The 56,564-nt window shown below is 66.5% G+C and carries 50 protein-coding genes and 1 tRNA gene (1 of these 51 only partly in view); 30 read left to right on the top strand and 21 right to left on the bottom strand.

From position 1 onward, the window contains the following. From FDY95_RS16105 to FDY95_RS16090, 4 genes are all read left to right on the top strand, one after another. Positions 1-126, top strand: partial view of a transketolase gene (locus FDY95_RS16105; protein ID WP_138079300.1) — the final stretch only. The gene continues 762 nt to the left of window position 1, outside the view; 126 of the gene's 888 nt are visible here — the last part of the coding sequence; its start codon lies off the left edge, out of view; it ends in the stop codon at positions 124-126. 217 nt (positions 127-343) lie between these two features. Next, entirely contained in the window at positions 344-1,750 is a 1,407-nt protein-coding gene (locus FDY95_RS16100) for a vWA domain-containing protein (protein WP_138079298.1), read from the top strand. Beyond that, positions 1,747-2,475, top strand: a complete 729-nt coding sequence (locus tag FDY95_RS16095) for a phytanoyl-CoA dioxygenase family protein (RefSeq protein ID WP_138079296.1) — start codon at positions 1,747-1,749, stop codon at positions 2,473-2,475. Before FDY95_RS16100 ends, FDY95_RS16095 begins: the two co-directional genes overlap by 4 nt. Positions 2,476-2,509: 34 nt before the next feature. After that, complete coding sequence (locus FDY95_RS16090; protein ID WP_138079294.1) at positions 2,510-3,466, top strand: transketolase family protein; 957 nt, start codon at positions 2,510-2,512, stop codon at positions 3,464-3,466. A gap of 144 nt (positions 3,467-3,610) precedes the next feature. Here the strand turns inward: FDY95_RS16090 and FDY95_RS16085 are convergent, their stop codons facing one another. Together FDY95_RS16085 and FDY95_RS16080 are read right to left on the bottom strand one after the other, a co-directional pair. Further along, positions 3,611-4,051: a carboxymuconolactone decarboxylase family protein gene (locus FDY95_RS16085; protein ID WP_138079292.1), complete on the bottom strand. Its 441-nt coding sequence runs from the start codon at positions 4,049-4,051 to the stop codon at positions 3,611-3,613. A 79-nt stretch (positions 4,052-4,130) separates the two neighbouring features. After that, positions 4,131-4,706, bottom strand: a complete 576-nt coding sequence (locus tag FDY95_RS16080; protein WP_138079290.1) for a Crp/Fnr family transcriptional regulator — start codon at positions 4,704-4,706, stop codon at positions 4,131-4,133. Between the two features lie 196 nt (positions 4,707-4,902). On the opposite strand from FDY95_RS16080, the gene FDY95_RS16075 reads away from it, so the two are divergent. Next, positions 4,903-5,640, top strand: a complete 738-nt coding sequence (locus tag FDY95_RS16075) for a DUF481 domain-containing protein (protein ID WP_138079288.1) — start codon at positions 4,903-4,905, stop codon at positions 5,638-5,640. Between the two features lie 36 nt (positions 5,641-5,676). On the opposite strand, the gene FDY95_RS16070 is transcribed toward FDY95_RS16075, so the two are convergent. The 6 genes from FDY95_RS16070 to FDY95_RS16045 all read right to left on the bottom strand — a co-directional run bounded on the left by FDY95_RS16070 (position 5,677) and on the right by FDY95_RS16045 (position 9,490). Then, positions 5,677-6,345 carry a hypothetical protein gene (locus FDY95_RS16070; RefSeq protein WP_138079286.1) on the bottom strand — a complete coding sequence of 223 codons (669 nt, stop codon included), beginning with the start codon at positions 6,343-6,345 and terminating at the stop codon, positions 5,677-5,679. Positions 6,346-6,350: 5 nt separating this feature from the next. Further along, positions 6,351-6,860 (bottom strand): RNA polymerase sigma factor, encoded by a 510-nt coding sequence (locus tag FDY95_RS16065; protein WP_138079284.1) that lies wholly within the window; start codon positions 6,858-6,860, stop codon positions 6,351-6,353. Between the two features lie 300 nt (positions 6,861-7,160). Beyond that, a complete protein-coding gene (locus FDY95_RS16060; RefSeq protein WP_138079282.1) occupies positions 7,161-7,817 on the bottom strand; it encodes a zinc ribbon domain-containing protein in 657 nt (218 codons plus the stop codon). Between the two features lie 161 nt (positions 7,818-7,978). Beyond that, the gene (locus tag FDY95_RS16055; protein WP_138079280.1) at positions 7,979-8,605 is read right to left on the bottom strand and encodes a hypothetical protein; all 627 of its coding nucleotides are present in this window, start codon (positions 8,603-8,605) and stop codon (positions 7,979-7,981) included. Positions 8,606-8,711: 106 nt separating this feature from the next. Continuing rightward, positions 8,712-9,017: a hypothetical protein gene (locus tag FDY95_RS16050; RefSeq protein ID WP_138079278.1), complete on the bottom strand. Its 306-nt coding sequence runs from the start codon at positions 9,015-9,017 to the stop codon at positions 8,712-8,714. Beyond that, positions 8,957-9,490, bottom strand: coding sequence for a hypothetical protein (locus FDY95_RS16045; protein WP_138079276.1), 534 nt, complete (start codon positions 9,488-9,490; stop codon positions 8,957-8,959). Before FDY95_RS16045 ends, FDY95_RS16050 begins: the two co-directional genes overlap by 61 nt. A 141-nt stretch (positions 9,491-9,631) precedes the next feature. On the opposite strand from FDY95_RS16045, the gene FDY95_RS16040 reads away from it, so the two are divergent. The 6 genes from FDY95_RS16040 to FDY95_RS16015 all read left to right on the top strand — a co-directional run bounded on the left by FDY95_RS16040 (position 9,632) and on the right by FDY95_RS16015 (position 15,627). Continuing rightward, a complete protein-coding gene (locus tag FDY95_RS16040; protein WP_138079274.1) occupies positions 9,632-10,177 on the top strand; it encodes an RNA polymerase sigma factor in 546 nt (181 codons plus the stop codon). Between the two features lie 30 nt (positions 10,178-10,207). Continuing rightward, a complete protein-coding gene (locus tag FDY95_RS16035) occupies positions 10,208-10,687 on the top strand; it encodes a hypothetical protein (protein WP_138079272.1) in 480 nt (159 codons plus the stop codon). Positions 10,688-10,721: 34 nt separating this feature from the next. Next, entirely contained in the window at positions 10,722-11,204 is a 483-nt protein-coding gene (locus FDY95_RS16030; RefSeq protein WP_171025713.1) for a periplasmic heavy metal sensor, read from the top strand. Positions 11,205-11,493: 289 nt separating this feature from the next. After that, complete coding sequence (locus tag FDY95_RS16025) at positions 11,494-12,699, top strand: aspartate aminotransferase family protein (protein ID WP_138079268.1); 1,206 nt, start codon at positions 11,494-11,496, stop codon at positions 12,697-12,699. Positions 12,700-12,837: 138 nt separating this feature from the next. Beyond that, positions 12,838-14,832, top strand: a complete 1,995-nt coding sequence (locus FDY95_RS16020) for a tetratricopeptide repeat-containing sensor histidine kinase (RefSeq protein WP_138079266.1) — start codon at positions 12,838-12,840, stop codon at positions 14,830-14,832. A 171-nt stretch (positions 14,833-15,003) separates the two neighbouring features. Further along, the gene (locus FDY95_RS16015) at positions 15,004-15,627 is read left to right on the top strand and encodes a response regulator (RefSeq protein ID WP_138079264.1); all 624 of its coding nucleotides are present in this window, start codon (positions 15,004-15,006) and stop codon (positions 15,625-15,627) included. Positions 15,628-15,745: 118 nt separating this feature from the next. Here FDY95_RS16015 and FDY95_RS16010 read toward each other — a convergent pair whose 3' ends face one another. Continuing rightward, positions 15,746-16,210, bottom strand: coding sequence for a tellurite resistance TerB family protein (locus FDY95_RS16010; RefSeq protein WP_138079262.1), 465 nt, complete (start codon positions 16,208-16,210; stop codon positions 15,746-15,748). A gap of 281 nt (positions 16,211-16,491) precedes the next feature. Here FDY95_RS16010 and pfkA point away from each other — a divergent pair, with 281 nt between their 5' ends. Then, on the top strand, positions 16,492-17,463 hold the full coding sequence (gene pfkA / locus FDY95_RS16005; protein WP_138079260.1) for a 6-phosphofructokinase: 972 nt from the start codon (positions 16,492-16,494) through the stop codon (positions 17,461-17,463). Positions 17,464-17,517: 54 nt separating this feature from the next. Here the strand turns inward: pfkA and miaA are convergent, their stop codons facing one another. Together miaA and FDY95_RS15995 are read right to left on the bottom strand one after the other, a co-directional pair. After that, positions 17,518-18,423, bottom strand: a complete 906-nt coding sequence (gene miaA, locus FDY95_RS16000; protein WP_138079258.1) for a tRNA (adenosine(37)-N6)-dimethylallyltransferase MiaA — start codon at positions 18,421-18,423, stop codon at positions 17,518-17,520. Next, positions 18,420-19,541 carry a glycosyltransferase gene (locus FDY95_RS15995; RefSeq protein WP_171025712.1) on the bottom strand — a complete coding sequence of 374 codons (1,122 nt, stop codon included), beginning with the start codon at positions 19,539-19,541 and terminating at the stop codon, positions 18,420-18,422. The genes miaA and FDY95_RS15995 overlap by 4 nt, the downstream gene beginning before the upstream one ends. A gap of 142 nt (positions 19,542-19,683) precedes the next feature. On the opposite strand from FDY95_RS15995, the gene FDY95_RS15990 reads away from it, so the two are divergent. The 9 genes from FDY95_RS15990 to FDY95_RS15950 all read left to right on the top strand — a co-directional run bounded on the left by FDY95_RS15990 (position 19,684) and on the right by FDY95_RS15950 (position 30,172). Further along, positions 19,684-23,796, top strand: coding sequence for a PAS domain S-box protein (locus FDY95_RS15990; RefSeq protein ID WP_138079254.1), 4,113 nt, complete (start codon positions 19,684-19,686; stop codon positions 23,794-23,796). Positions 23,797-23,855: 59 nt separating this feature from the next. After that, positions 23,856-24,233 carry a response regulator gene (locus FDY95_RS15985; protein ID WP_111477267.1) on the top strand — a complete coding sequence of 126 codons (378 nt, stop codon included), beginning with the start codon at positions 23,856-23,858 and terminating at the stop codon, positions 24,231-24,233. Between the two features lie 96 nt (positions 24,234-24,329). After that, positions 24,330-25,097 (top strand): MBL fold metallo-hydrolase, encoded by a 768-nt coding sequence (locus FDY95_RS15980; protein ID WP_138079252.1) that lies wholly within the window; start codon positions 24,330-24,332, stop codon positions 25,095-25,097. Further along, positions 25,094-25,435 carry a hypothetical protein gene (locus tag FDY95_RS15975; RefSeq protein ID WP_138079250.1) on the top strand — a complete coding sequence of 114 codons (342 nt, stop codon included), beginning with the start codon at positions 25,094-25,096 and terminating at the stop codon, positions 25,433-25,435. Before FDY95_RS15980 ends, FDY95_RS15975 begins: the two co-directional genes overlap by 4 nt. A gap of 44 nt (positions 25,436-25,479) precedes the next feature. Next, positions 25,480-26,532: an alpha/beta hydrolase gene (locus FDY95_RS15970; protein WP_138079248.1), complete on the top strand. Its 1,053-nt coding sequence runs from the start codon at positions 25,480-25,482 to the stop codon at positions 26,530-26,532. A gap of 17 nt (positions 26,533-26,549) precedes the next feature. Further along, positions 26,550-26,996 (top strand): carboxypeptidase-like regulatory domain-containing protein, encoded by a 447-nt coding sequence (locus FDY95_RS15965; protein ID WP_138079246.1) that lies wholly within the window; start codon positions 26,550-26,552, stop codon positions 26,994-26,996. 17 nt (positions 26,997-27,013) lie between these two features. After that, complete coding sequence (locus FDY95_RS15960) at positions 27,014-27,406, top strand: VOC family protein (RefSeq protein WP_138079244.1); 393 nt, start codon at positions 27,014-27,016, stop codon at positions 27,404-27,406. A 149-nt stretch (positions 27,407-27,555) separates the two neighbouring features. After that, positions 27,556-29,130, top strand: coding sequence for an NFACT RNA binding domain-containing protein (locus tag FDY95_RS15955; protein ID WP_138079242.1), 1,575 nt, complete (start codon positions 27,556-27,558; stop codon positions 29,128-29,130). A 244-nt stretch (positions 29,131-29,374) separates the two neighbouring features. After that, positions 29,375-30,172 (top strand): hypothetical protein, encoded by a 798-nt coding sequence (locus FDY95_RS15950; protein WP_138079240.1) that lies wholly within the window; start codon positions 29,375-29,377, stop codon positions 30,170-30,172. 88 nt (positions 30,173-30,260) lie between these two features. Here FDY95_RS15950 and FDY95_RS15945 read toward each other — a convergent pair. Continuing rightward, positions 30,261-30,342 (bottom strand) — tRNA-Leu (locus tag FDY95_RS15945). 237 nt (positions 30,343-30,579) lie between these two features. On the opposite strand from FDY95_RS15945, the gene FDY95_RS15940 reads away from it, so the two are divergent. Then, positions 30,580-31,062, top strand: a complete 483-nt coding sequence (locus tag FDY95_RS15940; RefSeq protein ID WP_138079238.1) for a low affinity iron permease family protein — start codon at positions 30,580-30,582, stop codon at positions 31,060-31,062. Between the two features lie 94 nt (positions 31,063-31,156). On the opposite strand, the gene FDY95_RS15935 is transcribed toward FDY95_RS15940, so the two are convergent. Beyond that, a complete protein-coding gene (locus FDY95_RS15935) occupies positions 31,157-31,891 on the bottom strand; it encodes a Dps family protein (RefSeq protein WP_212744911.1) in 735 nt (244 codons plus the stop codon). A 174-nt stretch (positions 31,892-32,065) separates the two neighbouring features. Here FDY95_RS15935 and FDY95_RS15930 point away from each other — a divergent pair, with 174 nt between their 5' ends. Beyond that, a complete protein-coding gene (locus FDY95_RS15930; protein ID WP_138079236.1) occupies positions 32,066-32,773 on the top strand; it encodes a VIT1/CCC1 transporter family protein in 708 nt (235 codons plus the stop codon). Between the two features lie 166 nt (positions 32,774-32,939). Then, entirely contained in the window at positions 32,940-33,473 is a 534-nt protein-coding gene (locus FDY95_RS15925) for an MOSC domain-containing protein (protein ID WP_138079234.1), read from the top strand. Positions 33,474-33,569: 96 nt separating this feature from the next. Here FDY95_RS15925 and FDY95_RS15920 read toward each other — a convergent pair whose 3' ends face one another. The 3 genes from FDY95_RS15920 to FDY95_RS15910 all read right to left on the bottom strand — a co-directional run bounded on the left by FDY95_RS15920 (position 33,570) and on the right by FDY95_RS15910 (position 37,020). Beyond that, positions 33,570-35,228 (bottom strand): T9SS type A sorting domain-containing protein, encoded by a 1,659-nt coding sequence (locus tag FDY95_RS15920; RefSeq protein ID WP_138079232.1) that lies wholly within the window; start codon positions 35,226-35,228, stop codon positions 33,570-33,572. Between the two features lie 130 nt (positions 35,229-35,358). After that, on the bottom strand, positions 35,359-36,159 hold the full coding sequence (locus FDY95_RS15915; protein ID WP_138079230.1) for a DUF2490 domain-containing protein: 801 nt from the start codon (positions 36,157-36,159) through the stop codon (positions 35,359-35,361). A gap of 60 nt (positions 36,160-36,219) precedes the next feature. Then, entirely contained in the window at positions 36,220-37,020 is an 801-nt protein-coding gene (locus FDY95_RS15910; RefSeq protein ID WP_138079229.1) for a hypothetical protein, read from the bottom strand. Between the two features lie 353 nt (positions 37,021-37,373). On the opposite strand from FDY95_RS15910, the gene FDY95_RS15905 reads away from it, so the two are divergent. Genes FDY95_RS15905 through FDY95_RS15895 form a run of 3 tightly spaced genes read left to right on the top strand, consistent with a single transcriptional unit; the run spans position 37,374 to position 44,237 of the window. After that, a complete protein-coding gene (locus FDY95_RS15905; protein WP_138079227.1) occupies positions 37,374-40,862 on the top strand; it encodes a class I SAM-dependent DNA methyltransferase in 3,489 nt (1,162 codons plus the stop codon). Positions 40,863-40,887: 25 nt separating this feature from the next. Beyond that, a complete protein-coding gene (locus FDY95_RS15900) occupies positions 40,888-42,558 on the top strand; it encodes a T9SS type A sorting domain-containing protein (protein WP_138079225.1) in 1,671 nt (556 codons plus the stop codon). Between the two features lie 35 nt (positions 42,559-42,593). Beyond that, positions 42,594-44,237, top strand: a complete 1,644-nt coding sequence (locus FDY95_RS15895; RefSeq protein ID WP_138079223.1) for an SBBP repeat-containing protein — start codon at positions 42,594-42,596, stop codon at positions 44,235-44,237. A gap of 184 nt (positions 44,238-44,421) precedes the next feature. Here FDY95_RS15895 and FDY95_RS15890 read toward each other — a convergent pair whose 3' ends face one another. Then, positions 44,422-44,991, bottom strand: a complete 570-nt coding sequence (locus FDY95_RS15890) for a hypothetical protein (protein WP_138079221.1) — start codon at positions 44,989-44,991, stop codon at positions 44,422-44,424. Between the two features lie 423 nt (positions 44,992-45,414). On the opposite strand from FDY95_RS15890, the gene FDY95_RS15885 reads away from it, so the two are divergent. Both FDY95_RS15885 and FDY95_RS15880 read left to right on the top strand, forming a co-directional pair. Then, positions 45,415-49,839, top strand: a complete 4,425-nt coding sequence (locus FDY95_RS15885) for a DUF4394 domain-containing protein (RefSeq protein WP_138079219.1) — start codon at positions 45,415-45,417, stop codon at positions 49,837-49,839. Positions 49,840-49,918: 79 nt separating this feature from the next. Continuing rightward, positions 49,919-50,134: a PID-CTERM protein-sorting domain-containing protein gene (locus tag FDY95_RS15880; protein ID WP_138079217.1), complete on the top strand. Its 216-nt coding sequence runs from the start codon at positions 49,919-49,921 to the stop codon at positions 50,132-50,134. Positions 50,135-50,205: 71 nt separating this feature from the next. Here the strand turns inward: FDY95_RS15880 and FDY95_RS15875 are convergent, their stop codons facing one another. Together FDY95_RS15875 and FDY95_RS15870 are read right to left on the bottom strand one after the other, a co-directional pair. Then, complete coding sequence (locus FDY95_RS15875; protein ID WP_171025711.1) at positions 50,206-52,125, bottom strand: CocE/NonD family hydrolase; 1,920 nt, start codon at positions 52,123-52,125, stop codon at positions 50,206-50,208. Positions 52,126-52,217: 92 nt separating this feature from the next. Continuing rightward, positions 52,218-52,784 (bottom strand): hypothetical protein, encoded by a 567-nt coding sequence (locus FDY95_RS15870; protein WP_138079215.1) that lies wholly within the window; start codon positions 52,782-52,784, stop codon positions 52,218-52,220. 96 nt (positions 52,785-52,880) lie between these two features. On the opposite strand from FDY95_RS15870, the gene FDY95_RS15865 reads away from it, so the two are divergent. Further along, complete coding sequence (locus tag FDY95_RS15865; protein ID WP_138079213.1) at positions 52,881-53,753, top strand: hypothetical protein; 873 nt, start codon at positions 52,881-52,883, stop codon at positions 53,751-53,753. A gap of 28 nt (positions 53,754-53,781) precedes the next feature. Here FDY95_RS15865 and FDY95_RS15860 read toward each other — a convergent pair whose 3' ends face one another. Beyond that, the gene (locus tag FDY95_RS15860) at positions 53,782-54,333 is read right to left on the bottom strand and encodes a 2OG-Fe(II) oxygenase (protein ID WP_138079211.1); all 552 of its coding nucleotides are present in this window, start codon (positions 54,331-54,333) and stop codon (positions 53,782-53,784) included. A 304-nt stretch (positions 54,334-54,637) separates the two neighbouring features. Further along, positions 54,638-56,041, bottom strand: coding sequence for an RtcB family protein (locus FDY95_RS15855; RefSeq protein ID WP_138079209.1), 1,404 nt, complete (start codon positions 56,039-56,041; stop codon positions 54,638-54,640). Positions 56,042-56,564 lie beyond the last annotated feature (523 nt).

The raw sequence follows: 56,564 nt of genomic DNA, 5'->3' as shown, positions 1-56,564 counted from the left end.
ACCCAGATGGGCTACGGCGTGGACTTCATGATGGGCAGCCACAAGTGGCACGGCGTGGCTCCGAACGATGAGCAGCTGGAAAAAGCCCTGCAGCAGCTCAGCGTGGAAAAGGCGTCGGACTACTAACCCGGAATTAGAACGTCATTCAGAGCGCAGCGAAGAATCTTGCGTGCTGACGGCGGCTAGTATGCTTCTCGTTGAGCGAGGATGCTACTAGCCAACATCAGCACGCGAGATGCCTCGACTTCGCTCGACATGACGACCAATCAAGCACATTGACTCCTGGCCTGCTGACGTCAGGCTCCCCTCTCCTTTTCGGAGAGGGGTCGGGGGTGAGGCGCCTATGGCACGACTCGCACGCACGTTCTGGCTGTTGCTGCTGACCAGCTTGGTGGTCAGCCAGCCGCTGCGTGCCCAGCAGGGGGCCCCGTCAAGCCAACCCAAGACCACGCGCATCCTCTTCGTGCTCGACGCTTCGGGCTCGATGAACGCGCCCTGGGAAGGACAGCCGCGCTGGAACGTGGCCAAGGCGCTGCTGGCCAAGATGGCCGACTCGCTCAACGCCTACCCCAACCTGGAGCTGGCTTTGCGCGCCTACGGCCATCAGCACCCCAATACCGAGAACAACTGCGAGGACTCGCGCCTGGAAGTGCCCTTTGCCCGCAAAAACGCCGCCGCCATCAAGCAGAAGCTGCAGGATTTGCGGCCCCAGGGCAACACCCCGATTACCTACTCGCTCGGGCAGTCGGCCAACGACTTCCCGGCCGACCGCAACGCGCGCAACGTGCTCATCCTGATAACGGACGGGCTGGAATCGTGCAAGGGCGACCCCTGCGCTACGGCCCTGGCTCTGCAGCGCAAGCGGGTGTTTCTGAAGCCCTTCGTCATCGGTATCGGGGCGGAGCGGGAGTTTGGCGAGCAGCTCAAGTGCCTGGGTCAGTACTACAACGCGGCCGACGTGAAGACCTTCCGCACCATTCTCAACGACGTCATTGCCCAGACCCTGGCCAAGACCACGGTGGCGGTGAACCTGACCGACGAGGCGGGCCGGCCGGTGGAGTCGAACGTGAATATGACCTTCATCAACAACGTGACCGAGCAGCCGGAGTACAACTACGTGCACTGGCGCGACGCCAAGGGCCAGGCCGACGTGCTCGACATCGACGCGCTGCAGAGCTACGATTTGGTCATCAACACGGTGCCGCCGGTGCGCCAGGCCAACCTGGTGATAAAGCCCGGCAAGGCCAACGTGCTGACGTACAAAACCCCGCAGGGCACGCTTAGTCTGCTGAATCCGCCCATCACCACCAACCCCTACGGCACGGTGCAGGCGGTGGTGCGGGCCCAGGCCTCGCCGGCTACGGTGCTGGCCCGGGCCTTCGGCTCGAAGCAAAAGCTGCTGGCCGGCAACTACGAGGTGGAAATCCTCACGCTGCCGCGCCTCGTCCGGCGCGTTACGGTGAAGCAGGGCCAGGAAACCACCGTGACCTACGAGGCGCCCGGCACCCTGAACATCGTGTCGGACCTGAAGGGCTACGGCAGCATCTACCGCCTCAACCAGGACGACTCGCAGACCTGGGTGTACGATTTGCCGCCCGGCGGCTCCTCGAAAATCAACCTGCCCATGCAGCCGGGCGCCTACCGCCTGGTGTACCGCACGGCCACGGCCACCGGCAGCCGGTTCACCGACGTGCGCTCCTTCACCATCCGCAGCGGGCAAACCTCTTCGGTCAGCATCTTCGGCAAATGATTCAGACCGCGCAAAACACCTTACTGGAGTACCAGCGCGACGGGTTTGCCGTGGTGGAGCAGGTGTACGCCCCGGCCGAAATCCGGGCTATGCTGGCCATTATCGAGCAAGCCGGCGCGGCGGGCGGCAACTTCCGCCGCACCGCTGACCTGTTTGCCATCCGCAGCCTGCTCACGGAGCTGCCCGCGCTACGCCCGCTGATCTGGAACGAGCGGTTTACGCGGCTGCTGAACCAGCTGCTGCCGGCGCCGCCGCACCTGGTCAAAGCCATTTACTTCGACAAGCCCGCGGGCTCGAACTGGGTAGTGGCCTGGCACCAGGATTTGATGGTGGCCGTGGACCGGCGTGCCGAGCTGCCCGGCTTTGGCCCCTGGAACGTACGGCCCGAAGGCGTAAACGTGCAGCCGCCGCGCCAGTACCTCGAAGGCATCTGCACCCTGCGCATTCACCTCGACGCCTGCGACGCCCAGAACGGCGCCCTGCGCGTAGTGCCCGGCTCGCACCGGCACGGCCCCATTCACGCCGCGGCCATTGCCGATTTCACGCCGCACGCGCAGGTCTGCCCAGTGCCGGCCGGCGGGGTGATGCTGATGAAGCCACTAACCCTGCACGCTTCCCACCGCAGCCTCGACGAGCGGCCGCGGCGCGTGATTCACCTCGAATTTTCTTCTCAACCGTTGCCCGCCGGCCTGCACTGGCGCGAAGACGCCGCTTCGGCGTCGTAGCGGCATTTCCACTCTGAAACTTCTCCCTTTTCCTATGAAAGACTTCCCCTACACCGAGAAAAAAGACACCCGCAGCGGCTTCGGCGCCGGTTTGCACGAGCTGGGCCAGACCAACCCCAACGTGGTGGCCCTCTGCGCCGACCTCATCGGCTCCCTGAAGATGGACGCCTTCGTGAAGGACTTCCCGGAGCGCTTCTTCCAGGTGGGCATTGCCGAAGCCAACATGATGGGCCTGGCCGCCGGCCTGACCATCGGCGGTAAAATTCCCTTCACCGGTACCTTCGCCAACTTCTCGACCGGCCGCGTCTACGACCAGATCCGTCAGAGCATTGCCTACTCGGGCAAGAACGTGAAGATCTGCGCCTCGCACGCCGGCGTGACCCTGGGCGAAGACGGCGCCACCCACCAGATTCTGGAGGACATCGGCCTGATGAAGATGCTGCCGCATATGACGGTCATCAACCCCTGCGACTACAACCAGACCAAGGCCGCCACCATTGCCATTGCCGATTACGAGGGCCCGGTGTACCTGCGCTTCGGCCGCCCGGTGGTGCCCGTTTTCACCCCCGCCGACCAGAAGTTTGAAATCGGCAAGGCCGTGATGCTGAACGAGGGCACCGACGTGAGCATCTTCGCCACCGGCCACCTGGTGTGGAAGGCCATCCTGGCCGGCAAGCTGCTGGCTGAGAAGGGCATCAACGCCGAAATCATCAACATCCACACCATCAAGCCCCTGGACGCGGAAGCCGTGCTGACCTCGGCCCGCAAGACGCGCTGCGTGGTGACGGCCGAAGAGCACCAGATGAACGGCGGCCTGGGTGACAGCATTGCCCAGCTGCTGGCCCGCGAGGAGCCGCTGCCCCTGGAAATGGTAGCCGTCAACGACTCCTTCGGCGAGTCGGGCACGCCCGAGCAGCTGATGGAGAAGTACGGCCTCAACGAGCAGGCCATCGTGGCCGCCGTGGAGAAAGTAATGGCCCGCCGGAAGTAACTTCAGGCTGCGCTTACGTGCAACACCGCCCCGGTAGCCAGCTGGCTGCCGGGGCGGTGTTGCGTTTGGGCCCTGACTATTTTCAAGCGTGCTGCTGCGCTTGTCGAAGCAGCCCGGTCAACGGCTAGGTAGTTTCCTCTGGCGCTAGTGCGCCACGGGCAGCTGGGTGCTGACGGCAATGCGGTTCCAGGTGTTAATCAGCACAGCCGCTACGATGATCTGAGCCACGACTTCGGGGCCGAACAGCTGCGCCGCTTGCTGGTACGTGGCATCCGAAACGCCGTGCTGGTGAATCAGCGTCACTTCCTCGGCCACGGCCAGGATGGCTTTTTCCTCGGCCGTAAACAGATCAGTTTCCCGCCAAGCATTCAGCAGCAGGAGCCGCTGCGGCGTTTCCCCGATTCTCAGGGCCTCTTTGCTGTGCATATCGAGGCAGAAGGCACAACCGTTGATCTGCGACACCCGAACTTTAATTAATTCCTGCTGTACGGGCGTCAGGCTGGTCTTGGCCATGCTGACGGACAGGTTGTACATGGCTTTCCAGACGGTGGGCAGGGCGGCCTCGATGTTCACGCGCTTTTCCATAAGAATCAGTGCTTTGTGCTGAAATGAGTTGATGCTCACAAAGCTCGGGCACCACCGCGGCCAGAATCCTTAAACTGGTTTAAGAATGCCGCCGCCCCCGGATTTCGCTCAGGTATTCGGGCGTGATACCCAGGTACGAAGCCAGCAGGTACTGCGGCACCCGCTGCACAAACGCGGGTTGGCGCTGATGAAACTGCCAGTACCGCTCCTCCCCCGACAAGGAGTACAACCCCTTGATCCGGAACTGGGACGCGGCGTGGGCCCGCTGGTGAATCAGCCGGAAGTAGCGTTCCAGGCGCGGAAACTCATGCAGCAGCTGTTCCTGCCCGGCAAAGGAAATGGCCAGTACCGTCGATTTCTCCACGGCCTGAATGCCGAAGGTGGCGGGCGCGGAGGTGCCGAAGGCGGCGTAGTCGGTCAGCCACCAGCCTTCCAGAGCAAACTGCGTGGTTTGCTCGGTGCCTTTATCGTTCACAAAATACAGCCGCAGGCAGCCTTGGGCCACGAAGTAGTGCGCTTGGCACAGCTCGCCCTGCACCAACAGGTTGGCTTTCTTGCCTACATCCAACAGCTCGAAAAAGCCTTGAATGCTCTCCCAGTCTGCCTCGGGCAGCTCGATAAACCGGGCCAGGTGCGCCCGCAGCAGTTCCATCATAGCCTGGGCTCCGGCCGATAGGCGGCCGAGCGGCCAGCCGCCGGGGCCGGGCCGAACCTAGGAAATTGCAGCGGTCGGACCAAGAGCTGTCGGGCCCTGCTAGCCGCCTACAGCACCGCCCAAAGCCTCAGTTTTGGCATTTTGGTACCTTTGTGCGGCTGCCGCGCCGGCTTCTGTGCCCTCCTTACTGCCCTTGATGCTGAAGATTTGCCACCGCTTTTTCCTGTTTAGCCTCCTGCTGCTCGCCGCCCACGCCGCCCGCGCCCAGCGCCCCGACACCACCATTATCCACTACACCAGCACGCTCACCGGCGCCCTGTCGGCCGGCGGGGTGTACCGCACGCTGCTGACCACCACGCACTCGGTGAGCTTCAACCGCGGCCTGCACTTCGGCCTGCCGGTGACGGGCACCTTCACCTACGGCAAGCAGGACCGGCAGCTCAAGGAGCGGGAAATCCTGGCCAACACCACGCCCTACTACTGGAAGGGCCACTTCCGCGCCTACGGCCTCGGCGGCTACGAGCGCAGCAACCTGCGCGGCATTGCGGACCGCTGGCAGGTGGGCACGGGCCCCGGCTGGTCGTTCTACCGCGACTCGCTGGGCACCCGCGAGGTGGCACTGAGTAACCTCCTCATCCGCGAAGCCACCTATTACGTCGACGGCAGTGAGCGGGTGGTGACGCGCAACTCGCTGCGCCTGAAACTGCTCTACACGCTCCGGCAATTCACCGTCAGCACCTTCACCTTCTACCAGCCTTCCATCCCAACGGTATCAGATTTCCGGGTAAGCCAGCTGGCCACGGTGACATTCAAAGTGACCAAGCGGCTGGCCGTCAACGCTACCAGCAACTACACCCACGAAAGCCGGGTGCTGGCCGGCAAAAACCCCGACAACTACAACCTGACGGTGGGCTTCAGCTACGCCACGCCGTAGGGCTACGGCCACGCCCGTCTTGGAGCCGGCGGCTGGCTAGGGGCGTTGCGGCTGAGCCGGCGGCTCCGGCCGGTAATCCTCCTCCAGCTGTTCCAGCAGCTGCATGGCCTGCATCAGCGGCGCCCACTCCGAGCCCCCAAACAGCGCCCGGAACCAGCGCCGGTGGCGGTTTGAGTAGCGGATATTGACGAACAGCCAGCCGGCCAGCAGCGCCAGCAGCAGGGCGGGCCCCAGCAGCGCCAGCCGCTGCAGCTGCGACGATTCGCGGAACAGCCGCTCACTCCAGAAAAAGGTGGCCCAGAGCGGCAGCTGCAGAAAACCGATGCGCAGCACCCACAGGGAAGTCAGCCGCACCCGGGCCAGCCGCCGCTGCACCGCCACGATGGACTGCCCCACGTCGACGCGCCGCACCAGGGCCAGCTGGTACAGGTAGATACCGATCATCAGCTTGCTGATCAGCACCTGCCCGCCGATTGACACCAGGAAAAACGGGGTGGCAATGGGCCAGCAGTAGTACAGCAGCAGATCCACCAGCCCGACCCACACCAGGCCTATACCTACTCCTATCCATTTGGTCCGCTTCAGGGGGCGCAGGATGCGGCTCAGCGAAGGGGCGCTGCTCGGGCCGAGGGGCGGCAGCGCGGGTGTGGGCCCGGCCTCGGGCTGGGCCTGGCGCCAGAGGTTTTGAAATTCGTCTTGCTCCATGATAGTCAGGCGGTTTGGCGCGCAAAGCGTTGGCGCAGCTGCTCTTTGATTCGACTTACTTTGGTGGCCACGTTGCTCACCGAAATGCCCAGGATGTCGGCAATGTCGGCGTGGCTCTTGTTTTCCAGGTACAGCAGCATCAGGGCCTTGTCCAGCTCGCGCAGCTCGTCGATGAACTGCTCCAGCTGCCGCAGCTGCTGCTCCCGCTCCAGCGCCTCGGCGTCGGGGGGCTGGGGCAGCTCGGGCGGCAGGGGCACGCGGGCGGCCCGGCGGCCGACGTGCCGGCGGTGGAAGGAAATAGCCGTGTTCAGCGCCACCCGGTACACCCAGGTCGAGGCGGCGGCCCGGGCCGGGTCGTAGCGCGGCAGGGCCTGCCAGAGCTGCACCAGCATTTCCTGCAGCAGATCCTGCCGGTCGTCCTCGTCGCGGCAGTACGTGCGGGCGACGTTGAACAAAATGCCGCGGTGCTGCTCCAGCCAACGCTGAAACTGCTGCTCAGTAGGAAGCGGGGCCATGAGCTACGGACGGGTAAGCCGAACCGGCTGGAAGGACATAAATGCGGGCCGGGCGGCCGGGCCCGGGCCCCGAAAAAGCCGGCGGGCAATGACCGGGCGGCCGGGCGGCAAAGGCGGGCGAAATCATAGGTGTAGGCTGGTTGGTGCGTTCTGCCCCATTATTCGCCGGCACCGCTTCAACATCACACGCACTGACCGAAATAAGTTGACCAAGGGCCGGAGCGGACCAAAACGAGCGTCCCCGCCCGGACTGGCCGGAGCCAGATGCGGGCGGGGACGCTTGCCGGGCGAACCGGCGCCTTACTGCTTGCTACCGCACTCGGCGCAGAACTTCTGCTCGGGCTTCATGCCGGCGCCGCAGTTTCCGCAGAATTTGTCCTTGGCCTGGGCCTGCACGGCCGGGTTGGGGGTGCCGCAGCTGGGGCAGAACTTCTGGCCCGGGGCCAGCTTGGTCTGGCAGCTGGCGCACTGCTGCACGCTGGCCGTGCCGAGGAAATCCAGGCCCTGGGTGTAGTCCTGCTCGCGGGTTTTGGTGTAGATCTGGTCGCGGGCGGCCTGGCGCTGCTGGGCGGCCAGCTCCTCCTGCTCGTCGGGGGCGCAGTCTTCGCAGAGGCCGGCTTGGTGGTTCCAGCACACGTCGGGGCACACCCAGTGGCCGCAACGGGTACACTGCTTGAAGTAGGCTTTGCCCTCCTGCACGGCTTTTTCCAGGGCGTCGTCGTGGGCCTTGCCGCCCACGGCGCGCTGCACGTGGTAGGCGGCGCTGCCGGCGTCGGAGAAATAACCGCCGAACAAACTGCCGGCGGCGCGCATCAGCTCCCCGGCAATGCCCACGGCGTTGGGCTGGAAGCGCGACATGTGACCGTTGCGGCACTTGTCGCAGTGAAACTTGAACTGGAAGCCTTTATCGGTGCTCAGGTCGTCGTAGTTGGCGACGAATTGGATCAGGGTGCTCACGGTGTTCTGGCGGATGGTTGGGGTTCGGCGGTAAAAATACGGTTCTGCCCGACCCGGGCGCCACTACCAGGCGGCAGCGTTGCCTTTTCCCAAGCCGCTGGGGCTGCCAGGCGGTATTTTTCCGAAGGCAATAGCATGTATATGTGAGGCTTCAAAGCCCCTTACTCGGCCGCAGCGGTCATGACCAGCTGCAGCAGCCCGTGGCGCACGGCGCTGAGCAGGGCTTGCTGGTAGAGCTCGTCCAGTACATTGTGGCGGGCATCCAGGCTGCGGCGGGTTAGCCGCTGCTGGCCGGTGGCGGCCATGAGCAGGTCTCCCTGGGCGTCGAGCAGCTCCAGTGTCACCCGCGCGCCCGCCGCCACGTTTTCGTCTTCGGTCGTGGCGAAAAACGTCTGGTAGGCATCATCGAGCTGGCAGCGCAGCGTCACGGCGGGCTTGGTAGAGTCGGCCGAAAACGGCGCCTGCACCACCCGCTGAATGCCGGCGCGCTGCTCGGGCGTGAGTACCGGCCACACCTTGTCCATTTGCCCGGGCCGCGAAAACGCCGGCAGCTTGATAGCCCGGCTCGACGTCAGCGGCCGGGCGTCGTCGATGGTTATGGCCGTGAGGCGGTACTGCGCGGCCGCGGGCAGGCTGGTCAGCTTGGGCGACGGCGCGCCCGGGGTCGGCGCGGGCGCCGGGGCCACCGGCACGCTGTTCAGCTCGAATTGCTGCGCGGCGGCGGGCCGGGCCAGCAGCACCATGCCCGGCACGGCCAGCCACCAAAAGCAGAAGAAAGTAGTAGCCATAAGCGGAAGAGCGGCGCAGCCACGGCCGGGGAGTGAGCCGGAGGCCCGGCCGGGAGCCCGGAAAAAGGTTATAAAGAAACGCAGAAGCGGCGCCAATGCGCGGCTCTTACTTCCACCACGCCGCTCGTTCCCGCCGCTGCGCGGCCAGGTCCTGTCCGGTCCAGGCCTGCCGGTACTGCTGCCAGCCGTAGGGCAGGTACTTGTCGGTCGGGCTGAACTCGCCCGCGCCCTGGTCCAGGTCGCCGCTGTTCGGAATGCGGTGGCGGCCCCAGTTGCAGCGCTTCACCTGCTTGCTGCGGTAGGAGGTCCAGGTGCCCACGCCCTGGTTGTTAGCGTAGCTGTCGGCGAAGCTCAGCAGGTCGTCGTAGTACAGCCGGCCCCGGGCGTCCTCGTACCATTTGGCGTGCAGCACGCCCCAAATACGCCGGTGCCGGACTGGCTGGCCGGCTCCCGCAATTCGTATTCGGCCAGCACGATGCCCGACTTCACCGCTATGGTGGGCTCGTCGTCAAGGGTGCGGGGCCGGGCGCGGTTGACGCGCACGTGCAGCAGCTTGAATGTACCCGCAAAGGCCGCTACGTTGGTTTTCACCCGGGATTTGCCCGTCACGGCGTACTGTCCCGGCTGCCCGGCGGTGGGCTTCACGGTCAGCAGCTTCAGGTCCAGGCGCTGGTAGTTCGGGCCGATAAAGCCCAGGGCGCCGTCGTCCTTGGCGGGCAGCCACACGGGCGCGAAGGAGCGGCCGGCGTACTGCGGCAGCAGCTCCGTGGGCAGCAGGGCTGGGTCGGCCAGCACGCGGCGGCGGTAGGTTTCGCTTTCGGAGGGCAGCGCGGCGACGCTCAGGGCCAGCCAGCAGGTAGCTATAAGTGGAAATACGGATATCATTGGGCAATAATAGGATAAGCCAGCAAGCCCCGCTACGCCAGCCTAAAATGAAAAGGTTTTCCGGCAAGCTCGTTAAACTAAGCCCCGCCCGGGCGCTCTAAGCCCCACGCACCCCGCTCCACCTCACCTCCTCCCCGCTGCTTGGAAGATCAGGACATCCTCCTCAAGTTCCGCGACCCGGCCAGCCGCAACCTGGCCTTCAACCAGCTGGTGCGCAAGTACCAGAGCAAGGTGTACTGGCACGTGCGCAAGATGGTGGTAGACCACGCCGACGCCGACGACCTCACGCAGGACGTGTTTATAAAGGTGTGGAACCACCTGGAGAACTTTCGCCAGGACGCGTCGCTTTACACCTGGATTTACCGCATTGCCACCAACGAGTGCCTGAACTTTCTCTCCAGCAAGCGGCGCAAGTTCTTTCTGCCCTTGAACGACGTGGGCGCCGAGCTGACCCAGAAGCTGGAGGCCGACGAGCAGCTGGCCGGCGACGAAGTGGAGCTGAAGCTGCAGAAAGCCATCCTGCGCCTGCCCGATAAGCAGCGCCTGGTGTTCAACCTGCGCTACTACGACGAAATGCCCTACGAGCAGATGGCCGAAGTGACGGGCACCAGCGTGGGTGCCTTGAAGGCCTCGTACCACCACGCCGTCAAGAAAATTGAGCAGTACGTAAACCAGGAAACCGATTAAACCTCCGGCCCCCGCGGCCCTCCAACCGATATGAAAACGCCCTTCCGCCTCGATGAGCACCCACGGCGCCCCCAGCCACCGCTGGCCCCGCCCGCCGCGGATTACTTCGATAAGCTGCCGCTGCGCGTGATGCATCGCGTACGCCCCGCCGCCGAACCGGCCCCGCTGTGGGGCTGGTTCGCCAGCCTGAGCGCCCCGCTGCGCACGGCCCTGGCCTCCGTAGTGCTGCTGCTCACCTTCGTGGGCAGCTTCTGGCTGACCTCGCGCCCCGGCGGCCTGCCCGCAGCCGGCGTAGCCCGCCGCGCCAACGCCGCCCAGGCCCTGGCCGCCGTGCCCCGCGCCGAGGCCGTGCAGTACCTGCTCTCCGACGCCGCCCCGCGCGTGACCCTGGCCGACCTGGCCGATACCCACGTGGCCGAGCGCGCCCTGACCGCCGATTTCCTGCCCGGCACCGACGCCGAAATCCAGGCCGCCCTCGACGAGCAGCCGAGCCTAGATGTGTATTTGTAGTGTTATTTCGCCCCCGATGTTTGTTTTTCCCCGCATGAACCGCCTCCTCGCCCGCCCCGCTTTGCTGGTGGCGCTGTTGCTGCTCGGTAGCCTGAGCACCCGGGCCCAGCAGCCCGGCGGCCGGCAGCGCCCCGGCCAGCGCCTCGAAAACGCCCGCATTGCCTACATCACCGACAAAATTGCGCTGACGCCCGAACAGGCCCAGCGCTTCTGGCCGCTCTTCAACGAGTTTACCGACAAGCGCCGCGAGCTGCGCAAGCAAACCAAGATGGGCCTGCGCGGCCAGGACTTCAGCACCATGAGCGACAAGGACATCCGTGCCGCGCTCGACGAGCAGTTCAAGCTCCGCCAGGGCGAAATCAACCTGGAGAAGGAGTACGTCGACAAGTTCGCCAAGGTCATTACCCTGCGCCAGGTGGCCCAGCTGATGCAGGCCGAGCGCGACTTCACCAAGGAGCTGATTCAGCGCCTCGATAACCGCCGCGCTGCCGGCGGTGCCCTGAGCGGCCAGAACTAGGCCGCATGTTACATAGATGAACCGAGGCGGCCCCGCAAAGGCCGCCTCGGTTGTTTTTAGGCGGGTTTCTCCGGTGCTAATTGGCCGTCATGTCGAGCGAAGTCGAGACATCTCGCGTACTGACGACAGATAGTAAAATCCTCGTTGAACGAGAAGAGTGCCAGCCAGCGTCAGCACGCAAGCTGCCTCGACATGACGGGCTGTAGTCTTTCCAGTCCAACTTAAGCTACGGCCCGGTTTCGCCCCCGGCGCGGTACTTTTGCGGTTGATTTCAGCTTCCGTCAGTACCATGCTCACGCCCCGCCAGCTCTTTTTGCGCCACCAAGCCCAGACGTCCGACTTCCCCCTGCTGCTCGAAATCGAGCGGGCCGAGGGGGTATGGATGTACGGACCCGACGGCCGCCGCTACCTCGACCTTATTTCGGGCATCGGGGTGAGCAACGTGGGGCACCGCCACCCGCAGGTGCTACAGGCTATTCAGGGGCAGCTCGATAAGTACCTGCACCTGATGGTGTACGGCGAGCTGGTGCAGGCCCCGCCGGCCGAGCTAGCCCAGGCCCTGCACCACACCCTGCCGGCCGAGCTCGACAACGTGTACTTCACCAACTCCGGCACCGAGGCCGTGGAAGGCGCGCTGAAGCTGGCCAAGCGCCACACCGGCCGCACCGAGCTGGTGAGCTGCCACAACGCCTACCACGGCTCCACCCAGGGCGCCCTGTCCGTCACCGGCTCCGAAAGTTTCAAGCGCAACTTCCGCCCGCTGCTGCCCGACGTGCGCCATATCCGCTACAACGCCGCCGAGGACCTCGCGCTGATTACCGGGCGCACGGCCGCCGTCATCGTGGAGACGGTACAGGGCGAGGCCGGCGTGCGCGTGCCGCAGGGCGACTACCTGCGCCAGCTGCGCCAGCGCTGCTCCGACGTGGGGGCCCTGCTGATTCTGGACGAAATTCAGTGCGGCTTCGGGCGCACCGGCACGTTCTGGGCCTTCGAGCAGTTCGGCGTGGTGCCCGATATTCTGCTCACGGCCAAGGGCATGGGCGGCGGTATGCCCATTGGGGCGTTCATTGCGCGCCAGGAAATCATGCAGGATTTCAAGTCCGACCCGATTCTGGGCCACCTGACCACGTTTGGCGGGCACCCGGTGTCGTGCGCGGCGGCGCTGGCCACGCTGCGCGTGATTCAGGACGAAAACCTGCTGGCCGGCGTGGCCGAGAAGGCTGAGCGGTTTCGGCGGCAGCTGCGGCACCCGGCCATCCGCGGGGTGCGCGGGCTGGGGCTGCTGCTGGCCGTGGAGTTCGAGTCGTTTGCGGTGCTCAAGCCCATCATCGACCACGCCCTGCAGCACGAAGGCGTGCTCACCGACTGGTTTCTCTTCTGCGACAACTCCCTGCGCCTGGCCCCGCCGCTCACCATCACCGACGCCGAAATCGACTGGGCCTGCGCGGCCCTGCTGCGGGCCGTGGCGCAGGTGACCGGAGTTGCAGCCGACTAACCGGTCGGGCAAAGGGCAAACAAGAGCAAAGATGTTCCGGCTGCTTTTCGGTCAATCAACTCAGCAGAGTGAAAGAAATAGCCCCGGAATTGTGGTATATTGTACCACTTAGTTTGCCTGTACTCTGCCCTTGCCTCCATGCGCTGGTTTTTGCTCCTTTCCGCTGCCTTCTTCAGCCTCTGGCTGCTCGTGGTACCCGGAGCGGAGGCAACGCCGCGTAACGCCCACCCAGCGGCCCCGCCCCCGCCGTCCGGGCCGTCGACGCTGGCGGCCGGCCGGGTGCAGCGCACCAGCCAGCACCGCCTCGACAGCATTCAGGCCCTGATTCGCGCCCGGCCGCGGCTGGATACCGTCATGATTGCGCTGACCACCAACCTGGGCTGGGAAATTCAGCAGCGCGACACCCGCGCCAGCCTGCCGGTGCTGCGGGAAGCGCTGCGGCTGGCCCGGCAGCTGGGCTACAAGGACTACGAAGCCGAGGCCCTGCTCGACGTGGCCGACTGCTACATCCTGCTCGGCGAGTACGACGAGGCCAAGCGCTGGATGAGCAAAACCAACACGGAATTCACGCGCCTGCACAACGTCGGCGGGCAGATCCGCTGCCTGGGCCGCCTGGCCAAGATTGCGGCCCAGCAGGGCCAGTACGCCACGGCCCTCTCCTACTGCTTCCGCGTGCCGGCCTCCTACGACGCGGGCGACACCCGCCGCTTCTACACCAGCCTGCAGATTCAGATCGGCAACGTGTACCGACAGCTCGGCGAGCTGGACAACGCCGAGCGCTACCTGCACCACGCCCTGCAGGTGTCGCAGCGCCACGACTACCCCGACCGGCTCAACCTCATCTACGGGGAGCTGGGCGAAATCCGCCGGGAACAGGGGCGTTGGACGGAAGCCCGCCGCTACTACGCCCAGAGCATGGCCATCAGCCAGCGGCTGCACCTGGCCGCCGAAATCCTGCGCATGGAAATCAACCTGGCCGAAATGGACGAACAGCTCGGCCATTGCGCCACGGCCATGACGCGCGCCCACGTGGTGCTGGGCCCCACGCGCCAGGTGCTGCCCCTGGCCGTGCCGCGGGTGCTGGGGCTGCTGGGCCGCAGCAGCCTGAACCGCGGCTGGACCGACAGCGCCGTGGCCTACGCCCGCCAAAGCCTGCGGGAAAGCCGGCTGCTGCACGCGCCCGAAGGCATTCGGGACGCCAACGAGGTGCTGGCCCGCGCCTACGCCCGCCGCCACGACTTCGCCCGCGCCTACCAGGCCCAGCAGCAGTTCATGGCCGCCCGCGACAGCCTGACCGGGGCCGAAGTAAGCCGCCGCACCGTGGCCCTGCAGTACCGCAACGAGCTGCACCAGCAAAAAGCGCAGATTCAGCTGCTGACGCAGAAGACGCGCCTGCAGCAGCAGCAGCAGGAGCTGAACCGCCTGCGCCAGCGCTGGCAGGCGCTGCTGCTGCTGGGCTTCCTGGGGCTGGTGGCCGGGCTGAGCGGGCTGGCTTTCTGGCAGTACCGCCGCCGCCAGGCCGCCCGCGAAGCCGCCCTGCGCACCGGTCTGGCCGCCGACCTGCACGACGACGTGGGTTCCCTGCTCACGCAGATATCCATGCAGAGCACCATGCTGCGCGAAGGCCTGTACCCGCCCGAGCAGCAGCGCCAGCACCTCGACCACATGGCCGAAACCAGCCGGCAGGCCGCCCGCCAGATGAGCGACGTGGTGTGGGGCATCGACGCGCGCAACGACTCGCTCACCAGCGTGCTCGACCGCATGCGCGACCACGCCTACCTGGTGCTGCCCCCGGCCGGCGTGGAGCTGGATTTCGTGGCCGACCCGGACCTGACCACCGCCGCGGTGCCGCTGGCCTCGCGCCAGGCCCTGTACCTGATCTACAAGGAAGCCCTGCACAACGCCGTGAAGCACGCCGGCGCCCGGCAGGTGACGGTGCGCCTGCGCCTGCGCGGCCGGCAGCTGGAGCTGGACGTGCACGACGACGGCCGCGGCCCCACCGTACCCGCCCGGACCAGCGGCGGGCAGGGGCTGCGCAACATGCAGGCCCGGGCCGCCGCCGCCGCCGGCACCGTCAGCTACGACGCCAGCGGCCCGGGCTTCCGGGTAGTGGCGCGGCTCCCGCTGAGCTAGCCCAAGCCCGTGTTGATTTGACGCGCTGCTATTATTTCACTTTCAGCGGCTTACTACGTATTACCCTATCTATCACGCACCGCCGATGTCGGGTATAGTCCTGTCCCGATCCGGCTATTTTCACATCTTCATGCTATACTTCCAACGCCGCCAAGCCCCGATCTTTGCCCTGTGATTTACCTTGGCATCATCGAAGACCAGCCCACGATTCGGGAAGCGCTGACGGGCTACCTGTGCGCCCAGCCCGAATTCAGCTGCGTGCTCAGCGCGGCCTCGGTGGAGGAGTTCCTGGCGGCGGTACCCACCATGAATAACCGCCCCACGCTTATTCTGTCCGACATCGGACTGCCCGGGCTGTCGGGCATCGAGGGCCTGGTGCCGCTGCGCCAGCTGCTGCCCACGGCCGAGGTAGTCATGCTAAGCGTCTATTCCGATGCGCAGCGCGTGTTCGACTCGCTGCGGGCGGGTGCGGTGGGCTACTTGGAGAAAGACACGCCCCTGCCCGTCATCAAGGAAAACCTGCTGCAGGTGGCGGCCGGCGGCTCGCCCATGTCGCCGGGCATTGCGCGCCACGTCATCCGCTACTTCCAGCCCGCTCCACGCCTGGCTCTGGAGCCGCTGACGGCCCGCGAGCAGGACATCGTGCGCGGTATCGAGGACGGGCTGAGCTACCAGCGCATTGCTGACCGCCTGTTCCTAAGCATCGACACGGTGCGCAGCCACATTCGGCAGGTGTACCGCAAGCTGCAGGTCAACTCCAAAGCCGAGCTGCTGGCCCGCGGCTACCGCCGCTAACGCCCGGCTGCCTGCCTGCAGCGTGGCTCGGCTTCGCGCAGTTTAAATGACGCTAAAAAGGCGCCCCTGCGTGCAGGAGCGCCTTTTTGATGAGTGCTTGGGATATAGTGTGGCGCGGTTACAGCCCGGCGCCGTGGGCCGGCTCGCCCTTGCCCTGAAAATTCAGGAAAGCCTGCGACTCTTCCTTAATCTGCTCGCGGGGCAGGCCGTCGCGCACGCCCATCGAGATTTTGCGCACCAGCACGCCCACGATGGCCTTGCGGAAGCCCAGCTTCTCGGCCATATCGATGCAGAAATCCATTTCGTTGTCGTCCACCACGCCGTCGGCCAGCATCATGTCCACCAGGTCGAAGATCTGGTCGAAGCGCTCCGAGTCGTTGTCGGGAATGTGCAGCGTGTGGTTGCTGGCATTCGACACGGCACTGCGCACATCGTTGGCGCTCAGGCCATTCTTCTTGCCTACGGCCACCAGGAAATTCATTTCCCGTTCGTCGATGTGCCCGTCGATGCGGGCCAGGGCGGCCAGGTTGTGAATGTGGCTGCGGACTTTCTTATTCTGTTCGCTTTCGAAGAAACCAAACATAGGTCGGGCAGGGTAAAACGGTGAAGGAGGAGCGGCCGCGGATAAGGCTGGGAGTTTTGCCACCGGCCCGGCGACCATGGCGGGCAGTGACGGGTGCGAGGGGTAAGGTAGGGTTTCGCTCGCAACCGTTCAATACGGGGAAGCGAAAAAAACTGCCATTTTGCCGCTCATATTTGCGCACAAATTTTAGCTCAAGCGGCGGCGGTTAGCCGGTTCTTGTACCTTTGCCATTTCATGGACGGCCCATCCGCGGATGCATCGTCCTTCTGACCCACGAAAGAATGAAGCGAATTGGAGTGTTTACCAGCGGCGGTGACGCGCCCGGTATGAACGCCGCCGTGCGCGCCGTGGTGCGCACGGCCCTGTATCACGGCATCGAAGTCTACGGCATCATGCGCGGCTATTCGGGCATGATCAAGGGGGAAATCGTCAAGCTCGATTCCACCTCCGTGGCCAACATCGTGCAGCGCGGCGGCACCATTTTGAAGTCGGCCCGCTCGCAGCGGTTTACCACCAAGGAAGGCCGCCAGGAGGCTTTCGACCAGCTCGTCAATCACCGCATCGAGGGCCTGGTGGCCATCGGCGGCAACGGCACCTTTACCGGCGCCGAGCTGTTCGAGCGCGAATTTGGTATTCCGACGGTGGGCGCCCCCGGCACCATCGACAACGACCTCTACGGCACCGACTACACCATCGGCTACGACACGGCCGTGAACACGGCCCTCGACGCCATCGACAAAATCCGCGACACGGCCGACTCGCACGACCGCGCCTTTTTCGTGGAGGTGATGGGCCGCGACTCGGGCTACATCGCCATTCCTTGCGCCATCGGCGGCGGGGCCGAAATCGTGCTGGTGCCCGAGCAGGTGCAGAGCATCGATACGGTTATTGAAACCCTGCAGGTGGCCCGCAAGCGCCAGAAGTCGTCCTTCCTGATCATCGTGGCCGAGGGCGACGAAGAGGGCAACGCCACCACCATTGCCGCCAAAGTGAAGGAAGCCATTCCGGAGATGGACGCCCGCGTGACCGTAATCGGCCACATCCAGCGCGGCGGCGCCCCCTCTGCCGCCGACCGCCTGCTGGCCTCCCAGATCGGTATTGCCGCCGTGGAGGGTCTGCTCAACGGCATGCGCAACGTCATGGCCGGCATCGTGGACCGCAAACTGGTCTACACGCCCTTCCAGGAGTGCATTTCGCGCAAGAAGATGATCAACCAGGGCTTCATGCGCATGGTGGAAATCCTATCCGTTTAATGTGCTGAGGTGCTGATGCAATCGGTGAACGACCATTAGCACCTCAGCACATTTTCACCTCAGCACATTAGAGCAAATCCAGCTTTCCGCCCCGTCTGGGTGCAGCCACTGGTAGGCTTCGTCGCGGCGCAGCCAGGTGAGCTGGCGCTTGGCGTAGCGGCGGGTGTTGCGCTTGAGCAGGCGCACGGCTTCGGGCCAGTCGTACTGGCCGTCGAGGTAGCCGAAGATTTCCTGGTAGCCCACCGTTTGCAGCGCCTGCGCGTGGCGGTGCGGCAGCAAGCCTTTCACCTCTTCCAGTAGGCCCTGGGCCAGCATCTGGTCCACGCGCTGGTCGATGCGCTCATACAGCTCGCCCCGCTCGCGCGTCAGGGCCACTTTCACGGTGCGCCAGGGCCGCTCGGCTTTCGGGCCGGCCTGGTGAAAGCTGCTGAAGGGCCGGCCGCTGCTGCGGCACACTTCCAGGGCCCGCAGCACGCGCACCGGGTTCTGCCGGTCGATGCGCTGGTGGCACAGCGGGTCCAGGCGCGCCAGCTCCTCGACCAGCGCGGGCAGGCCTTTTTCGGCCAGTTCCGCTTGCAGCTGTTGCCGGATTTCCGCGTCGGCGGGCGGCAACTCGTCCAGCCCGTCGGTGACGGCCTGCAGGTATAGGCCCGAGCCGCCGGTGAGGATGACGACTTCGTGCTTTTGGAACAGCTCGTGGAGTAGCTGCAGGCAGTCGGCTTCGTAGCGGCCGGCGCTGTAGTCCTCGGTGATGCTGTGCGAATCGACGAAGTGGTGGGGCACGCCCTGCATTTCCTCGGGCGTGGGCTTGGCCGTGCCGATGTGCATCTCGCGGAAAAACTGCCGGGCGTCGGCCGACACCACCTCGGTGCCGAAGTGCTGGGCCAGGCGCACGCACAGGGCGGTTTTGCCTACTGCCGTGGGGCCGGCTACCACCAGCAGAGTGGGTTGCTTGCTCATGCGGAAACGGGGGCTTGGGCGGCGGGCCAGAGCGCGGCAAACAGGCGGTGCAGCTCCTGCTCCTCGTGCTGCCAGTTCAGCTCCAGGCGGGCGCGCTGGCAGTTGTGGGCCAGCTGCTGGTAGTGCGCGGCGTCGCCGAGCAGGCGGTTCAGGGCCGTGGCCAGGGCGGCGGGCGTCAGCTCGGGCACCACTTCGGCCACCTGGTACTGCTGGTTCAGGGCCTGGTACTCGGGAAAGGGCGAAATCAGCTGGGGCACGCCGGCGTGCAGGTAGTCGAAGAACTTGTTAGCCAGCGAGTAATAGTAGCTCAGCCCCAGATTTTCCAGCACGCTGATGCCCACGGCGGCCCGGGCCGATACCTCGCGCAGCTCGGCAGGCAGCACGTAGCCGCGAAATTCCACCCGGCCGCTCTGCAGCAGGCCCAGCTCCCCGGCGCGCTGCCGCAGGCCGTCCGACAGGTCGCCTTCGCCGCAGACGACCAGGCGGGCCGGCACCGCGGGCATGGCTTCGAGCAGGGCTTCCAGGCCGCGGCCGGCGTTGAGGGCGCCTTGGTAGAGTATGTAGCCTTCGTTCTGCGCCGCCGGGGCGCTTTCGGCCAGCCGGCTGATGTTGCGCACCGTGCCGAAGGGCCGGCCGTAACGCTGCTCAAACAGCCGCGCCAGGGCCGGGCCCACGGTGTAGGCCAGCGTGGTCCGGGGCACCACGAACCGCTCCACGGCCAGCCACAGGCGGCGTACGGCCGGGCGGCTGACCACCTCGGGCACTTCGGTGAACAGCTCGTGCGCGTCGTAGACGAAGGGCAGACGGCAGAGGCGGGCCCGCAGCCAGGTGGGCAGGGCCGCGTCGAGGTCGGCGCAGCCGTAGGCCGCGAAGCCGCGCTGCCCGAGCAGGTACAGCAGCAGGCGCAGGTTGTATTCGAGGTAGAACAGCTTGCCCCGGCTGAACCAGCAGCGCAGGCGGTGTTGTTCGTAAGGCTGGGCGGTGAGCGGCTTGGAATTCGGCCACTCGCGGCCCACCAGCCGTACTTGGTAGCCCGCCTGCGCCAGCGAGGCGCAGATGCGCTGCATCCGCTGGTCGTAATTCAGGTCGGTGGTGACGGCGAAGAGCAGGCGGCGCACGAGGGAAAAGGAAAAAACCAAGCCGGCCGCGCAACGAATGCGCACCGGGGTTCGGATATATTTGACAAATTTAAGAAGTAAACCCTGCCCCCCGGCCGCGCCCCTCCCCCACGGCGGCGCGACCGGCCGCTCGTTCTCCCGCATGGCGCTGCTTTCCGATACTACCCAACCCCAGGCCGCAACCGACGCCGCCACGTACCGCGCCCTCTTCGACGGCGCCTACGACGGCGTGCTGCTCTACGACGAGCACGGCCGGCTTTTCGACTGCAACCAGCGGGCCCTCGAGCTGCTGGGCACCACCCGCGCCGTGCTGCTCTCGGCCGGGCTGATGGCTTTTCTGCGCCCCGAGCACACCACCGAGCAGCACTGGGACGGCGAAGACGCCCTGCAGGAAGCCCTGCTGCACACGGCCCGCACCGGCCAGCCCGCCGCCCGCTACTGGTACGGCCGCCGGCAGGACGAAACCCTCATCGACGGCTGGGCCACGCTGCACCGCCTGGAGCTGCCCGAGCAGCGCGTGGTGGTGGAGCTCAGCCTGCGCGACGTGACGCAGACCCGCCGGCAGTATGAGGCCCTGCAGCACGAGCAGGCCGCCACCCGCTCGCGCGAGCAGCTGCGCGAGGTGCTCAGCCGCGCCGACCTGGGCTTTCTGCAGCTCGACCGCGACGGGCGCATCGTCGACGTGAACGAGTTTTTCCTGGTGATGACGGGCTACTCGCGCGAGCAGGTGGTCGGGCAGGAATACTTCAACCTGTTTGCCCCCGAGGTGGAGCGGGAGCCGCGCCGCTACGCCTACCGCCGCGCCCTGGAGCACGAGGAGCTGCAGGACTTCTTCGAACGCTCTCTGTTGGCCCACGACCGGCACCGGCGCACGGTGTACTGGTACGCCGAGTTCGTGCGCGACGCCGATAATCAGGTCAACGGCGTGATGTTCGTGGGGCGCGACGTGACCAAGGGCCAGTTTACGGCCCGGGCCCTGGGCGAAAGTCAGTCGCGGCTGCAGGACTTCCTGGACAACGCCCACGACCTGATCCAGAACCTGAGCATCGACAACCGCTTCCTGTTCGTCAACAAGGCGTGGAAGGAAAAGCTGGGCTACTCGGCCGATGAGCTGCCCGGCCTCTCGCTCACCGACGTGGTGCACCCCTACTACAAGGCCAAGCTGCTCTACCAGCTGCGCAACCTCTACAAGGGCGAGAAAGTCAACAAGCTCGAAACCGTCTTTCTGACCAAGACGGGCAAGCCGGTCCACCTGATCGGCTCCATCACCTGCTCCTGGGACGACGGTGAGCCGGTGAGCACCCGCGCCATCCTGCACGACATCACCGACCGCATCAAGGCCGAGCGCCTGCAGAAGGTCTACTACAGCATTGCCAACCTGGCCATCAGCTCCAAGGATTTGCACTCGTTGTACGGGGCCATTCACCGGGAGCTGAGCAAGATCATCGAAACCAACAACTTCTACATTGCTCTCTGCGACGAGGCGCGCACGCAATTGCAGTTCGCCTACTTCGTCGATCAGAACTCCCAGGGCGAGAAGGCGATGGTGATGCGGCCCTTCTCCTCGGGCGTGTCGGAGTACATCATCCGCACCGGCAAGCCACAGATTCTGCTCAAGCCCGATTTGCAGGCCCTCATTGCCGACGGCACCATCACGGCCTACGGGCTGATGCCGGAGGTGATGCTCTGCTCCCCGCTCAGCATCGGTGACCGGATCATCGGCGTCATCACGGTGCAGGACTACACCAAGCCCGACGCCTACGCCCCCTCCGACCTCGAAATCCTGCACTTCATCTCCAACCAGGTGGCCCTGGCCATCGAGCGGAAGCGCAACGAGGTGCAGATCAACAAGCAGAACGCGCGGCTCAACGCCATCTTCGAGAGCGGGACGCACTTGATGTGGTCGGTGGATCTGAAGTCGCGCCTGACCTCGTTCAACCGCAACTACGCCGCCTACTTCCTGCGGCGCAACGGCGTGCACCCGGCCCTGAACATCAACCTCTGGCACGCCGACCTGGCCATGATGGAGGAAGACGCCCGGCAGCTGTTCATCGAGCACTATACCCGGGCCTTTGAGGGCGTGCCGCAGCGCTTCGAGGTGCGCCTGCGCGACGTGCGCGGCCACGACACCTGGCGCGAAATCTACCTCAACCCCATTTACCTCGACGACGGCACCTTCGAGGAAATTTCGGGCATTGCCCACGACATCACCGACAAGAAACGCTCGTTGCTGGAAATGGCGGCGCAGGAAGAGAAATTCCGCGCCATCTTTGAGTCGTTCCAGGACATCTACTACCGCACCGACGAGAAGGGCGTCATCACCATCATTTCGCCCTCGGTGGTCGACATCGTGGGCTACCTGCCCGAGGAAGTGGTGGGCCACCGCGTGGCCGACTACTACGAGCACCCCGAGCACCGCGCCGACTTGATCAGCGAGCTGGAACTCGGCGGCGGCGTGGTGCGCAACTTCGAAACCTCGCTCATTCACAAGGACGGCCACGCGGTGAAGGTGCTGGTGAATGCCCGCGCCCTCTACGACGAGCAGGGCCGCATGGCCGGCATCGAGGGCATTGCCCGCGACGTGACGGATTTCAAGCAGATGCAGGACGATTTGCGCCGCGCCAAGGACGAGGCCGAAACCGCCCTGCACGCCAAAACGCAGTTTCTGGCCAACATGAGCCACGAGCTGCGCACCCCGATGAACGGCATCATCGGCATGATTGATTTGCTGCACCAGACCGTGGCCTCCGAGGAGCAGGAAGAGTACATCGACACGCTGCGCAAGTCCTCCGACGCGCTGCTGGCCATCTTGAACGACATCCTGGACCTTTCGAAGATTCAGGCGGGCAAGATGGAGCTCAACGAGGAGGGCATGGACCTGCACTACACGCTGGAGAAGATTCACTCGCTCTTCGCCAACCGCGCCCAGCAGAAGCAGCTCGATTTCACCTACGAAATCACGCCGCACACCCCGCGCTTCATCATCACCGACGAAACGCGCCTGCTGCAGGTCCTCTCGAACCTGACCTCGAACGCCATCAAGTTCACCCAGCAGGGCAGCGTGACGGTGCGCGCCACCTCCGTCTTCACCGACGGCGTGGAACACACCCTGCGCTTCGAGGTGAAGGACTCGGGCATCGGCATCTCGCCCGAAAACGCCAAGCTGCTCTTCACCAACTTCACCCAGCTCGACACCACGCCCACCAAGTCGTTTGGCGGCACGGGCCTGGGCCTGGCCATCAGCAAGCAGCTCACCGAGCTGATGGGCGGCAAGATTGGCGTTGATTCGGTGGTGGGCGAAGGGGCCACCTTCTGGTTTACCATCCGCTGCCGGGTGGCCGAAAACGAGGAAGCCATCCTGCAGGAGCGGCAGGCCTCGCGCGACCGGTCGCAGGTGGGCGTGCTGCGCTTCGAGCAAAGCCCCCGGGTGCTGCTCGTCGACGACAACCCCATCAACCAGAAGGTGGCGGTGCGCCTGCTCGACAAGCTCGGCTGCCAGACCGACGTGGCCGGCGACGGGTTCGAGGCCATCGGCCTGGCTACCAGCGGGGTGCGCTACGACGTGATTTTCATGGACATCCAGATGCCGGAAATGGACGGCGTGACGGCCATGCGCGAAATCCGCCGCCGCCTCGGGCCGGCCTGCCCGCCGGTGGTGGCCATGACGGCCTACTCCATGAAGGAAGACGCGGAGCGCTTCGTGCAGGAAGGCATGGACGACTACGTGCCCAAGCCGGTGAAAAGCCAGGACCTCTACGAGGTGCTGCACCGCTGGCGCCCGCAGCTGGCCGTAGCCCTGGCCCCGGTAGCCGACGAGGACGAGGGCCAAACCGCCCCCGAGGCTTCGCCAGTCGCCGAAATCGAGGCCCCGACGGTGGCCGAAGAGGCGGCTGCGTACGCCGCGGACCCGCGCCCCGTCATCGACCTCGACACGGTGGAGCAGCTGCGCCAGCTGGGCGGGGCCGATTTTGCCGCCAGCCTGTTCAGCGACTTTGAGCAGGAGGCTGGCCCGCTATTGGACGAAGCCAAGGCAATAGTAGCGGCCGGCCGGTACGCCGACATCCTGCCCCACCTGCACCAGCTCAAGGGCACCGGCTTCACCCTGGGCCTGACGCGGCTGGCCGAGCAGGCCAAACACCTCGAACATGAGCTCAAGCAAGGCCGTACAGAACATGCCGTGCGGGATTTTCAGGCGCTTTTGCATTACTTCGCAGAGTTCATCCGGGAGTACCCGGCCCGCACCAGCGCCCCCTGACGGGCCATTTTTGCAGTACCGCTCCACACCACCTTCCCCCAAACCCTTAGCTAGCAGTCATGTCCGACTCGAAAACCATTCTGATTGCGGAGGACAGCTCCGTGATTCTGAACCTGACCAAGAAGATCCTGGAGCTGCAGAAGTACCGCATCGTGTCGGCTAAAAACGGCGGTGAGGTGATGAAACAGCTCGAAGCCCAGCCCATCGACTGCATTTTACTGGATATAAATATTCCGGTAAAAGACGGCATGACCGTGGCCCGCGAAATCCGCCAGAGCACCAACGATAAAATCCGCCAGGTGCCCATCATTGCCATTACCGGCAACGCCAACAACTACTCCATGGACGACTTCCGCGAAGCCGGCGTGACGGACTACCTCCCCAAGCCCCTGGACTTCGACGCCCTGGTGCGCACCGTGAAGCAGCACATTGGGTAATCAGGTTAATTCTGAATGCTGAATTATGAATTGGGGGGCCGCTGGGCCGTTCTGCTAATTCATAATTCAGCATTCAGAATTCACAATTCCAACGGAGTGGTAGTTACTTTCCTCGGCACGGGTACTTCGCAGGGGGTACCGGTTATCGGCTGCCACTGCGACGTGTGCCGTTCGGTGGACTTCCGCGACAAGCGCCTGCGCGTGTCGGTGCACCTGCAGGTGCAGGGGCGCAGCATCGTCATCGACTCCGGGCCCGACTTTCGGCAGCAGGTGCTGCGCGAGCGGGTCGACCGGCTCGATGCGCTGGTGTTTACGCACGAGCACAAGGACCACACCGGCGGCATGGACGACATCCGCGCCTACAACTTCAAGCAGCAGCAGGACATGCCCGTGTACGCCGAGCCGCGGGTGCTGGAGCAGCTCAAGCGCGAGTACGCCTACATCTTCGCTGATCAGAAGTATCCCGGCGTGCCGCGGGTGCAGACGGTGCCCATCCTGAGCGACACCGACGCTTTCGAGGTCGAGGGCATCGAATTTCAACCCATTCGGGCCCTGCACTACAAGCTACCGGTGCTCGGCTTCCGCGTGGGGCACTTCAGCTACGTCACCGACGCCAACCACCTTTCCACGGAGGCCCGCGAGCAGCTTCGCGGCTCCGACGTGCTGGTGCTCAACGCCCTGCGCCACGAGCCGCACATTTCGCACTTCAGCCTCTCGGAGGCGCTGGAAGTCATTGAGGACGTGCAGCCTAAGCGCGCCTACCTCACCCACATCAGTCACCTGCTCGGCAAGCACCGCGAGGTGGAAGCCACCCTGCCCGCCCACGTGCGCCTGGCCTACGACGGGCTACGGCTGGAGCTATGAGCCAGCTGCGTGACTGGCAGAGGGTGATGCAGCAGCTGCGGCGCGACATTCCGGTCGGAGAGTTGCAGGCCCTTTGGTATTCCGCCGGATTTGAGTTTTCAGCGGAGGCCCTGGCGGCCTGCCGTGCGGCCGCAGCCTCGGCCAACTATCAGCCGCTGACTCGTTTGCCCTACGGCAGCGGCCTGACCGATAATCTGATTCTGTTGTTCGTTCAGATTTCGGGCGGTTCACCACTGGCTGTCCTGGTATTGGATCCGTTTGAGCTCTGGGACAACGAAACAATCCTGGACGTGGTGCCCGCCGCTTCAATTCCCGCTAAGGCGGAACTGCTGATCTGAACGGCTCCTGCGCGGTCCTGCCGCTTGCGGTATCTTCGCCGCCGATGAAATATCTTCTGCTGGCCCTGCTGCTACTGGCAGGGCTGCCGTACGCCTTCGCGCAGACCGCGCCCACCGGCCGCGTCGTCACCACCTACCTCGACTCCCGGCTGCTGCGCGGCAACGCGGGCGGCGAAAACCCGCGCCGCCGGGTGAGCGTGTACCTGCCGCCGGGCTACGCGGCCAACCCGGCAAAGCGCTACCCGGTGCTCTACTACCTGCACGGCTTCAGTTGGAACGACAGCCTGATTTTTCACGCCGACGGCATGGCCCGCCTGCTCGACGCGGCCATTGCCGCCGGGCAGATCCGCCCGCTGCTCGTGGTGGTGCCCAACGAGTCGACGCTGTACATGGGCAGCTTCTACGCCAATTCGGCCACCAACGGCCCCTGGGCCGACTTTACGGCCCGCGAGCTGGTGAGCTTCATCGACCAACAGTACCGCACGCTGGCGCGGCCCGGCAGCCGCGGGCTGGCCGGTCACTCGATGGGCGGCAACGGCGTGCTGCGCCTGGCCCTGCTCTACCCCGGCACCTGGGCCGCCGCCTATGCCCTCAGCCCCGGCCTGGTGGCGCCCCACGCCGAATGGATGGCCGACCGCCCCAGCCAGGCCGTAGCCGCCCGCGCCACTACCCGGGCCGAGGTGCTGAAGGATTTCAACGCCGTGCGCCTGCTCTCCGTGGCCCGTGCCTTTTCGCCCGCGCCCGGGCAGGGCCCTTTCGGCGCGGCGCTGCTCCGCTACCCCGGCCCCGACAGCCTCGCTCGCCGCGACGCGGTGCTGCGGCAGTGGGCCACCGCAACGCCGCTGGCGCTGCTGCCCACGCACCTGGCGGCCCTGCGCCAACTGCGCGGCCTGGCCTTTGACTGGGGTGCCCAGGACCAGCTACGGCACATTCCCGTCACCTGCCGGGAGCTGAGCACCGCGCTGACTGCCTTCGGCGTGGCGCACACGGCCGAGGAGTACCAGGGTGACCACGGCAACCGCGTGATGGGCCCCGACGGGCGCATGTACCAGAAGCTGCTGCCGTTTTTTAACCACTACCTGGACTTTGCCCCGTAATCAAGCACGGATCCTTTATGACTGTAGTTGCTGCTTTACGGCGCGCATACTCCTGCTGCTACCTGCTGCTAGGGGCATCAGTTAGCGTGTTGACAACCTGCACGGCACCACCTTACCGTTGGCAAACCAGCGCCGGCCCCTGGCAGGTTAGTAAATACCGGGTGGTAGCGGAGCGACATAAGCCCGAGCAGGTGCCGCAAGGTGGGTTGCTTCGGGTTCGGGTATTTGATTGGCTTAGCCTGGATCCACTGCCCGGTGCTCAGTTTACTATCACGGAAACCCAAACTCACACTGAACTGAAAGGCACAACTTCGGAAACCGGCGGCATCACACAGTCCCTAGCTCCAGGCCTTTATACCTTAAAAGTCAACAGCATAGAGTATTACGAGCTTCAAACCAAGCCTTTTGTCCTCCGGCAAGGGTATGTGTTGCGTCTGGATGTTTCACTGGGCTGTGATATTTAACTTTCAAGCTTGCCGCCATGCTTCACCTGCAACGCCTGCACCACGTCGCCATCATCTGCTCTGATTACGCCGCGTCCAAGCGCTTCTACACTGAGGTGTTGGGCCTGAGCATCGTGCAGGAAGTATACCGCGCCGAGCGCGCCTCCTGGAAGCTGGACCTGGCACTGAACGGGGAGTACCTCATCGAGCTGTTTTCCTTTCCTGCGCCGCCCGTGCGCCCCAGCCGCCCCGAGGCCACGGGCCTGCGTCACCTGGCCTTCGCCGTGGCCGATGTGGATGCCGCCGTGCAGCACCTGGCCCGGCACGGCGTGGCGTGCGAGCCGGTGCGCACCGACGAGTACACCGGCCGCCGCTTCACCTTCTTCTTCGACCCCGACCAGCTGCCGCTGGAATTCTACGAAACCGCGTAAAAAACGCGCCGGGCGCTTTCCTCTGGCGAAGCCGGAGACGCTAAGCCAACCAGCCTCGGCGCGGCGCTGACTCGCGCCCTGCCAGCGCCACGTGTGGATACCGGCGCGGTAAAATCCTCAACTTGCGCCGTACGCCCGCGCCTCTTCCCATGCACAACAACTATTACTTCCTGCGCCTGCTGGCCCCGGCCCTGACGCGGCAGCTGGCCGACTACCGCGTGGCCACCTGCTTTTCGCAGGAAAAGGACGAGCTGGTCATCGGGCTGACGGACGGCGCGGCGGAGTTCTGGCTGAAGGCCCGCCTGGCCGGCACCCAGCCCCTGCTGAGTTTGTCCGACAGCTTCCACCGCGCCCGCCAGAACTCGGTGGATCTGCTGCCCGCCCTGCTTGGCCAGCAGGTGCAGCAGGTGCTGGTGACGCCCAACGACCGGGTGCTGCACCTGCAGTTTGGCAGCGGCGCCGAGCTGCTGCTGAAGCTGTTCGGGCCGCACGCCAACGCCGTGTTCTACCCCGCCGATGCGGCCCTGCCGGCCCAGCTGTTTCAGCAGCGCTTCACCGCCGATGCGGCCCTGCGCGACGTGCCCCCGCGCCCCGACCCCACGCCGGCTGAGGTAGCCGCCCACCCCGACCCGGCCCGCCTCTACCCCACCCTGGGCGAGGTGCCGCGCCACTGGCTGCGGCAGCGCGGCTACGACGCGGCCCCGCCGCCCGAACGCGTGGCCCTGCTGCAGGAGCTGCTGGGCCTGCTGGAGCAGCCCCCGGCCCTCTACATCATCAGCCTGGCCGGGCGCACGCGGCTGAGTTTGCTGCCGGTGGGCGAGGTAGAGCAGACGCTGCCGCCCGACCCGGTGGCGGCCCTGCGCGCCTTCGTGCCGCTGCTGCTGGGCCGCGGCGCCTACGAGGGCGAGCTACGCCAGCTGCGCCAAACCCTGGAAAAGCGCGCCGACGAAGCCGCCACCAGCGCCAGCATGGCCCGCAAGCGTCTGCACGCGCTGGAGCACGAAGCCAGCTACCGCCAGACGGCCGACCTGATCATGGCCAACCTGCACCAGATTCCGGCCGGCGCGGCCTCGGTGGAATTACTCGATTTCTACCAAAACGACCAGCCGCGCCTGATCAAGCTCAAGCCCACCGAAACGCCCCAGCGCACGGCCCAGAACCTCTACCGCAAGGCCAAAAACCAGCAGATCGAGCAGCAGCAACTACAGGAGCGAGCCGACCGCCGCGAAACCGAGGCGCTGTGGTGCTTGGAGCGGCTGGAGGAGCTGTCCACCCTGCCCGACCTGCGCCAGCTGCGCGCCTGGCGCAAGCAGCACGGCCTCGATCCGGCCCTGCAGGCCAAGGCGGCGGCCACGGAACTGCCGTTCAAGGTATTCGAGGACTCAGGCTTCACCATTTTGGTCGGGCGCAACGCGCAGAACAACGACCTGCTCACCCAACGCTACGCCCACAAGGACGACCTGTGGCTGCACGCCAAGGACGTGAGCGGCTCGCACGTGGTTATTCGCCAGCGGCCGGGCCACGCGGTGCCCGCGCCGGTGGTGGAGCGCGCCGCCCAGCTGGCCGCCTGGTACTCGCGCCGTCAGAACGACTCGCTCTGCCCGGTCACCGTCACGCCCAAAAAGTTCGTGCGCAAGCCCAAGGGCGCCCTACCGGGGCAGGTGGCAGTAGAGCGCGAAAAGGTGGTGCTGGTGGTGCCGGCCAACCCGTTTGAGCGGACGTAGGCCCAAACCGCCGCGCTGGTTCAGAATAGCTCTGGGGCACGTTTCCCGGCCCGATGTAGCAGCAGGGCAGCCAACCCCTGCCAGGGTTAAGCAGTACACCGGGGAGCGTATGGCCGCGTGGCGCAACCTACCGAGGCGTCCTATGCGCCAACTGCCTTTGGATCTGCCGTGGTGCTCCGGCCCGTGCACCAAGCTGACCGGCCCACGCTTCAAACCACTGCTCTACCTGCTGATCAGCCGCCCCATGAAACAAGCTTCCCGCCTGGCTTTACTGGCCCTACTGGCCGCCTGCCGCCCCGATAGCCCCGCCGCCGAATCGGGGGCAGTGCCCGCCGCGGCGGTGCCGCCGGCTGCTCCTGCTGCCACTACTCCGTCCGCCAGTCCTACCGATACGCTCCACCTGCCGGGCGGGGTGGTGCTGGAGTTGCACCCCAGCTCCGCGGCGGCGTTCAACAAGCTGCCCGTCAGCAGCCTGCCGGAAATATTCAACGACAGCACGGCCGAAGTGCAGGCCCTGGCCACGGCCCAGGGTCGGGTGCGGCGGCAGGGCCTTGCGCTGCTGCTGCAGCCCGCGCAGGGCCCGGCCGTACGCCTTTCGTCGACGCCCCCGGCCGCGTTTACGCCCCAAAACGACAACGCGGTGCGCTACCAGTACTGGGGCAGCCTGCCCACGGCGCATCAGTGGGTGGTGCAGGCCTGGTACTGGGAGTCGGCGGGCGTGGTGCTGGTCGACCAGCGCACCGGCCGCCACGCGGAGCTGCTGGGCTCCCCCTCGGTGGCACCCGACGGCCGCTTGGTGCTGCTCAGCAGCCCCGGCCTGGGCGGCGGCGAACAGCCCAACGCCCTGAGCCTGGTGGAAATAACGGCGGCGGGTCCGCGCAGGCTTTGGCAACGTTTCCCCACCGCCTGGGAGCCGCAGGAAGTACGCTGGATAGCCCCCGGCCGCGCCGTGCTCAAGCTGCTGCGCGCCGGTAAAGACGGCGGCGTAACCGCCGAAACGCCGCCGGCCTACGCCGAGCTGACCTTGCCCCCGCTCCGCTAAAGCTGCCGGGGCGCAGACAGCCCAAGCCGACAGCCCGAAAACACCAGCGGCCGGCTCCTGTTGTCAGGAACCGGCCGCTGGGTTGGAGTGCGCACAGGGAGAGTCGAACTCCCACACCCGAAGGCACCACCCCCTCAAGATGGCGTGTCTACCAATTTCACCATGTGCGCAGAACACGGAAACGACGCTGTGGAGGGCGTCCGCTCCGCCGTCGAGGGCGGCGAAGTGGCGACAAAAGTAGTAGAAGCTTTTGGGCAGTGCAAGCCGGCGGAGTGGTTTTCTACGTTGGAGGGCGTAGCAGCAAGGGTATCAGGCATAAAAAATGTAGCCACAGGCATTTTCACCGGGCCTTCATAGCTTGTGCCGAAGTTGCCGTGCATTCCCACAGCTCCTCTTTTCTCTCAATCATGACCCGCAACGAAGCATTTCTGGAAATCGGCTCGCAGCGCCGGGGTTCCTTTTTTCAGCGCATCGCCCAGGCTATTACCCAGTGGTCGGGCTCGACCAGCGCTTTTTTGCTGGCGCTGGGCACGGTGCTGGTCTGGGCCATTACCGGCCCGATTTTCAAGTACTCCGAGGATTGGCAGCTGGTCATCAACACCGGCACTACCATCGTCACCTTCCTGATGGTGTTCCTGATTCAGCGCGGCCAGAACAAGGACTCTTTGGTGCTGCACCTGAAGCTCAACGAGCTGATTGCGGCCACCAAGGGCGCCAGCAACCGCCTCATCAACGCCCAGGACTTCACCGAGGAGGAAATCGTGCTGCTGCACCAGTTCTACTGCCTGCTGGCCGAAAAAGCCAAGAAAGACAACGACCTAGGCCTGACCCACACCGTGGAGGAAGCCGAGGAAAACCACGCCGAAAAGCTGGAGCACCAGCGCACCTAGCCGCGCGGCAGACGGCACCACACGCAACGCGGCGGCTTCTCCGGAAAGGAAAAGCCGCCGCGTTGGCGTTTGGAATAAGGCGGGTTGCCCTGGCTTAGTCGGCCTTCGCCAGCGGGGTGTCCACGACGTGCTCCGACACAAACCACACCTGCATTTCGTTGGCGCGCATCACGTCACTCACCACCAGGTCGTTGGTGCCGTCGTCGCCGGAGTCATCGGCGCGCTTGGCGAAGTCGTGGCAGTTCTTGAGCATGATCTGGTGGGCTTCCAGCAGGCGCGACACCTGTACCGGGGCTTCTTCGCGGTCCTTGGGCGGGCGCGGAATGCTGGTCAGCTCGGCTACGTCGGCGGCCATGGCAATGGCCACGCCGCCCAGAATCTGAATGCGCTCGGCAATGGTGTCGACCAGCTCGCTCTGCTCCTCGTAGTGCTTGTCGTAGAGCAGGTGCAGCTGGTAGAACGTGGGGCCCACCACCTGCCAGTGGTGCTTTTTGTACATGTCGCGCAGCGTGATGGTGTCGGCCAGCAGCTGGTTGAGCATGGTCACGCTTTCCTGGCGCACTTGCTCGCTCAGGCCGATGGGCAGGCGCTGGGCCACGGTGCCGTATTTCTGCAGCGGCGCCGGGGCATTTTTCTGCTGGTTCAGAATGGGCTGCACCAGCGGCTGGTTGCGGTCGACGGGGCGCACCGGGGCGTCGATGTCGGCGGCCTGCGCGGCTTTGGCGGTGTCGGCTTTGCCGTTGGCGCTGGGGGCGGCTTTTTTGGCGGCGGCTACGCGCGGGGTCGGGGCGGCCGGGGCTTTTTTAGCGGGGGTGGCTTTGGTTGCCATGGGGTAATGAAAGGAAAGAAGTGCGGATGATGCGGGAAATCGGCCCGGGGGCCGGAGCGGCAGCCCCGGGTTTGGGGCCGCGCCTGACGGCAGTACGCCAAGCAACCGGCCCAGGTTAGGGCCAGCGCGTATATTTAGCCGCATTGCCGGCGTCTGCCGGCGGCTTCGCTCCCTATGTCGGCCCACCACCAGCACCCCCACCCCGAAGAACACCTGGGCAGCTCTGCCCTGCTGCAGGACATTGTCATCGGCCTTTCCGATGGCCTGACGGTGCCCTTTGCCCTAGCGGCGGGCCTGAGCGGGACCGTGCAGTCGTCGGGGCTGGTGATTACGGCTGGGCTGGCCGAAATCGTGGCCGGCTCCATTGCCATGGGCCTGGGCGGCTACCTCTCGGGCCGCACCGAGCTGGACCACTACGCGGCCGAGCAGCGCCGCGAGTACCGCGAGGTGGACGAAGTACCCGAGGTGGAGCGCGCCGAGGTACGGGAGCTGCTGGCCGATATGGGTCTCTCGCCCGCCACCCAGGAGCTGGCCATGCGCGAGCTGACCGCCGACCGCGACCAGTGGGTGAAGTTCATGATGAAATACGAGCTGGGCCTGGAAGAGCCCGACCCGCGCCGGGCCCGCAACAGCGCCCTCACCATCGGGCTGGCCTACGCCGCGGGCGGCCTGATTCCGCTCAGCGCCTACTTCGTCACCGCCACGCCCGCCGAAGGTTTGCTCTGGTCGGCCGTCATCACGCTGCTGTGCCTGCTGGTGTTCGGCTTCTTCAAGAGCCGCATGACGGGCCAGCCGCCGGTGGCCGGGGCCCTGAAGATGGCCGCCATCGGGGCGCTGGCGGCGGCGGCGGCCTTCGGAGTGGCCCGGCTGGTAGAAGGCTGATTTCAGCGTTTTTCGTTGTTCGTTGCTCGTTTTTCGTAGTGAACGTTCTGGACCAACGGCGGTGCCTGTACCTGCCTGAAAGCGGACCGTAACCGCCATACCAATAGCCAAAAACAAAACCCGGCCGAGCCCCGAACAACCAACAACCAACAACGAAAAACGACCCATGCCTTTCCCCAACTTCGGCGACGACAAATCGGTGGTGACGCGCCTGCTCTCCACCCTGCCCCAGACCGGCCGCCTGGAGTGGATTGGGGTGCGCCCCAAGCGCCGGGAGCCGCTGCTGGCCCTGCCCGAAGCGGAAGTACTCACCGACGCCCACCTGGCCGGCGACCATGCCCGCATCAAGCCCGGCGGCAAGCGGCAGGTCACCTTGATTCAGCACGAGCACCTAGCGGCGGTGGCGGGTTTCCTGGGACTGGCCGAGCCCATAGCGCCCGGCCGGCTGCGGCGCAACCTGGTGGTGAGCGGGCTCAACCTGCTGGCCCTGAAAAACCGCCGCATCCGCATCGGGGCCGAGGTGCTGCTCGACATCACCGGCGAGTGTCACCCCTGCTCGCGCATGGAGGAAGAGCTGGGCCCCGGCGGCTACAACGCCATGCGCGGCCACGGCGGGCTCACCGCCCGCATCGTGCAGGGCGGCCTCATCCGCCTGGGCGACGCGGTGCGGGTGGAACCCGACGCGCCCGCACCGCACTGACGGTTCCGGCAAATGCCAACGCCGCCCCGGCAGCCTGGCAGGCTACCGGGGCGGCGTTGCGCTTAATCAGACGCTGGGGCCGCTTCCCGCAGAAGCTTATTGCTTGATGATGCGGGTGGTCTGGTGCCACTGCCCGGCTTCCAACGACACCGAGTAGGTGCCAGCGGCCAGGTGCTGCACGTCCAGCGCCAATTGCTGGGCCCCGGCGGCCTGCTGCCCGGCCCGGGCGGTAGCCACCACGCGGCCCAGCACGTCGCGCACGGTGGCCTGGGGTGCGGCCGCGGCGGGCAGCACGTAGCGCAGCTTCAGCTCACCGGCCGTGGGTACCGGCGCGGGCTGCAGCTGCAGCACCGCTTCCTGGCGCGGGCGCAGGCTGGTCACGCGGCCGGCGGTGTAGCGCGTCAGGCGCATGCTCGGGTTGGTAGCGCCGGAGGTGAACACGGCCTCCCAGGCCAGCAGCTGGTCGTTGGGCAGGGCCGAGAGCGTGCGTACCAGGCCGCCATCGGCTACGGCGAGACCGTGCGCGCCGGCGGGCAGGCCCGCGGTGCTGCCAAATGCGGCATCGAGCACGCCCGCGGCGGAGTAGCGCGCCAGCAGCAGCGCGGGCACCTGGGCCGACTGCGGGTAGTACGAGCCCCCGACCACGATGCTGCCGTCGCTCTGCACCGTCACGGCCGCCAGCCCGCCCACCGCGGCGCCCAGGCTGCGCGAGGCGGCGGTATTGAAGGCGGCGTCGGCGCTGCCATTGGCGTTGAGGCGGAACATAATCGGCGACTCGGCCGAGCCGTAGAGGCTGCCCACCAGCACGATCTTGCCGTCGGGCTGCACGGCCGCGCCGTGAATGGCGGTGAAACGTTCGATGGGCGACTGGCCGTTTGATGCGGTGCTATAGCCCACCACGCTGGTTTCGCCGTTGGTCCCGAAGCCGGTGTCGGGCGTGCCGTCGGCGTTCAGGCGCGCTACGCGGGTGCTGTTGAGCGACAGGGCGCTGCCCGGCGCCACCTGCGTCACCAGCAGAATCTTGCCATCGGGCTGCACCAGCAGGTCCTTGAACATGGCGTAGTACATCGGGCCGACGGGGGAGCCGGCCCCGCTGCCGGCGGCCGTGCCGAAGGTGTTGTCGGGCTGCCCGTTGGCCAGCAGGCGCACTAGGCGGGTGGGGCTGAGGTGGTCGAAGCTGGCGGCGGCCAGCAGCTTGCCGTCGGGCAGGATTACCACCCGGGCCAGCTCGGTGGGCCCGGTGGGAAGCTGCGGATTGGGATACGCCAGGCCCGCGGTGCCAAAGCCCGGGTCGGGCTGGCCCTGGGCGGTGTAGCGGGCGGCGGCCCACACCTTGCCCACGTCGCCCTGAATGCCGCCCACGACCACCAGCTTGCCATCGGGCTGCTGGGCCAGGCCGCTGGCGACGGAGCGGTTGCCGGGGAAGGCGCTGGTCACGCTGCCCCCGGTGCCGAAGCCGGTGTCGGGCGTGCCATCGGCGTGGTAGCGGCGCACGGTCCAGGTGTTGGCGTTGGCCGCGCACACCACGATTTTGCCGTCGGCCTGCACCAGCGTCTGGCCCATCACCGACCACGTGGCGCCGCCCGGGGCCACGGGCGAAAAATTAAACCGCTCGGCCGTGAGGTTCGTGGCAACGGAGCCCGCCGTGCCAAAAGCCGCGTCGCGGTTGACGCTTTGGGCCTGCGCGCCCAGCGTGCTGAGGGTAAGCAATCCGGCCGCCACGCAGGCGCGCCCCAGGGTAAATGAATGCAACATAAATGGAAAGGTTAAGGAGAAAAACACAACGCGGCCCGGCCCGCCGGAGCACCGCAACAGTGCCCGCCGGGCCGGGCCGACAAGTTAAACGACGAATTTAAAAAACCGAATAATGTTATCCAGCAGTATTTTAATCCTGCTGCGAGGGCAGGCGCTCGGGCGCGGGGGCGGTGGCATTGCGGCGGGCCAGGCGGTAGCTCAGGGCCAGCACCACGTTGTTTTTGGCCGAGGTGTTCTGCGGCACGAACTGCCCTTGCTTGATGGTGGGCAGGTTGTAGTTGGCCTGCAGCACCCAGCCGGCCTGCAGGGTCAGGGCCTTGGTCAGCTGGTAGCCCGCCCCGGCGTACACGCGGTTGCGCTCGAACACCGGCCCCCGGGGGTTGAGGAATATCTCGTCGTACACCGAGAGAAAGACCGTTTTGGGGCCCAGGGTGCTGTGGTTCAGCGGCAGGAAGGCGTTGAGGCGGTAGCGCAGGCGGTTGCGCTGGCCGGTACTGTCGTCGCGGTAGCTGAACCAGCGCTGCTCCACGCGGTAGCGGTGCTCCAGCTTCAGGCGGCTGGCGTACTGGGTCAGCGTGAGCTGGCCCCAGAGGCGCTTCTCCACGTTCAGCGGCCCGGCGTCCCAGTTCTGGTAGTCGCGGGTGGCGTAGCGGCCGCCGCCCAGCAGCACCACGAAGTTCTTGTTGATGTCGTAGCTCAGCCCGCCCTTCAGCTCGTTGTAGAAGTACTGGCGAAACACGGCGTTGGTGCGGGCCTGAAACTCAAAGAAGCCGCCCCAGCGGTGCTCCTCGCTGCCGGGCAGCTGCAGGGTGCCGATAAACCAGCTGCCCCAGGGCTGGGTAGGATTGGCCGGCGTCTGGGCCCGGCCGGGCAGGGCGGCCGCCAGCAGCCCCGACAGGCTTCCGGCCGCGAAAAGAAGAGAATAGCGCATGGCAGGGGCCAAAGGTAGGAAGCCGGCCCCCACCGACCAGCACCCACCGCCCAGCCGGTGCTACCGGGGCTGCAGCTCCAGCAGCAGCACGGTGTCGAAGGCCTGCACCGCCTTGCCGCGAAACGATTGGGCACTTTCCCGGCGGTAGGGTAGTGTGGGCCCCCAACGCATCCAGGTGCTGGCGGTGTACCCCGCCGGGCTTTGCCGCAGCTTCGGAAAGTCGTCGACGGAGGTCCAGATGGTGGTGGTGTCGGTGCCGCGCCGGGTCAGGATGTAGGGCTTGACGATGGTGGAGCCGTCTTTTTTGGCCCGCCGGGGCACGGCCACGCGCCGCAGGTAGGTTTCATCGGGGAAGGTGGGCAGGCACTCCAGCACCACGTACACGCCCGCCGCCGGCAACTGCAGGGCGGCGGGGCGCAGGTCGAGGCGCATCTGGGTGCGGCGCTTGGCAATGGAGTCGGGGGGCGCCACCACCACCGGGGGCGCCGACAGCGGGGCCCCGAGCAGCTCCAGCCCGGTGCCGCGCGCGTAGAAGCTGATGTGCAGCCGCCCCGCCGTGTAGCGCTGATGCAGCGGCACGGTCAGCGCACGCAGGTCGAAGCGCTGGCTGGTATCGGGCGAGGCCAGCCACACCACGCAGCGCTGCCCCGGCGTCAGCGGCCGTACGCCCCGAATGTATTCGCCGTGGTAGGTGCCCACCGCCTGCGGCCGCTGGCCGCGCACGGTTACATCGGCCAATACCACGTGCCGGACCGGCGTGGCGGGCGGCGGGGTTTGGGCCGTGGCCGCGCCGCCGGTGCCCAGCAGCAGGCCAACCCCTGCCGGCCATCCCCGGCCGGCTGACTTCGCAAGGAACAACATGGGCGCAAAGTACAGAACCGCCACCAGGGCGCCGCCAAAGGCAGTAGTTGCCCTCCAATTCGGCCGGTTCCCCGCTCCTTGTCGGCGCGCAGGCGGCACCACGGCGGGACATTTCGGCGGGTAACGCGCCGGACCAGGAGCCCCGCCGAGCAGCCGGATCGACTGGCAAAGGCCGGCCGAGCGAAACCGAGCCCGGCCGGCCCGGCGCTTGTCGGATAGGCGCTAAGCGCCCTTGCCCGCCCAGGCGCCGCCTTTCGGCTCCGGGTCACGAGGCCCCAAGTAGGCCATTTCCTCACCCCGCCCTATCTTCCCACCCCCATTCATAACTCAGAATTTCTAATTCAGAATTACCCTTGACTTACTCCGACTTTGAAGCCCGCTGGCGCCCGGCCGGCGGCGCCGAGCGCGCCAACTACGGCCTCTTCCTGCAAGACCTCTGCGACCTGCTTGGCGTGCCCCGCCCCGACCCCACCACCGACAACCCCGCCGCCGACCAGTACGTGCTCGAACGCGCCGTGGAATTCCGCGACGGCGGCAAGAAGAGCACCGGCCGCATCGACCTCTACCGGCGCGGCTGCTTTATCCTCGAAACCAAGCAGGGCACCGACACCCCCGACCAGCAGCAGAAATCGGAGCGGGCCGAGCTGGGCCTGCCCGCCGAAAAGCGCCGCAAGGGCCACGCCGTGCGCGGCTCGGTGAAGTGGGAGCAAATGATGCAGGCCGCCCGCCAGCAGGCCCTGGGCTACGTGCGCGCCCTGCCCCCCGAGGAGCCCCGGCCCCTGTTCCTGCTCGTCGTCGACGTGGGCTACTGCATTGATGTGTACTCGAACTTCGCCGGGGTGGGCGACTCCTTCGTGCCCTTCCCCGACCAGACGCGCTTCCGCCTCCCGCTCGCCGCCCTGCAGGACGAGGCCACCCGGCAGCTGCTGCGCCAGCTCTGGCTGGAGCCCCGCGAGCTGGACCCCTCCCGCCGCGCCGCCCGCGTCACCCGCGAGCTGGCGGGCTACCTCGCGGGCGTGTCGGCCCAGCTAGAGCGCGCCGGGCACCCGGCCGAGGTGGTGGCCCAGTTCCTGATGCGCTGCCTGTTCACCATGTTCTCGGAGGACGTGGGGCTCATTCCCAAAGCCTCCTTCACCGGCATGCTGCGCACCTACTCCACCCCCGAGCTGCGCGAGTTTCTGCCCGAGGCCCTCAGCGGCCTCTGGCGGGTGATGGATACCGGCGGCTACGCCTCCGACCTCAAGGCCCGGGTACGGCGCTTCAACGGCAAGCTCTTCCACGACGCCCGCGCCCTGCCGCTCAGCCCCGACCAGATGGCCCTGCTGCTCAAAGCCGCCGAAGCCGACTGGACCGAGGTGGAGCCCGCCATCTTCGGCACCCTGCTCGAACGCGCCCTCGACCCCAAGGAGCGGCACTCCCTCGGCGCCCACTACACCCCGCGCCGCTACGTGGAGCGCCTGGTGCTGCCCACCGTGCTCGAGCCCCTGCGCCGGGAGTGGACGGCCGCCCAGGCCGCCTCGGCCCGCCGCCTGGAGGAAGGCCAGCCCAAGGAAGCCCGCCAGGAGCTGCTGCGCTTCCTCTCCCGCCTCACCTCCCTGCGCATCCTCGACCCCGCCTGCGGCTCCGGCAACTTCCTCTACGTCACGCTGGAGCACCTCAAGCGCCTCGAAGGCGAAGTGCTGGCCGCCATCAACGCCTTCGGCCACTCCGGCCTGCTCGACCTGGGCGGCGGCACCACCGTTTCGCCCCGCCAATTGCTGGGCCTGGAGCTGAACCCGCGCGCCGCCGCCATTGCCGACGTGGTGCTGCGCATCGGCTACCTGCAGTGGCACCTGCGCACCCACGGCGCCACCCAGCTGGCCGAGCCTCTGCTCGACGAGTACCAGAACATCCGCCAGCAGGATGCCGCCCTGCGCCACGACCTGCCCCTGCCCCGCCTCGACGCCCAGGGCCAGCCCGTCACGCGCTGGGACGGCAGCACCCGCCTGCACCCGGCCACCGGCCAGCCCGTGCCCGACGAAACCGCCCGCACCCCCGTGCTGGACTACCCCAACCCCCAGCCCGCCGAATGGCCCCAGGCCGATTTCATCGTGGGCAATCCGCCGTTTGTGGGGCCGGCCCGTATGCGCGACGCCCTCGGCGACGGCTACACCGAAGCCCTGCGCAAAGCCTACAAAGGCAAGGTGCCCGACTCGGCAGACCTGGTGATGTACTGGTGGTACAACGCCGCCCGCGCCGTGCAGCAAGGCCCCGCCGAGCGGTTCGGCTTCATCACCACCAACAGCCTCAAGCAAACCTTCAACCGCCGCGTGATGCAGCCCTTCCTGGAGGGCGACACCCCGCCGCTGACCCTCACCTTCGCCATTCCCGACCACCCCTGGGTAGACGCAGCCGAAGGTGCCGCCGTACGCATTGCCATGACGGTAGCGGAGCGCACGGCCGCCGGCTCAGTAGGTCAGCTGCTGACGCTCAAGTCGGAAACCGTAGCGGAAGGCGACGAAGCGGCGGAGGTGACTTTTGAGGAACAGCAGGGACGCATTTTGCCTGATTTGTCTATCGGTGCTGACTTGGATACTGCTTCGGCGTTAAAGGCCAATGCAGAACTGACGAACAGAGGCTTTGAACTTGGTGGCGCTGGGTTCATTTTGACTCAAGAGGAAGCTAGTCAACTAGGGCTCGGAAAAGTAGCGGGTTTAGAAAGCCATATCCGTCCCTATCGTAACGGCCGAGACTTGGCAGATAAACCGCGCGGCGTAATGGTTATTGATATGTTCGGTTTGACTGATACTGAGGTTTTAACCAAGTACCCTCTCGTCTATCAAAGACTTGTTGAAAGAGTTAAACCAGAACGAGACCAAAACCGGGACGCAATTCTACGGAACAACTGGTGGCTACATCGGCGGGCCAGAACTGATTTACGGGATGCTCTACGAGGCACCAGCCGGTACATCGCAACAGTAGAAACCTCTAAACATCGGATTTTCCAGTTTCTAAGTGCCGACATCCTACCTGATAACAAGCTCATCGTTTTTGCTCTAGATGATGCATACCAGCTAGGTGTATTATCAAGCCGAATCCACACCATTTGGGCCTTTGCAACAGGCAGTTTTCTAGGAGTAGGTAATGACTCCGTTTATGCGAAAACCCGCTGCTTCGACCCCTTCCCCTTCCCCGACGCCACGCCCGCCCAGCAGGCCCGCATCCGGGAGCTGGCCGAACAGCTCGACGCCCACCGCAAGCGCCAGCAGGCCCTGCACCCCGCCCTCACCCTCACCGACCTCTACAACGTGGTGGAAAAGCTGCGCGCCCAGCAGCCCCTCTCCCCCAAAGACCAGCAGGTAAACCAGCAAGGCCTGGCCTCCGTGGTGCTCAGCCTCCACCAGCAGCTCGATGCCGCCGTCGCCGAGGCCTACGCCTGGCCCCACGACCTACCCGAAGCCGAGCTGCTCCAGCGCCTCGTGCGCCTCAACCACGAGCGCGCCCGCGAAGAGCAAGCCGGCCACATCCGCTACCTGCGCCCCGCCTACCAGGCCCCCGAGCAGCAGCAAGCCGCCCTGCCCCTGCCCACGCCGGAGCCCGCCGCCAAAGCGCCGAAAACCAAATCGTCCGGATCCCCCTCTCCCTCGGAGAGGGGGTCGGGGGGTGAGGCTTTCCCCACCGAGCTGGCCCAGCAGATGCAGGCCCTGCGCGACGCGCTGCAGCAGGCCGCCCAGCCCCTCACCGCCGCCCAGGTAGCCGCCCGCTTCAAGCGCGTGAAACCCGAGAAGGTCGAGCCCCTGCTGGCCACCCTGGCCGCCCTTTCGCTCATCCGCCGCACGCCCGAGGGCGCCTACGCGGCCTGATTTCCGGTCCTTATTTATTCTTCCCGTGTCCCTGACCTTACGCTCCTCCTTCCGCCGCGCCGCCGGCCTGCTGGCCATCCTGGCGCTGTGCTGCACCAACGCCCAGGCCCAGTCGGCCCCGCCCTGGCAGGGCGTCACCGCCACCAATGCCCACAATTCCGGCAAAGGCGTAGTCGATGCCGCCGGTAATTTCTACGCCATGGGCGTCTTCAACGGCTCCGTCACCGTGGGCTCGGTCACCCTCACCAGCCAGGTCAACAACTCCTTCCTGGCCAAATACGGACCCACCGGGCAGCTGCTGTGGGTGCGCCAGCTCGCCTCGCCGGCCTTCACTATCGCCGAAGACGTAGCCGTCGACGCGGCGGGCAACGCCTACGTATCCGGCGTCTACGCGGGGGGCGTCGCCTTGGGCAACAACGTAACCCTGCCCAGCCCCAATGGTCAGACCCAGGCATTCGTGGTCCGCTACTCGCCCCAGGGCGCGGCCGAGTGGGTGCAGTTCAGCGCCCCCGGCTCGGCCATCTTCCGGTCCCTCGGCGTCGAAACCGACGCGGCGGGCCACGTATTCCTGCTGGGCGACTACGTGACCCTGATGCAGATGGGCGGAGTCACGATCAGTGCGGGCAGCGCGGGCGCGATGATCCGCGCCACCTACCTGGCCCGCCTCTCCGCGGCCACGGGCGTGGTGGAATGGCTGCGCACGGCCTTTCAGTTTCCGAGCACCACCAACGTGTACGGGGGGCGGCAGCTGGCCGTGGGCGCCGCCGGCGAGCCGGTGGTGCTGACCTCGTTTGTGGGCGCCGCCCCCATCATCCCGCAGGGCCCCGTCCTCACCCCCACGAGCACGGCGCCGCCGAGCACCGCCGCCGACGTGGCCGTGATTAAGTATTCCGCGCTGCTCACCTGCGACTGGGCCCAGCAGATCAACGGCCCCGACGGCACGTTCGTGTCCGGCGGCGCCCTCGATGCGGCTGGCAACGTGTACGTTTCCGGCGGTATGCTGGGCCCGGCCACCTTCGGCAGCACCACCCTGCCCCACGCCGGCGGCTCCGACGCCTTTCTGGCCAAATACGCGCCCACCGGCGCGCTGCTCTGGGCCCGTGGCGGGGGCGGCCCCGCCCAGGATGGCTGGAACCACGTAAGCCTGGATGCAGCCGGCAATGCCTACCTGGCCGGGTATGCGGAGGGCACCGCCCAATACGGCACCACCACCATCACCAGCGCCGGCGCTACCGACGTGCTGCTCGCCTCGTACTCGCCCCAGGGGCAGCTGCGCTGGACCCAGCAGGCCGGCAGCCCCGCCAACGACCAAGCGTTCTACCTCGGCCTCGACGCGGCCGGCACGGCCTACGTGCGGGGCGCGGCCGAAGGGCCGGCGGCGTTTGGCGCCTTCACCTTGCCCGGCCAGGCCGCGCCGAGCTACTTCCTGGCCCGCCTGGGCACTCCGCTGGCCACCCGCCCCGCCCGGGCCGCCGCTACCGAGCTGTTTCCCTCGCCCGCCCACGACCAGCTGTACCTGCCCGCCCTGCCCGCCGGCACCCCCGTGCAGCTCCTCGATGCCCTCGGCCGCGTGGCCCGCGCCGCCCGCGTCACGGCCGGCCAGGTGTCGGTGCGCGGCCTGCCCGCCGGCCTCTACACCCTGCGCGCCCTCGATGCCCAGGGCCGTCCCAGCACCGGCCGCGTAGTGGTCGAGTAGTCCCTCCCAAACGCTGCGCCTCCTCCTTATAAGTCATGCTACAACGCTACCTCTCCACCATCGCCCTGCTGCTGGCCGCCAGCCTTGCCGGGCCCGCCCGGGCCCAAACCACCGCCCCGCCCGCCTGGGCCGCTGCCGCCGTCGTGGGCTCCGGCTCCAACATCGTGGGCTACAGCACCGTCGACGGGGCCGGCAATACCTACGAAATCCGCGGCTTCGACAATACGGTTAGCGTCGGCACCAGCACGCTCACCAGCCTGGGCAATACCGACGTGTACCTGGCCAAGTACGCACCCACCGGCCAGGTGCTCTGGGTTCGGCAGCTGGGCTCGGCCGGGCCTGAAAGCGGCCAGGCCGTAGCCGTCGACGCGGCGGGCAACGTCTACGTCACCGGCTCCTTCAACGGCACCATCAGCCTGGGCAACAACCTGAGCCTCACCGGCAGCGCCACCAGCGGCAGCCGTCGCTTGTTCGTGGTGCGCTACTCCCCCCAGGGTACCGCCGAATGGGCCCAGCAAAGCGCCAACAGCGGCACCGGCAGCGGCCTGGGCTTCGACGCGGCCGGTACCCTCTACCTGACGGGCCTGTTCAGCAGCTCGCTCACGCTGGGCACCACCACCCTCACCACCAGCCGCTACGCCAATTTCCTCGCCCGCTTCGCCAGCGCCAGCGGCACGCTGCTGGCCTTCGATAAAGTGCTGGAGTACGGCCCGGCTACCGGTACCACGCCCTCCTACTCTTACCCCTCGCTGGTGGTGGCGCCCGGCGGCCAAACCTACCTGCTCAACCGCGCCATTCAGCCCATCGTGCTCGACGGCACCACCTACGCCAGCCGCGGCGGCTACGACATCGTCGTGGCCCGCTATTCGCCCCAGGGCGCCTTCGAGTGGGCCCAGCAGCTGGGCGGCGCCGGCGACGACATTCCCTACGGCGGCGCCGTCGATGCCCTCGGCAACTTCTACCTGAGCGGCGCCTTCACCGGCCCGGCCCAGCTCGGCGCCTTCACCGCCGCGGGCTTCGGCGACTACGACGCCTTCCTCACCCGCTACTCTTCCCTGGGCACCCAGCAGTGGCTGCAAACCGCCGGCGGCCCGGGCCCCGATTTCTACGGCAACCTCGCCCTCGACGCGCAGAGCAACGTGTACCTGGCCAGCAACTTCAGCAACACCGCCCAGTTCGGCTCCCAAACGCTTACCAGTGCCGGCAGCCGCGACGCTCTGGTGGCGGCGTATTCCCCGCAGGGCCAGCTGCGCTGGCTGCAGCAGGCCGGCGGCCCCGACACCGATGTAACCTCCAACCTCGGCTTCGACGCCTCCGGCCGCCTGCTCGTACTCGGACGCTTTGCCGCTACCTGCACCTTCGGGCCGTTTTCGCTCAGCACCACCGCCCCCTCAGGCGCCACCTTCCTGGCCCGCCTCGACAACGTGCTGGCCACCCGCCCCGCCCGGGCCGCCCAGCCCCTGGCCTTCTACCCCTCGCCCGCCCACGACCAGCTGCACCTGCCCGCCCTGCCCGCCGGCACCCCCGTGCAGCTCCTCGACGCCCTCGGCCGCGTGGCCCGCGCGGCCCGCGTCACGGCCGGCCAGGTGTCGGTGCGCGGCCTGCCCGCCGGCCTCTACACCCTGCGCGCCCTCGATGCCCAGGGCCGCCCCTGCACCGGGCGCGTCGTAGTTGAGTAAGCCCGCCCAGCACCAGTCATCCAGCAAACGGCCGCCCGGCAATACCGGGCGGCCGTTTGCATTTTTCCGCAGCAGCCCGTTCGGGATGGGTTCGGGGTGCCTTGCTTGTGCCTATATCTAAAACGCCCCTTCCGGCCAAAACCGGAAGGGGCGTTTTATTGGATGAATCCGGGAAATCTACGGCCTACAAACTGCGCGTTTCAGTGGTCAGATTTCCCGGCTTGTCCGTCGCCCGGATAGTGATTTTGTCCCCCACCAGCGAGGCATTGGCGGCCGTGGCCGTAAACACCCAGTCGAGGCCATTGGGCTGGCGCACGGCAGTTGATTCCTCCACCACTGAGCTGTCGGCATTTTCGATGCGCAGGCGTACTTCCGTCACCTTGAAGTTATCGGTCACCCGCACCCGAATCGTGTCGCCCACGCGGCCCTGGTAATGCGTCAGGTCCACTTCGTGGATGTCGGGGGCCTGCAGAAAGTCAGCTACGGCAATAGCGTAGGCACTAGCCGATCCGTCCTCGGGCCGACCAGCTTCATACTCCGTTTTGCCGACCGGGTCGCTCAGCTGCGCCTTGGCGTACAGCGCGGCCATCTGAAACCGCTCCCGCTGGGCCGTTTGCCCCGCCGTCGGCGCCTTGTCCGACTCGCGCGGCGCGGCCGAAACCACGGTTTGACCGCCTACCTGCCGGAAGACCAGCGTGCCGCCGATGGTACCGCTCAGGCCCTGGGTAATGATGTTGTTGGATACTCTTGCCATAACGTGTGGCAGTTAAAAGGTTAGGGTTGGGAATGCCGGAAAACTAGGCGTTTGCAGCATGTCTTGCCAGGTTCTACCCGTCCTATTTTGAGCCAAAACCAGCCTGGTTTCCTCCTTTTTTGGGAAATCCTCCTGTTGCTTGAGCCCGCCGCTTCCGGCCCCGCCTACTCCCGTCCCGGTAGCGCCGCCCGCCCGTTCGTCTGCTCGCCTCTCGCCCTTCGGCGAGGGGCGGGGACTAGGCACAGCCCGGTAGGCCTGCCGGCAGGCCAAATCCCTTTAATATCTTTTTAATTTAAAATAATACAATCCACTAACTACTCTTTGCCGTATGCTTCTGCGGTTTGCGCCGCCCCGCTGTTTAGCCGCGGTTGTGCCGCTCCTTACTTGTCATTTACCTCCACAAACCAAACTCCACTACTGCGTATGCCCACACCCCTACTCCGGTCCACTGCTTCCGGTTCTGCCTTCCGCCGCTCCCTGGGGCTGCTGGGCGGCGCCGTGCTGCTGAGCCTGGCCGCCAATCCCGCCAACGCCCAGGTCGTGTTCGGCCTCTCCGGCACCGACCTGACCTCCGTCAACCTCGCTTCGCCGGCTACTTCCCAGACGCGCACGGCCATTACCGGCGTCACGGCCGGCCAGACGCTGGTGGGCCTGGACTTCCGCCCCGCCACCGGGGAGCTGTTTGCCCTCGGCTACGACGCCACCACGGCCGGCAACAACGCCCGCCTCTACGTCATCAACCAGACCACGGCCGTGGCCACGCCCGTGGGCGCGGCGGCGGTGCGCCTGGACCTGGGCGGGGCTTCGGAGCGCATCGGCTTCGACTTCAACCCGACGGTGGACCGCATCCGGGTGGTGAGCACCAACGACAAGAACTACCGGCTGAACCCCATCACCGGGGGCATCGCGGCGCCGGATACCGACCTGGCCTTCGTGGCCGGCGACGCCAACGCCGGGCAGAACCCCTACATCGGCGCGGCCAGCTACACCAACTCGTTTATCGGCGCGGCCAGCACCACGCTCTACTACATCGACGAGCAGCGCAGCGTGCTGGTGCGCTCCGACAACCCCAACGGCGGTACCCTAACCACCACCGTTCCCATTGCCCCCTCGGCCCTGGGCAACCCCACGCCCATCAACGCCCCCGGCGCCAGCACCGACCTGGACATCTTCACCGTATCGGCCGGGGCCGAAAACGCCTACCTGAACGTGAACCAGGTGGACGGCGGCGGCAACTTCGTCTCCTTCCTCTACCGCCTGAACCTGACCACCGGGGCTACCACCCTGGCCGGGGCCATCAACGGCACGGGCGTGGGCATCACCGACATTGCCGTGCGCATCGACCGCACCGCCCCGGCCGTGAGCGGGCAGCTGCTCTACGGCGTGACAACCGGCAACAGCCTGATCAGCTTCTACTCGGGCACGCCGGGCTTCATCAACAGCTCGGTGGCCATCACCGGCCTCACCGCCGGGCAGACGCTGGTGGGCACCGACTTCCGCCCCAACACCGGGCAGCTGTTCGGCATGGGCTACGACGCCAGCACGGCCGGCAACAACTCCCAGCTCTACACCATCGACCCGGCCACGGGCGTGGCTACGGCCGTGGCCGCGGCTACGCGCCTGGAACTGGGCAACACCACCAGCATCGGGTTTGACTTCAACCCCACGGTGGACCGCATCCGGGTGACGTCGGCCGCGAACCGGGCCAACCTGCGCCTGAACCCCAACAACGGGGCCCTGGCCGCCACCGACGGGAACCTGGCCTACGCCGCCGGCGACACCACCACGGCGCGCGTCGGCTCGGTGGGCTACACCAACAGCTACCCCGGCAGCACCAGCACCACGCTCTACGACATCGACGAGAACCGCAGCGTGCTGGCCATTCAGAACCCGCCGAATGCGGGCACGCTCAACGTGGTGGGCAGCACCAACCTGACGCTGAGCCCGACCAATCCCCTGGTCGACCTGGACATCTACTTCGACCGCACCAACCTCGTCAACCTGGCCTTCCTGGCGGCCAACCCCAACGGGCAGGCTACCAGCAACCTGTACACCCTGACCCTGGGCTCGGGCAACGCCGCCCAGGTGGGCGCCATCGGCCTGGGCATTCCGGTGCGCGACATTTCGGCCAGCCTGGAAGGCGCCAACGCCTCGGCGGCCCTCACCGGCCGCCTGCTCTACGGCGTGGCTGGCGGCAACCTGGTGTCGTTCGACTCGGGCAACCCCTCGGTCATCCGCACGGCCGTCAATATCACCGGACTGCCCGCCGACGGCTCGCAGGTACTGGTGGGCACCGACTTTAGCCCCGCCACCGGGCAGCTGTTTGCGCTAGGCTACAACGCCACCACCCAGCAGGGCCAGCTCTATACGCTGAACACGACCAGCGGCGCGCTGACGGCCGTAGGCAGCCTCAACAGCATGGCCCTGGGCGCCACGGCCGCCAACATCGGCTTCGACTTCAACCCCACGGTGAACCTGATCCGGGTGACGTCGGCCACGAACCAGGCCAACCTGCGCGTGAACCCCACGACCGGGGCCGTAACGGTGGATACCAACCTGAGCAACGGCAGCGGCACGCCCGTCATGACCGGCGCGGCCTACACCAACAACGACAACAACGCCAACACCGGCACCACGCTCTACGGCATCGACCAGGCCCGCAGCGTGCTGCTGCGCTCCACCAACGCCAACGCCGGCACCTACGTGGACCAGGGCAGCCTGAACGTGGTGCTGAACTCGGCACAGGGGTCTGATTTCGACATCTACTCGGACCTGAGCAACCCCGCCGTACCCGCCAACTCGGCCTTCCTGGCCGCCTCTCCATCGGGCCTGAGCACCGACAACCTCTACACTGTGGACCTGTCTTCGGGCGCGGCCTTCTCGGTGGGCCGCATCGGCTCGGGTACCAATCTGACCGGCCTGGCCGCCTTCCTCACGCCCGGCCCGGTCATCGCGGCGGGCCTGACCTGGACCGGCGCCGTAAGCACCGACTGGGGCACGGCCGGCAACTGGAGCCCCGCGCAGGTGCCCACCGCCACCGACAACGTGACCATCCCCGACGTAGCCAACGACCCAGTGGTGAGCAATGCCCAGCAAGCAGCCAACATCACCCTGGCCAGCGGTGCGACGCTGACCACGGCCGACGGCGGCACGCTGACGGTGAACGGCACGTTTACCAACAACGGCGGCACCACCCTGGGCTCGGGCACCGGCACGGTGGCCTTCGCCGGCGCGGCCGCCCAGACCATTACGGGTACGACTACGTTCTTCAACAACCTCACCGCCGGCCCGGCCGGCGTGACGGCCGCGGCCCCGGTGCAGGTGCAGCGCGTGCTGCTGCTCAACGGCAACCTGGCCTCGGGCGGCAACCTCACGCTGCTCAGCAACGCCACCGGCACGGCCCACGTGGTCAACAACGGCGGCGTGGTATCGGGTAACGCCACGGTGCAGCGCTACGTGGCCACCGGCCTGAACAACGGCCCCGGCTACCGCCACTTCTCGGCCCCGGTGAGCGGCACCACGGTGGCTGACCTGGCCACTGGCTCCTTCAGTCCGGTGGCAAACCCGGCCTACAACACGGCCCCGGTGCCCAACAACGTGACGCCCTTCCCCACCGTGTTCGGCTACGACGAGACGCGCGTAAATACCAGCGGGAACCCGGCCCCCCGGGACTTCGACAAGGGCTTCTTCTCGCCCAACGCCACCTCCGACGCGATGGTGGTGGGCCGCGGCTACACCGTCAACATCCCGGCCGGCCTCACGCCTGATTTCGTGGGCACGCTCAACAACGGCACCATCAACCAAAGCGGGCTGACGCGCGGCACCCAGACCGAATCGGGCTGGCAGCTGCTGGGCAACCCCTACCCCGCGCCCCTGAACTGGGACCTGGTAGGCCGCACCAACGTGGACGGGGCCGTGTACGTGTACCGCTCGACCGGTCAGTACGCCGGCACCTACTCGGCCTACGTAGCCAACGGCGCCGGCACCAACGGCGGCACCAACGTCATCGGTTCGGGCCAGGGCTTCTTCGTGCGGGTGAGCACGCCGGGCTCGGCGAACGGGCAGGTGTCGTTTACCAACGCCGCCCGCTTCACCACCTACCAGAGCCCGGTGTTCCAGCGCCCGGCCGCCATCAGCGGTCCGCTGGTGCGCCTGGCCCTGCAGGCCGCGGCTGGCCCGGCCGATGAAGCCGTGGTGTACCTGGAGCCCGGCGCCACCGCCGGCTTCGACGCCTCGATGGACGCCTACAAGCTGCTGGCTGGCGGCGCCCCGCTGCTGGCCTCGCCGATTGATGCCAGCACGCGCCTCGCGGTGAATGCCCTGCCCCCGCTGTCGGCCACCACGCCCGAGCGGGTGGTGCCGCTGCACGTGCAAGGCCTGCAGGCCGGCCCGCACACGCTGCGCGCCGCCGAGCTGCTGAACCTGCCCGCCGGCACCTACGCCTACCTGCGCGACGCCGATACCGGCGCCCTGGTGGACCTGCAGACGCAGCCCAGCTACAGCTTCACGCTGGCCAACACCAGCCTGACCACGCGCTTCAGCCTGCTGCTGACCCAGAACCGCGTGACGGCCACCGCTCCGGCCGCCCTCAGCCAGCAGATCGGGCTGTACCCCAACCCGGCCCGCACCCAGGTGACGCTGCAGCTGCCCGCCAGCCTGGCGCAGCAGCCGGTAGCCGTATCGGTGCTGAACGCGCTGGGCCAGCAGGTGCTCACCCGCGTGCTGCCCGCCACCCGCTCCGCCCAGGACGCGCTGACTTTGCCGCTCACGGGCCTGGCCAAGGGCGTGTACTCGGTGCGCCTGACCACGGCCCAGGGCATCGTCACCAAGCGCCTGGTCGTTGAATAATTCCCGCTGCTACACCCCAGGCGGCGCCGCTACGCGCCGCCTGGGCGTCAGCCTTGTTCCAGCTTTTAGCCTCCGCTACATGAATCACCTTGCCTCTTCCCTGCGCCGCCTGCTGCCCGGTGCGTTTCTGATGCTGCTCTGCTACTCGGCCCAGTCCCAGGACCCCGGCTCGGGCGGCCCCACGCCCGGCGCCCCCGAGCCCACCGCCGTGCCCCTCGACGGCGGCGCCTCGCTGCTGCTGGCCGGCGGCGCGGCCTACGCCCTCAACCGCCTGCGCAAGCGCCGCCAGGCCTAAGCCGGCTGCCGCCAGAAAACAGAAAAGCCCGGGCCTTGCGGTCCGGGCTTTTCTGTTTTCTGGCGGGGCTCCTACCGCGCCAGCACCGGCAGCACGATGCCCGAGGGGTGCTGCGCGTCGTGGTACAAGCGAATGGTAGCTTTCTGGAAGTCGGCGGCTTCGGCCGTGGGAATGGGAACGAACTTCTGCGGGTTGCGGTCGACCAAGGGAAACCAGGTGCTCTGCACCTGCACCATCAGCCGGTGGCCTTTCTTGAACGTGTGCAGCACGTCGGGCAGCTGGTAGCTGACTTCGGCGACCTGCCCGGGCTGAAAAGCTTCGGGTTTTTCAAACGAGTTGCGGAAGCGGCCGCGCATCACCTCGGCGCGCACCAGTTGCTGGTAGCCGGCGCGGGGCGCAGGCGTGGCCCCGCCGGCCCAGCCGCGGGCCGAGTCGGGCAGCACGTCGATGAGCTTGACCACGAAGTCAGCGTCGGTACCGGTGGTGGAAGCGAACAGGCGGGCCTGGATGGGGCCGGCCACCGTCACGTCGGCGGGCAGGGGCTCGGTCTGGTACACCAGCACGTCGGGGCGTTGGGAGGCGAAGCGCTGGTCTTCCACCATGTACTCGTTGTTGCGCTCGGCGTGGATGCCGTTGGTGTAGGGCACCGGACGCTGCGGGTCGCTCACGTACTCATCGAAGCCGCCGGTGCCTGCGGATTGCCCGTCGCGCAGGGTGCCACCGGGCTGCAGCTGCAGGGCCCAAGCGCTGCCCTTGGGCGGCCAGGCCGCAAGCTGCTCCCACTGGTTGGTACCGGTGTTGAAGATGGTGGCTTCACTCGCGTCGAAAGTGCCCTTGCCCTTGAGGTAGTGGTTGAAGAAGCGCAACTCCAGGTTGTCGCGGTACCACTGGGCGGTGTTCTGGCCGAAGCGCAGCGGGCCGAACTTATTCCACTCCGGCCGGGCCCAGGCGCCGTGGGTCCAGGGCCCCATCACCAGGCGGTTTTGGGCGCCCGGGCTCTGCTGCTCGATGGCCCGGTAGGTGTTCAGCGCCCCGAACAAATCCTCCGCATCAAACCAGCCGCCCACGACCAGGGTAGCGGGCTTGACGTTTTTGAGGTGCGGGCGAATGTTGCGGGCTTGCCAGTAGGCGTCGTAGGTGGGGTGGGCCAGGTACTCGCCCCAGGTCTTGGCGCGGCCGTTGAAGTAGGCCGGGCCGTTGGCGTTCTTGATCGGGCCCAGGTCGAGGAAGAAGCGGTAGGCGTCGGCGTACTCGACGCGAAACAGGGGCGTGTACGTCGGCTGCGGGCCGGGGTGCGGCGCGTCGAACGACTGCATGAAGTCGAAGTTGTCGAGCAGGAAGAAGGCGCCGTGGTGGTTGGCGTCGTCGCCCATGAACTCGTCGGTCACCGGGGCCTGCGGCGACACAGCTTTCAGGGCCGGGTGGGCGTCGGGCAGGGCGGCCGAGGCGTAGAAGCCGGGGTAGCTGATGCCCATCAGCCCCACGCGGCCGTTGTGGTGCGGCACATTCTTCAGCAGCCACTCGATGGTGTCGTAGGTGTCGGTGCTCTCGTCGTGGCCGTAGGTTTTGCTGCGCTTGGCGGTGTCTTTGCCGTGGGCGGCGGGCACGGTGGGCGTCATTTCCTCGAACTCGCCCTCGCTCATGTAGCGCCCGCGCACGTCCTGGGTCACGAAGATGAACTGCTCGCGCGTCAGCTCGCGGCTCTGGCCGGGGCCGGCTTTGGGGTAGTTGTCCTCGCCGTAGGGCCCGGCCGAGTAGGGCGTGCGCCGCATCAGAATGGGGTACTCGTGGCCCTTGCCGGCGTCCTTGGGCACGTAGATGACGGTGTAGAGCTGCACGCCGTCGCGCATCGGGATGCGGCGGTCCAGCTTCTGGTAATGCGCGCGCACGTAGGCAGAGTCGGCGGCGCGGGTGGCGGCGGGCGCCTGGGCGTGGGCGGCGGCGGGGAGCAGCAGCAGCAGCGGCAGCGCGGCGGCAGGGAATCGAAGCATAGGGGTAGCGGATCGGGGCGGCGAAGGTATGGCCGAAGCCCGCCGCGGGACAAATACCCGGTTTGGCGCCGGTCGTTGCGCGCCGCCTCGCCTCAGCGCCGCGCCGTGCCGCGGATGTAGATGCCGGGCTTGGCCGGCCGACGCGGCCGGTGCACGAGGCGGATGTTGACGACCGTCTCCCCTACCGCGGTGGCCGGCCGCTTCACCTCCAGCCCGGCAATGGCCGCCGTGGCAATGCGCAACGTGGGGTCTTCCAGCGGCAGCCCGTCCAGCTCAAACCGGACGGGCCGGGGCAGCTTGAGCGCCCGGCGCAGCTGCGGCAGGCGCTTGCTGGCAATGCTATTGAGCGGGAAGCCGGGCTTCAGGGTCAGCGCCAGGATGCCGTGGGGCCCCAGGCTGCGCCACTTGGCCGGGGTCGTCGGGCCGCCTTTGTGCACCTCGAGGCGCAGAATGTCATTCGGGTTCAGGGCCGTGAGCCCGTCGTCGCCGACGATGAGCCGCTCATTCACCACGAACACCGGTCCGGAGCCCTGCGGCGGCGGCGCGGGGTGCTGAAACGTGCTGTCGGGCTGCTGGGCCAGGGCGCGGGGGCCCGGCAGGCCGTGCAGGATGAGGAGCAGAACAAGCGTGGGCAGGTAACGCATACGACGGCGCAGCATAGTAGGAGAAGCAAGTTACTGGCGTGTAAATGCTTAGAGGATGCGCCGCGCTTCTCGTTTCTATACGGCCACGCGCCGCCGCCTCTGCTGAGCTCATTGCTACTCCCCGCCGTACTTGCTCTTGCCCGCGCCGCCGGCGTCCAGGCGCACGATTTTGGGCAGAAACGAGCCGCGCACGTCGACCAGGTCGCGCTAGGCGAGAATATGGATAACCCGGCTGCTCTGCTGGTCGTCGGTGAAGCCGAGCTAGTGCAGGTCTTTGCCGTGCGGTTTGCTGGAGTTTTTGGCCATGACGCGGGTGCTAGGCTGGCGCGAGGGTGTACCGCCGGACTTGGCAGCGGGTTACGGCCGAGCCCACCGCCGGACGAGCCGGGTTGGCAGCAAGGACCCTTCGCAGTACCTTTCCGCCTGATCGAAATACCGGTGGAGTTCCTTTTTCTGCTTCTCTTCTGCGCAGTGCTGGCGCTGAGCGTGCCGCTAGGCATCTGCTGGCTGCTCTACCGCTGGTTAATCCGTCGCGGTCATCGACGCAGCGCCGTCGGGCTGCCTTCCCTTATCATCCTGGCATTGTGTTACTTCTTTTACTCAGCATTTTATCCGGGCGACGATTTTTACGCGCAGGAATACGCGCAGATAACCGGACTTGCTCTCCCGGCTTCGGCGGATATCCAACGCAAAGACGCCAGCTACCCCGACCAGCACGGCGACTACGCGGCTTGTGCCCGCATCAAGGTCTCGGCCGCCGACTACCAACAACTGCTCCGGCAGCTCAGCCGCGACACGGCCTTCCGCGCCCAAAGCAGCCCCCGCTACCACTTCATCGGCAGCCAGACATTCGACAACGTTAATCCGGAGCCGAACGCCGAAGCACGCTACCGTCACGCCTTTTCGCGCGACGACAACGCCTTTAGGTTCGTTGGTTTTCTTCAGGACGGCCGAACCATTATCGTCTACCGTAGCAGTAGCTAAGGCCATTGCCTCACGTTGGGGAACGGACCTATTCCATCGGCAGACGAAACATCACGTCGGTGCGCAGCACGTACTTCACGCCCTGCGTCACGCTGCGGCCCAGGTGGTAGAGGCCGTGCTCGAATACCAGCAACCGGCCCTGCCGGGGCTGCACGCTCAACTCTTGGAAGGCCGTGTCGCCGCCCCGGAAGTTGTCGTTCAGGTACACCATGAAGGTCAGCAGGCTGGCTTCGGTGGGGCTGCGCACGTAGCTTTCGTCGTAGTGGCCGCGGAACTGCTGGCCGACCTGGTAGCGGTAGAAGCGAAACAGCTCGTTGAGCCCCAGGGCCCGGCTGCGGCCAAACTCGGCCGGGATAAACGGCCGGGCCTGCTCCCAAAGCGTCTGCGCCAGCTCCTCGCTGCGGTGGAAGGCCCGGCTGTTGTTGCGCACCGCAGGCAGCAGGCGGGCGCCTTTGGCTGTGTTGATTTTGGCCGCCTCGTAGCCCAGTTGCTCGCTGAGCACCAGGTATTCCAGGCATTCCTGGCGGGTCAGGAAATCATCGACGGTAAAGATGGATTCGGCTAGTTGGGTACGGAGCATGGGGTTTGGATGAGTGAATGAATGGATGGGTGAGTAAAAAAGGACGTCATCCTGAGGCGCAGCCGAACCGAAGGTCGACGTAGTCAAGGACCTTCCTCGAACCTTGCACCAACCGAAAAGCGCAGCCACCGATGCCCAATTGTTCGGGCCGTGATGGCTGCGCTTCGGCGTTATTACCAGCTGGCATAAAACGTCGGCACTGCGTAGGTAATGGCGGTGCAGGGTGCGAGGAAGGTCCTTGACTACGTCGACCTTCGGTTCGGCTACGCCTCAGGATGACGTTCTATCAGACGGAACCGACTGCCTACGCCCCGCCGTCCATGCGGACGATTTTGGGCGTAAAGCTGCCGAGCACGTCCACCAGGTCGTGCTGGCTCTGCATCACGGTGTGGATGTCCTTGTAGGCCATCGGGGCTTCGTCGAGGCCGCCACCGATCAGCTCCACGCCGTGCTGCTGCAGGTGACGGCGCACCTCGGCTTCGCCCAGCTCGGCCTTGGCCCGGGTGCGCGACATCAGCCGCCCCGCCCCGTGCGAGGCCGAGGCCAGGGACTCGGCCACCCCGCGGCCCCGCACGATAAAGCCGGGGGCCGTCATCGAGCCGGGAATGACGCCGAGCACGCCCCGGCCGGCCGGAGTAGCGCCCTTGCGGTGCACCACTACCTCGCGTCCGTCCGAGAGGCGCTCCTTCCAGGCGAAGTTGTGGTGGTTTTCCACTTTCGCCAGGGGCCGCTCGCCCAGGGCCCGGGCCACGCGCTGGTGAATCTGCTGGTGGCAGGCCGAGGCGTAGTCACCGGCCAGGTTCATGGCCGCCCAGTATTCCTGGCCGAGCTCCGAGTCGAGCGTGAGCCAGGCCAGGTGCTGGGCTTCGGCGGGCAGCTGGCAGGTTTCGCGGGCCAGCTTGGTGTAGTGCTGCGCGATGCTGGCGCCCAGGCCCCGGGAGCCGGAGTGCGAGAGCAGCCCCAGGTACTGACCCACCGGCACGCCCATGTCGTTGGTCGGGTCGGTGATGTCCACGATACCGAACTCCACGAAGTGGTTGCCGGAGCCGGACGTCCCAATCTGCGCAATGGCCGATTCGTGCTTGTTGCGCAGGAAGGGAATGGCGGCGAATTCGTCGCGCTCCAGCACTTCGTGGCCCAGTTTCTGGCCGTGGCGGAACACGTCGCGGTTGCCGAACTTGGTGGTCGTCAGCAGCACGCCTCGCAGCTCCTGCACCCGCTGGGCGAGGTACTGGGGCGGCAGCGCGAAGATGGACAAGGCCATGCGGCAGCCGATGTCGACGCCCACCGCGTAGGGAATGACGGCGTTATCCGTCGCCAGCACCCCGCCGATGGGCAGGCCGTAGCCGTGGTGGGCGTCGGGCATGAGGGCGCCGGCCACCGTCACGGGCAGTTTCATGGCCGTTTCCATCTGGTGGATAGCGCCCGGCTCGATGTGCTCGGCGCCGTAGAGCACGTAGTCCTTGCGCGGCGCCAGGGCAATGTGGCGGCTGGGCGGGGGCAGCAGGGCCGCCGCGGTGTGGCTCCAGTCGAGGTCGGTGAGGAAGTTGGTGGGCGTTTGCAGAATCAGCTTGAGCAGCGCCAACTGCTCGGTGAGCGAGAGACGCTTGAGGTGCTTGCGCTGCAATTGCGCCAGCGCCAGCCCGATGGCGCGACCTTCCGGGAAACCCAGTTGACGAAGGTCGTTGCCGCGTAATTGATTGGCCATAATGGTCGTTGCGCCCTTGGGGCGCGTGAAGTTGAAGAAAAGCGCGGCCGGCGGCTCACGCGGCAATTTTGCCCCTCAGCAGCCGGAGCAACAAGCGGCCCGCGTACCGTGGGGTACGCCTCGCGGCGTACTGCCCGACGTGACAGGTCGAAGTAACGCGGGCCTACGGCATCCGGCCGTGCGGAGCGGGTGGTATCGGGCAAGGGTAACGGGTGAGCAGCCTCAGATTCAATTTTCAGTCGAAGGAATGCTGCCCGACGACACCTTGCCCGCCCCACCGGCATTCTAGATTGGGCAACGGGGCGCGCCGCCACTTATGCTTCTTGCTTTACCCATCAGCCACGGCGGGTTTACAACACCGCCGGCGGGACTCGAACCCACATCCAGAAGTTAACGAAGTAAGGCGGCGCTACGGCACCAATCAGGAAAACCAGCTGCTTACCGGGGCAACCAGCGGCAGGCGTTCTTGACGCCGCCCCTCGCGGACCGGACGTCACCGGCCGCCGAAGCGGCCGGGTGAAGG

Source organism: Hymenobacter jeollabukensis, from assembly GCF_005771675.1.
GTDB lineage: Bacteria > Bacteroidota > Bacteroidia > Cytophagales > Hymenobacteraceae > Solirubrum > Solirubrum jeollabukense.
The sequence above is the reverse complement of the archived record's forward strand: the minus strand, read 5'-3'. Positions and strand labels throughout refer to the sequence as shown.

What these genes read in the sequence shown, in the direction of transcription:
- FDY95_RS15940 (WP_138079238.1), top strand. Translation starts at nt 30,580, where the DNA reads ATGACCCGCAACGAAGCATTTCTGGAAATCGGCTCGCAGCGCCGGGGT.
- FDY95_RS16020 (WP_138079266.1), top strand. Translation starts at nt 12,838, where the DNA reads ATGCGCTGGTTTTTGCTCCTTTCCGCTGCCTTCTTCAGCCTCTGGCTG.
- FDY95_RS15885 (WP_138079219.1), top strand. Translation starts at nt 45,415, where the DNA reads ATGCCCACACCCCTACTCCGGTCCACTGCTTCCGGTTCTGCCTTCCGC.
- FDY95_RS16090 (WP_138079294.1), top strand. Translation starts at nt 2,510, where the DNA reads ATGAAAGACTTCCCCTACACCGAGAAAAAAGACACCCGCAGCGGCTTC.
- miaA (WP_138079258.1), bottom strand. Translation starts at nt 18,423, where the DNA reads ATGAGCAAGCAACCCACTCTGCTGGTGGTAGCCGGCCCCACGGCAGTA.
- FDY95_RS15860 (WP_138079211.1), bottom strand. Translation starts at nt 54,333, where the DNA reads ATGCTCCGTACCCAACTAGCCGAATCCATCTTTACCGTCGATGATTTC.
- FDY95_RS15895 (WP_138079223.1), top strand. Translation starts at nt 42,594, where the DNA reads ATGCTACAACGCTACCTCTCCACCATCGCCCTGCTGCTGGCCGCCAGC.
- FDY95_RS16095 (WP_138079296.1), top strand. Translation starts at nt 1,747, where the DNA reads ATGATTCAGACCGCGCAAAACACCTTACTGGAGTACCAGCGCGACGGG.
- FDY95_RS16100 (WP_138079298.1), top strand. Translation starts at nt 344, where the DNA reads ATGGCACGACTCGCACGCACGTTCTGGCTGTTGCTGCTGACCAGCTTG.
- FDY95_RS16045 (WP_138079276.1), bottom strand. Translation starts at nt 9,490, where the DNA reads ATGATATCCGTATTTCCACTTATAGCTACCTGCTGGCTGGCCCTGAGC.
- FDY95_RS15920 (WP_138079232.1), bottom strand. Translation starts at nt 35,228, where the DNA reads ATGTTGCATTCATTTACCCTGGGGCGCGCCTGCGTGGCGGCCGGATTG.
- FDY95_RS15910 (WP_138079229.1), bottom strand. Translation starts at nt 37,020, where the DNA reads ATGTTGTTCCTTGCGAAGTCAGCCGGCCGGGGATGGCCGGCAGGGGTT.
- FDY95_RS15965 (WP_138079246.1), top strand. Translation starts at nt 26,550, where the DNA reads ATGACTGTAGTTGCTGCTTTACGGCGCGCATACTCCTGCTGCTACCTG.
- FDY95_RS16080 (WP_138079290.1), bottom strand. Translation starts at nt 4,706, where the DNA reads ATGATGGAACTGCTGCGGGCGCACCTGGCCCGGTTTATCGAGCTGCCC.
- FDY95_RS15855 (WP_138079209.1), bottom strand. Translation starts at nt 56,041, where the DNA reads ATGGCCAATCAATTACGCGGCAACGACCTTCGTCAACTGGGTTTCCCG.
- FDY95_RS15875 (WP_171025711.1), bottom strand. Translation starts at nt 52,125, where the DNA reads ATGCTTCGATTCCCTGCCGCCGCGCTGCCGCTGCTGCTGCTGCTCCCC.
- FDY95_RS15880 (WP_138079217.1), top strand. Translation starts at nt 49,919, where the DNA reads ATGAATCACCTTGCCTCTTCCCTGCGCCGCCTGCTGCCCGGTGCGTTT.
- FDY95_RS15870 (WP_138079215.1), bottom strand. Translation starts at nt 52,784, where the DNA reads ATGCTGCGCCGTCGTATGCGTTACCTGCCCACGCTTGTTCTGCTCCTC.
- FDY95_RS15955 (WP_138079242.1), top strand. Translation starts at nt 27,556, where the DNA reads ATGCACAACAACTATTACTTCCTGCGCCTGCTGGCCCCGGCCCTGACG.
- FDY95_RS15935 (WP_212744911.1), bottom strand. Translation starts at nt 31,891, where the DNA reads ATGGCAACCAAAGCCACCCCCGCTAAAAAAGCCCCGGCCGCCCCGACC.
- FDY95_RS16085 (WP_138079292.1), bottom strand. Translation starts at nt 4,051, where the DNA reads ATGGAAAAGCGCGTGAACATCGAGGCCGCCCTGCCCACCGTCTGGAAA.
- FDY95_RS15960 (WP_138079244.1), top strand. Translation starts at nt 27,014, where the DNA reads ATGCTTCACCTGCAACGCCTGCACCACGTCGCCATCATCTGCTCTGAT.
- FDY95_RS16010 (WP_138079262.1), bottom strand. Translation starts at nt 16,210, where the DNA reads ATGTTTGGTTTCTTCGAAAGCGAACAGAATAAGAAAGTCCGCAGCCAC.
- FDY95_RS15950 (WP_138079240.1), top strand. Translation starts at nt 29,375, where the DNA reads ATGAAACAAGCTTCCCGCCTGGCTTTACTGGCCCTACTGGCCGCCTGC.
- FDY95_RS15970 (WP_138079248.1), top strand. Translation starts at nt 25,480, where the DNA reads ATGAAATATCTTCTGCTGGCCCTGCTGCTACTGGCAGGGCTGCCGTAC.
- FDY95_RS15990 (WP_138079254.1), top strand. Translation starts at nt 19,684, where the DNA reads ATGGCGCTGCTTTCCGATACTACCCAACCCCAGGCCGCAACCGACGCC.
- FDY95_RS15915 (WP_138079230.1), bottom strand. Translation starts at nt 36,159, where the DNA reads ATGCGCTATTCTCTTCTTTTCGCGGCCGGAAGCCTGTCGGGGCTGCTG.
- FDY95_RS15985 (WP_111477267.1), top strand. Translation starts at nt 23,856, where the DNA reads ATGTCCGACTCGAAAACCATTCTGATTGCGGAGGACAGCTCCGTGATT.
- FDY95_RS16065 (WP_138079284.1), bottom strand. Translation starts at nt 6,860, where the DNA reads ATGGCCCCGCTTCCTACTGAGCAGCAGTTTCAGCGTTGGCTGGAGCAG.
- FDY95_RS15890 (WP_138079221.1), bottom strand. Translation starts at nt 44,991, where the DNA reads ATGGCAAGAGTATCCAACAACATCATTACCCAGGGCCTGAGCGGTACC.
- FDY95_RS16070 (WP_138079286.1), bottom strand. Translation starts at nt 6,345, where the DNA reads ATGGAGCAAGACGAATTTCAAAACCTCTGGCGCCAGGCCCAGCCCGAG.
- FDY95_RS16055 (WP_138079280.1), bottom strand. Translation starts at nt 8,605, where the DNA reads ATGGCTACTACTTTCTTCTGCTTTTGGTGGCTGGCCGTGCCGGGCATG.
- FDY95_RS16075 (WP_138079288.1), top strand. Translation starts at nt 4,903, where the DNA reads ATGCTGAAGATTTGCCACCGCTTTTTCCTGTTTAGCCTCCTGCTGCTC.
- FDY95_RS16025 (WP_138079268.1), top strand. Translation starts at nt 11,494, where the DNA reads ATGCTCACGCCCCGCCAGCTCTTTTTGCGCCACCAAGCCCAGACGTCC.
- FDY95_RS16030 (WP_171025713.1), top strand. Translation starts at nt 10,722, where the DNA reads ATGAACCGCCTCCTCGCCCGCCCCGCTTTGCTGGTGGCGCTGTTGCTG.
- FDY95_RS15975 (WP_138079250.1), top strand. Translation starts at nt 25,094, where the DNA reads ATGAGCCAGCTGCGTGACTGGCAGAGGGTGATGCAGCAGCTGCGGCGC.
- FDY95_RS15925 (WP_138079234.1), top strand. Translation starts at nt 32,940, where the DNA reads ATGCCTTTCCCCAACTTCGGCGACGACAAATCGGTGGTGACGCGCCTG.
- FDY95_RS16035 (WP_138079272.1), top strand. Translation starts at nt 10,208, where the DNA reads ATGAAAACGCCCTTCCGCCTCGATGAGCACCCACGGCGCCCCCAGCCA.
- pfkA (WP_138079260.1), top strand. Translation starts at nt 16,492, where the DNA reads ATGAAGCGAATTGGAGTGTTTACCAGCGGCGGTGACGCGCCCGGTATG.
- FDY95_RS15930 (WP_138079236.1), top strand. Translation starts at nt 32,066, where the DNA reads ATGTCGGCCCACCACCAGCACCCCCACCCCGAAGAACACCTGGGCAGC.